The sequence below is a fragment of the Trichocoleus sp. DQ-A3 genome (assembly GCF_039961975.1).
Taxonomy (GTDB): Bacteria; Cyanobacteriota; Cyanobacteriia; order Cyanobacteriales; family FACHB-T130; genus FACHB-T130.
Window position 1 is genome coordinate 1 of record NZ_JAMPKC010000012.1, and the last position, 57,671, is coordinate 57,671.

The following is a 57,671-nucleotide window of genomic DNA, read 5'->3' on the forward strand; positions in this document are numbered from 1 at the left end:
TTAGCTTTAATCTTTGCTGTCTCAACTGTTCTACTTTCCAGGGTGAGGTAGTGAGAAAGTGATGCAGCGACTGCTCCTGCTCTAGTCCCACCACTTTGGCTATCGCTGGTAATGATTTCCTCTTGATGTCCGAAATCATCCCAATATGCAAATGTTTAAAAGCTTCAAAGCTTCTCACTTCTGGAAATAGGGATTGATACCATTGGCAGTAATCATCCACAAATTTCACGGTGGCTTGGGCTGGACGTGGTTCTGTCATAGGTAAATTCTGGCTTTGAACCCGTTTTAGCCTATTATCCTCTCCCTAAAGTGACAAAAGAGCGATAACCCCATAGCACGAAGTTGTTTTGCTAAAGTTTGGGCGCGTTGTTCGGCAAGTTGGGCGCGTTGTTCGGCAAGTTGGGCGTTTTGTTCGGCAAGCTGAGCGCGTTCTTCCGGTGTCAGCAATCTTTGCCCTTGCTCGTCGTACCAGTACAACCACTCCCGCGTTATTCCTTGATAAATTCCCCGTTCTGTACCAATCGCCAATCCCATTTCTGGGAGCCAAACCGGATTTCCTGGCTGCAATACATATTCGCCATCAACCAACCGATGCACTTCCAAATGTGGGTTTCTGCGACGGCGTGACGAATAAATTACGTAGTACAAAACCCCTAAATTCGCATAATCTAGCTTTTTCTGGCTGTATTCTTTCCGATAAGTTTGGGAGACAACCTCCAACACCATAGTTGGCACGCGATCTTCTTCCCAAATCGCATAACTTAAGCGCAGTTCTTCATCAAAAAACCGCTCAACTCCTAAGCTAAGAAATCCATCGGGTACAATGGCTGGTTGATCCGGATCGTAGTAAATTCCCATATCTACGCCAAAAAACCAATCCATGCGATCTGCCCAAGCCATAGCCAATATAGCTTTTAGTAAACCGGGGATTAAATCTTGCAGTTCATTATCCACAGGCGTTTCGTCAGAGTCGGGTAGCTCCTCGGAAGAGGGAAAATACTTCGGTGGCTTGTACTCTAACATGGCTGATTTCCCTAAGACTACTGACTCTATGATAAATAAGTAGATACAAACAAAAAAATTAGAGAAGCCCATTTTCTAAAAAATGGAATTTCTCTAAATTTATTTAATGCAAGTAGACTTGTCCCTTAAATAAAAACTTAATCGCAGACTGCAAAAGTTTTTTGTTTACCATCTAAGAAGTATAAAGCCTCAGAACAGTAAGCAAGAGAATCTACATCTAGTTGTTTGGGTGGTTCATCGGTCTTACTAACTTTCCACAATTCAATCGCTGGTGTATTAATATAGGTTTTTTCTTCTGGCGATTCCGCTTTCAAAGGACTATACTTGCGGTTAGCTAAACCTTTTTCTTTTGCAGGCTTGAAGTCCATTGAAGTGTAAATTACCCCTTCTTCTGGCTTCGTGGTGCGCCTGTAATCTTTCACGAGCGATCGCTCAAACTTTTCATTGCCTTGATTCAGGGCGATTTGAAATCGGAAATCAGCCGTTTCTTCAGCCACTAACAACATGGCATAGTCTTTCAACCCATCTTGATTAAAATCAGCCGAGAAGATGCTGCAAGTAAACTTCTTGTCCGGAGTTTCACTAGACTTAAAGTTGCGAATCGACGGTACAAAATCGGATTCCTTGGCGAGGCGATGTTCGCCAAGGGTTGCTTTCACAGGTTGCGGGACTTCGCCTTGACACTGCAAATTGGGTAACTCAGCCACTGTTGAGGGAGTTGGGGAAGTTGTCGATGTTGTTGATGTGGACTGGTTGGAATTTGTTGTAGAGTTACAAGCACCCAACATCAGAACCATTGCCAATAAGAAAATTTTTTTTATCATGAGCTGCTAATTAAATCTGTCTGCTCAAGTAGAGCTTCCAAGGCGCGATCGCAAATTCCGGGGATTAAGCGATCGCGGTTCAGGCGACACGTCATTAACGCCAACCTAACCAACGCAGAAAAGGCACAACCAAGTAGTAACTCACGCCCAGCCAGAAGGCAATCGTGACACCCAGGAGACTGAAAAAACCAAGGCTAGGAAGGAGATCGAACGAACTAAGAGTAAAGAACCCTAAACCCCCAAAGATTCCGGCTGTGCCAGCTGCGGCGACAATGGCGTGAACCAGTTGATGGCTGGGCAAACCAAGACCGAGCGTTAACGGGCCAACAGCAACTGCAATCAACGTGACCATTTGTAGCACCGTTCCAGCAGGCATCAGATGGCAAACCAGCCACCCCAACCCATAGCCAAAGACACCCATTAGTCCAGCCACTAAACGGCGCTTGCGTTGACCAAAGCCACCAGCTTCAGTAAGACCCCAAGCCGTTCCCCATCCAGCGAATGCAAATAGCAGAATGGCTTGTCCGACTGGGGGTGGAATATAGGGGAAAACAGGTGGTAGCTGCGCCAGCAAAGCAGCGAAATGAGTCCCTAAAGGGAACACATAAGCCAAAGAAAAACCAGTAACAGCAAACACCCCCCCCGCAATTCCGCCAACAAGCATCTCCCAAAGCGTATCCAGGCAAGCTGTCACAACTTTAGCGATCGCTCGAACCACGAAAAGAGCCGTTTGACCCGCTAGCGTCACAATAGAGGCGATCGCGACCCACAACAGCTTCAAACTTCTGCTAGCGAGGGTCGCGATCGCATCCGAGAAAGACTGCGGAACCTGACTGGTTTTCGTCTTCATGGAAGAATCCCCAGCCAGACGCTGCTGAATTTCCACAGCCGTTGCCGGTCGCTGGCGCACATCAGCCTGCACCATATCATCCAGCAAATCGGCGAAGGCGGGACTCACCGGGGCGCAATGACGCCAACGTAACTCTCCTGTCGCCGGGTCTTCCAACTCCGGGGGATATCGACCCGTGAGCAAGTGAATCATCGTTTGACCCAGTGCATAGAAATCTGCCGCCGGTCCCACTGCACCTCCAAAAATCTGCTCCGGCGGACTGTATCCAGGAGAAATCAAACGTGTTGAACTTGCCTCTTGACCCACTTGGACAGTGCCTATCTGTTTTGCCCCGCCAAAATCAATTGCCACCAGTTGCCCGGTTTCCTGGCGCAGCATCAAGTTGGAGGGTTTAATATCTCGGTGAATAATCTGCCGCCGATGCAACTCTTGTAAAATATCGAGCGCTTGCTTCAGCCAATTCGCCACCAGCGGCTCCGGACACCCTTGGGGATAGTGGCGCTCCAGGATATCCTGCAATGTCTGACCGTTGATTTTTTCCATTACCAGACAAGGCAGACGTCGGTAAGAGGGATGACCCAAATTCACTACAAAATAGCTATCTGGCTCGACGCTAGGGACACCCGGATGATGCAGACTTGCTAAAACAGATGCTTCTTGCTCAAACAGTTCCTGCGCCTTTGATGAAGATTCCAGTAATACCTTCAGCACCCGGTCTTTTGCCAACTGCAAATCCCAGACTGTATAAATAGCAGCGAATCCCCCAGATCCTAAAGTCTGGAGAGGAATATAGCGATTGTTCAGATGTAGCGGTGCCCCACAACAGTTGCAAAATTTGTTTCCCCAAGGCTGGGGATAGGGACGCGAACAATCGGGATTAATACAGTGGGCAGCACTGGTCACAGACTAGAATTAGATGAAAACACAAGCTCCCTCGATTCTACTCGACGCCTCAGACTAACCGGAAAACCCGCCAGGATAATCTTCACCAGCGATAAGTAAATACGATACTACCAGCCCTTGAGGAACTTTACCTTTGTTCTAGAACCGACTGAGCGCTTGATAAGGGCATGGTGATTCTTAAAACGATATCCATTGGGTGGTATCGGGTGCAATCTAATAATTTAAAGTGTTTAGATACAAACAAAGCCGGAGAGTTGCTTCTCCGGCTTTGTTTTCACTTGTCGTGCTTCTTTAATGTATTACCAAAAACTTATTTGGCAGAGAGAGTAGTAGCGGTCTGCTGTTGAATCCATGCTGAATGCAAGTCCTCCTCTACAAAAGCCTTTTTCCCAGACTTTAAACTTTCAGCTATAAGCACTTTGATGGTTGGTAAATAAACCCCATTAACCATTTCATGTCCGTAACCAACCACTTTGCCAAAATGCCCAGTTTTCTGGCTAAGAACATCATCCCCTATGGCAAACATGATTTCCATCCTTTTGCGGTGATTCTTTTACTAATCTAATTACTGGTTTAAACCTTTGCTTCTATCAAAGGGAAGGAGTAGCTGTTCCAAAGAAATACCCAGATATTAAGTCATTAAGTGCTTTTGAATACATTACTCTGTAATTTTTTTGTTTTTTTAAAACAAACTAAATTTTTTTTGATAAGCTGTAATGTGGAACCAAAACTTGCCAATTTTACAAGTTGCCGACAGTCTAATAAATTGAAAGGATCATTTATCTGATTCTCTCCATTAATCCTTTGTTCAAGCCTATAGCAAGCACAAACAGCAAAATTAAATAATAATATTAAAGGTAAAAGAGATCCAATATTTATGGCTAAGAATGAATTCCTAAATCAACTGCTTATAAATGAATTTTAAAAACATTATTTAACTAGCAATTGCTGTAGCTAGAAACGGAGAACTAGTATACAAGAAGCAATTAATTCCCAAGGATAAAAACCTCAACATCTTCCCTTAATTGGGAAAATGTTGATTTTCTTGAAAAATTAAGACGATCGGGAAGCTGAGAAAAACTAAAGTTTACGAGAAACTTGGACGCGATCGCTTTCTTAGGAAAAGTTTTTTCTTGCAAGTTTAGAGGGAACTTGGAACCAAATCTCGGTATCAAGAGCAAACCCAAAAACGCAGGAATCGTTGAAGTGGGCGAACTGACAAGTCAGCGCGAGGCTAACGCCTCGCTTCGCTGTTTTCATGCCCAAGGGGCTGTACGCTATCGCGCACCTCATCACAAAAAATATTTAAGTATAAAAAATCAAAAACTAAAAAACTGAAGCTTCGCTAAATGACTCAATTCGTCGATTGCCTCAGTATTATTGCTCTTGAGGTTAGTATTTATAGTTTCACGAGACTTACCAGCCTGTTGAGTCAAACCCGTGTAATTACCGGGACATTAGTGGCTCTTAGGCTAAATCTAGTGATTCTTCTGAGGAAATGAGTAGCCAGTGTGTGGAGTAATAAGGGAAGAACAACAACAGCCCAGAGCTGAGAAGGCCAAACCATGACGACCTACATTACTTTTGAAACCGCGCTACGGATGCTTGAAAACGCCTATTTAGCTTCCGTTATCTTCCTCCTTGCGGCTTCTTACCTGGGTTTAATCGCGATCGACAAGATTGAAAAAGCTAGCGACAACACCCCCTCACGGCAACTCGGTTCTCGTTGAACAGCGATCGCTAAAAGTTCTCGCTCAAATAGTTTGACTGTTAAAAATACCCATCTAGGACTCGCGTCATACTCAACCAAGCTGCGGATTGAAGTTGACAGGCTTCTGGAATCATCAGCATCAATCGTGTAGGACAAGTAAATCCCTACTATGCCGCTAAGGAGTAGACTGCGATGGGCTTGTTTGACAAAGTATTCAGTACTCAGAACAAAGTTCAAGAAACGCTTAGTCCAACGGAAGCATTTGCTGCTATTACCTTAGCTGCTTGTGCCTCTGACGGATACCTTTCCGACGAAGAAGCACGAGGCATTTCTTCTACACTGTCTCGAATGAAACTCTTCAGAAGTTATCCAGACGATGTGATGAGACGGATGTTTGATAAACTTCTCGGTATTCTTAAACGACAAGGCCCTAGCGGGTTGGTTAAAGCGGCTCGTGAATCTCTTCCTCAGGATTTACAGGAAACGGCTTTTGCAGTGGCAACCAATCTCGTCTTAGCCGATGGCATCGTTACCTAAGAAGAACAGAATTTTTTAAACGATTTGCATCAAGCTTTAGAGATTTCCACGGAAACGGCGGTGCAGATTGTGCAAGTGATGTTAATTAAAAACCGAGGTTAAACCTATCCCCTCACGCTTTTGGATTAAATCTCGATAAATATTCTTCAGTAGAGACTAAATGACCCCTGTTAAGGGGTTTTTTTTTCTGGTTACGATTCCCGGTATGCGCTCAGCACTCACATCCCTCAGAAATGTCTCAAATTTCTACTTTTTATCCAATTTTTATCAAGCTCTCCTCGTAAAGCATCTATATACTCTTGCGATCGCCATAACAGCGATCGCGCAGTCATTCTACTGTCTGGCGCTACTGACAAGGTTCTGCTTATACTTTCTAAAATAATTTATTTCTTCATCCTCCTAGGGGTATATTTTACTCTTTCTTTAGGTATACTTGGCAGAACCGCAAACACAGTTAGGAAGGAAACCTAAATGTCAGGAATGAACTACTTAGAGTTAGAACAAGAAATTGCCAAGATGGCTAGGGCGATGATGACCCGCAATAGCCAGATTGGGAAAGACCTGATAGCGAATTTGAGAAGTCAGATGACCCTCGAAGAGCTCGGTGGCATGATGCTGGTGAGTATCGAACGTTTAATCTGGTTTGACAGCGATTCAGTGTTGTGGACGATAGAGAATCTCATTCCTGCCGATGTAATGCAAGAAATTCGCACCATTACTTCAGTAGCTGTCGGCAAACGTTTGATTTGCAAAGGATTTATGCCAGGAAAAGATTTTAGTGTCGATGCAGCTGGCAAACTGCTACTCAACGACAAAGCTAAAACAGCGATATTACCTCTGGCGACTCTAACTCCTTTGAAAAGTTGAAGATGCCGTCAGACGATTGGCTGGAAAGCACAACGCTAGCCTAGGGAAACGTCCTCAAGCATTGTGCTACAAGTCCAATCCTGGATGGGTAAACATCTTCATCTCTTGTGAGTCACAGGATTTATAGTGATAAGAATCACTAATGAGTCAAATGGGTATCACACCCCCTAAACAGATTCGATCACCGAGGGGTATAAGTAAATGCAAGATACTCAATTTAGAGGATTCTGTGACTTACGATGCCCGACAAAGCCCTCATCACCAAACCGATTAATCAACCCACAGAAATCTTAAGCCAGTTGCACAGCGGACAGCTCCTCCGGGTCAATGGTTGTCGCAGCAGTGCCTTAATTATCTGTCATCGCCACCATGCAGAATTGGCGGGTCCTGGTGCAGGGATTGGCAGTCTGTTTGATATTAATTGTAGCCGGGTGATTCCCATTGGCAACCCGTCAGTGGTTTGCCCTGAGTCTCGCGTCGAGCGACAAAAAGCTTATGAAATTCGGCAACAATGGATTCGCTTTACTCAAAAAGCAATGGAGTATTGCGTGCCGTTGCAGCGTGCCCGTGTCATTTTAGTTGTATTTGAAAAATACTTTGGTCTTGAAGCGACTGCCCAAATGCCGGATGAGATTCTAGCTCAATTGGTGGGAGTTTTGCCAAAAACAATCCAAATGGCGCGTCGAGTGACTAGCAAGCCCTGTGAGAGTAACCCAAAGCAATCTACAGTCAAGGTGTTAAGTCTAACAGAAGGATGAGAGATGAAAGGATTCGTTGATTCGTCTTCTTGTCTCCTTACTGTAACCTGCCTTTAGCAAGGATAAAGTAGGAAAGAAGTACAGAACGAACAATTCCTTCATCGTTCATCCTTCGCCAGCAGGCTGGTGATTAGATCAGCTTGATGGCGCGGAGACCGAAATACAGCCCCACAGCAACAGCAAAAGCACCACCCAAAAGTAAGAAGTAAGCGATCGCTCCAGAGATTTCCATTTTTCCGATAGAACGCAATATCCACCATTGAAACATCAAGTGGAGTAGAATACAGCCCACGGGCGCTTGTTGGTTGATGGGGTTTGGTTTATGGAATCGGTGATTCGGGTTAATTTACCGCAGCAGGCTTACGAAATTGCGATCGCATCTTCTGGTCTAGAGCAACTAGGCGCTAAGATGACCAGTTTGAACTTGGGGAAGAAAGTGTTGGTTGTTTCTAACCCAGAAATTTTTCGGCACTATGGTCAAGAAGCGATCGCATCCCTTAAAGAAGCTGGTTTTGACGTTACCGAACTAACCCTTCCCGCTGGCGAACGCTACAAAACCCTCGACTCTGTCCAAAAAATCTACGACGCCACCTTGGAAAATCGCCTAGAACGCTCTTCAACGCTTGTTGCGGTAGGCGGTGGCGTAATTGGTGATATGACTGGCTTTGCTGCGGCTACCTGGCTGCGGGGGATTAACTTCGTACAAGTTCCGACAACACTCTTGTCAATGGTTGATGCTGCCATTGGCGGCAAAACCGGCGTTAATCATCCCCAAGGAAAAAATTTAATTGGTGCCTTCCATCAGCCGCGGCTGGTTTTAATTGACCCAGAGGTGCTGAAAACTTTGCCAGTGCAAGAGTTTCGGGCGGGGATGGCAGAGGTGATTAAGTATGGGATTATCTGGGATGCTGATTTATTTGAGCAGATGGAGCGATCGCCATATCTTGACTCACTCCCCTCTCTAGACGCTGGTTTATTACAAGAAATCCTGGCACGATCCTGCCAAGCCAAAGCCGATGTCGTCAGCAAAGATGAAAAAGAAGCTGGACTCCGCGCCATTCTCAACTACGGTCACACTATCGGTCATGCTGTAGAAAGCTTAACCGGCTACCGTGTCGTGAACCACGGGGAAGCAGTAGGGATTGGGATGGTCGCGGCGGGTCAGATTGCGGTTAACCTTCAGATGTGGGACAAGGCAGACGCCCAACGTCAAGATGCCCTAATTCAAAAAGCCGGATTACCCACCCAGCTACCAGCAGGGCTAGACATCGAAGCAATTATTGAGACGCTGCAAACCGATAAGAAAGTGAAAGCGGGAAAGGTAAGGTTTGTCCTCCCCACCCAAATCGGTGCAGTAACTGTGACTGACCAAGTGCCGTCAGATGTAATACGACAGGTGCTGCAAGGAATGCTTACTCCCGATTAATCTGTAAGCGTAAAAAGCTGCACTGCGCGAACTGTGTTCGTCAAACGTATCTGTTTTTAGGGGTTTGCCGATGACTCACTTTGGCCTCATCTGTCCTACCCCCTCCGGTCATCTCAACCCGATAACGACTTTAGGCTACGAATACGAATTGGTTTCTCGCGGTCATCGCGCCACCCTATTCGGGAAGCCTGTATTGGCGTTGCATTAACTGGCTTGCATTAACTGAGCAAGGGTCTTTGGGCGCTCTTGAGCGCATTAGTTAGGGCGTTCTTATCAAATATTTACTCGAAGACGGCGATCGCAGCCGTCTTTTTTTTGTCCAGATGCTTAACATAAAAATTTTTAAATTAACATATTGCAACATTTAAACAACTAGAGATATATTCGTAGGGTAAGTATAAATTCCTAAGACATCACTTCTGATTGAGTCTATAAAGGAAACTTTGGCAAAGTACAGGTTGCTCTGTAGAGTGCCTGCAATACGCCACCTAAATGCCGCAATATCGCCTCAACCTTGGGTAGGTTCTGATGATCAGTACTCAATTTCCGTGGCTCACCACGATTATTCTGCTGCCGTTACTCGCTTCCTTCGCCATCCCCGTACTACCGGATAAAGACGGCAAGACCGTCCGCTGGTACGCATTGGGAGTAGCGTTAGTAGATTTTGCTCTGATTGTTTATACCTTTTGGCGTCACTACGATTTAAAAAACCCAACATTTCAGTTAGTTGAAACCTATTCTTGGGTGCCTCAACTCGGTCTAAATTGGTCTGTAGCGGTGGATGGGCTGTCTATGCCGTTGATTGCCCTGACTGGCTTAGTCACCACCCTGGCTATCTTCGCGGCTTGGAACGTTACAAATAAGCCACGCTTGTTTTACTTCCTGATGCTGGCAATGTACAGCGCTCAAATAGGCGTTTTTGCTGCTCAGGATGTGCTTTTGTTCTTCCTGATGTGGGAACTGGAGTTAGTGCCAGTGTACCTGCTCATCTCCATCTGGGGAGGGCCAAAACGCCAATATGCTGCTACCAAATTTATCCTTTACACTGCTTTGGGTTCAGTATTCATTTTGGTTGCCGGTTTAGCAATGGCTTTTTATGGCGATACCGTCACCTTTGACATGGCAGAACTGGCAGCCAAGCATTACCCCTTAGCCTTAGAACTTCTTGCCTATGCTGGTTTCTTGATTGCCTTCGGCGTCAAACTGCCAATTTTCCCGCTGCACACTTGGCTACCTGATGCTCACGGCGAAGCTTCCGCCCCCGTCTCGATGATTTTGGCTGGGGTGTTGCTGAAAATGGGCGGCTATGCGCTAATCCGCATGAATATCGAAATGCTGCCTAGCGCCCATGTTTATTTCGCCCCAGTACTCGTGATATTGGGTGTCGTCAACATTGTCTATGGTTCTTTAAACGCTTTTGCTCAAGGCAATCTCAAACGACGGCTAGCTTGTTCTTCGATTGCCCACATGGGCTTTGTACTGATTGGAATTGCCTCGTTCACTGACTTAGGGCTAAACGGTGCAGTTCTGCAAATGGTTTCCCACGGGTTGATTGCAGCGGCGCTGTTCTTCCTCTCAGGCGTTACCTACGAACGCACCCACACCCTGATGATGGAAAAAATGGGGGGCATGGCGAAACAAATGCCTAAAGTCTTTGCTTTGTTCACCGCCGGTTCAATGGCTTCTCTCGCCTTACCAGGGATGAGTGGATTTGTCGGGGAATTGACAGTCTTTTTAGGCTTCACCATGAGCGATGCTTACAGTTCCACTTTCAAAGTAGTGGTAGTATTGCTGGCTGCGGTGGGATTAATTCTGACGCCAGTTTATTTGCTCTCTATGCTGCGGCAGGTGTTCTACGGTAAGCAACATCAAGAGTTGGTAACAGATTTAGTCTTGCTGGATGCCCAGCCGCGCGAGGTGTTTATTGCCGCTTGCTTAATTATTCCGATTATCGGAATTGGTTTCTATCCCAAGGTGGCAACTCAAACCTACGATGTGAAGACTGTAGCGATCGCTGCCCAGGTTCACAATGTACTCCCTCTAGTCGCTCAAACCAAAGCGCCTCTCTACTCGCGCGGTTTGGTTGCACCAACTTTACCCGCTACTGCGGCTGGAAATTTGCTGAGTGCAGCCGAGTAATTGACTCGACTGTCCTTAGAAATCAATCGTGCTGATTTAAGGAGCCATGAAGATGGCTCCTTGTTTCTTTTGGATGGAGCCGAATGGTTAGGTTGTGGGGGAATGGAGGAGCGATCGCTATTTTCTCGAAATAATAATCCACACCGCATGAATGATTCCGGGAAAATAACCTAGAAAAGTCAAGACGAGATTGATCCAAAAGTCTCTTCCAAAGCCAACTTGCAAGAAAACGCCCAGCGGTGGCACAAAAATAGCGATCAGGATACGGAAGAAATCCATAAAAACACCTTTTGAGAATTAATGGGAATATTTTCTAGGATCTCATTGATTTGGGGAATTCTTCTCTCTATTCCGATAGAACTGTCAATCTATCGGTGAGTAGATAAAACAACTTTACTGTTATCTTTGCTACTAAAATGCTAAAAATCTTTAATGTTTAAAAATATTAAGTCAGTCGTCAGTAGAGAGGAATTTTGGGAACGGGAATTGCGGGCGATCGCCGAGAAGCAATGGTTTGTGTGAAACTATCGCGGAAATCCTCAGAACATCAAGCTGCACTGCATATTTATCAACAAGGCAGGAACTTTTTTGGGGAAAATCAGTCTAAGATGCGATGCTGCCCCACAGAATATGAAGTTATTCTATTAAGAAAATAAAGGCACAAATAAGCAGAGCTATTATTGCAACAAATCCGGCAAAATCTGAGCATTGCTGATATGGGTATTACTGCTGATACAGAAGCGTTGTCTAGACGGCTAAAGGGTGCAATGGTAAATGATCTAGACCAGCAGATTGAAGATTCCCTACAGCGGCTTGAGCATCTGTGGCAATGTGCTGGAAAGTTACCGATGTCTCACCAGGAGCCGCTCGTGGATGCTCTGAAAAAACTATCGACCCAGCTGCAAGAAATGCAGGCCGTCATTGAGCAACTGCGCCAACAAATTCAGCAAGAATTCGCTAACAAAAATCACGCAGGACTCAAAGAACAGCAGCGTTCCCCAACCGAAGGTGAGTTTATTTTCCTTTCCACTCACCAAAAAGCTTTACAAGCAATCGAGCCTGCTTATAGCAACTCAGAGGTGGTTTCCCAGGGAAAGGGGATTGGCTTTTTGGTGACAAATCCAGAAGCCGTAATTTTATCAGCCAACCGGACTAGCGGTGAGTGGCTCGAAAGCGTTCAAGAAAGCTTAGTCGGTAAGGCGCTGGTGGAGTTCGTGGTCACGGATGCTCGCGACGACTTTCAGACTCAGCTCAGCGCCCTACAACAGGGATTTGTTGTCAATAACTGGGAAATCTGCCTGCAAACAAGGCAGGGTAGGACATTTAAGGCTATCGTCACTGTCGAGCCAGTGCAAGAGCCGCAACATCTGCAAGTCGTAGGTTTGCGCTGGCTGCTGCAACAAATGCTTCCGTGTCAAGCCGAGCGGGTAGTAGATTTTTCGGGGACAAATTGGGAGTGCGCCGAGAGAGATATAGAAAATCAGGTTGAGGGAAAAATTGCCCAAAATGATAGCGGGGTAAGGGATACGAGGTTGCAAAAAACGCTGCACGAGCAACCCCACGACCAGCTCAATCGCGATCGCACAATCCACTTGCAACAGATACTTGACTTTGAAGCAATGCTTAAACGCATTACTGACAAAGTTCGCGATAGCCTCGACGAAAACCATATTTTGCAAACGGCTGTCGAAGAATTAACGTTAGTGTTGGGGATTGAAGGCTGCGATACAGCTTTATACGATGCCAATCAAACCACGGCGACAATTGCTCACGAATACACCCAAGGATTGCCATCGGCACTAGGAAAAGTCGTCACAATTTCTGACCTTTTTCAAGACGATGCTCAATTACTGAAAGGTCAGTATTTCCAGTTTTGTTACCTAATCCCTGAGATTCGAGGATCGGTGGCTATCCTAGCTTGTCCGATTTTTGATAGCCAAGCAGTGTTCGGGGATCTATGGTTATTTAAGCGGCAGGAAGAAGCTTTCAACGAGCTGGAAATCCAGCTTGTGCAGCAAGTGGCGTCTCAATGCGCGATCGCAATTCGACAAGCCCGACTCTATCAAGCAGCACAAACGCAAGTCGCAGAACTGGAAAAGCTGAATCGCCTCAAAGATGACTTTCTCAGTACCGTTCCCCATGAATTGCGATCGCCAGTTGCCAACATGAAAATGGCGATTCAGATGTTGGGGATTGCCTTGAATAAAGACCACGGACTGTTTGCAGAACTCTCGAAGCCGCCTGCAGAAAGAAACAAAGTGGCTCGCTACTTCCATATTTTGCATAATGAATGCGAGCGAGAAACCAACTTGATCAACGATCTACTAGAGTGGCAGCGAATCAATGCAGAGATTCAGCCTTTGGTACTGACAAGCATTCAGCTAGAAGATTGGCTTCCCACAATTGTAGAAACTTTTCAAAAGCCAGCCCAAGAACGCGATCGCCACTTAGAAATTCACCTTGAGTCCGAACTGCCTCCGTTAATTTGCGATCGCACCAGTTTAGGACGCATATTCAGCGAGTTACTCAACAATGCCTGCAAGTACACGCCATCAGCCGAACGGATTGCAGTAAAAGCACGTAGCGTCGCAGATAAGATGGAAGTGAGCGTAATAAATACTGGCGTGGAAATTCCAGCCAGCGAGCGCGAACGAGTATTTGAAAAGTTTTACCGGATTCCCAACTCCGATCCCTGGAAGCAAGGCGGGACTGGCTTGGGACTGGCGCTGGTCCAGAAATTGGTTGCCAATTTAGGAGGCACGATTCATCTAGAAAGTGCTGCCAATTACACTTGCTTTACAGTGTCGTTGCCGCTGAAGCCTTCGACTCTTACTGAAGCGCAACCTTCCTGAGAAATGTGCCTTACTCAAGCTGACTAAACCGGCGATTATCGGTGTTTTTCCACTCCCATCGAGAGAGCAATTGATAATCCTAGATCCGTACTTTGATTTCTAGCATTTCATCCCGTTTCCAACTAAAGTCAGCCGCCACTGATTTTCGCTTTGTAGCCCAAAGTTGCGAGAACTTGGACGAGTTTCTGAGTATGATCGCCCTGAATTTCAATCGCATTTTCCTTCACTGTGCCCCCCGTGCCGCACTGAGCTTTCAACTGTTTCGCCAGGGCTTCCAGTGTTTCTAGTTTTACCTGAAAGCCACTAATTACAGTTACAGTTTTGCCCTTTCTTCCTTTCCGAGATGCCTGAACCTTGAGGTTTTGCTGATTGGGCGGTAGTTCTGGCACGGGTCGTTCTAAGGCATCTGAATTATCGGTGTTTCCGAATTCCGAGTAAATAACGCGATTTTGAGCGGGTGTTTTAGAACTGGATGCTTTGCCCTTGGGAGAAGACATAACAGTGAGTCGGGTATAAGTTATTCAAGAACAGATTAGATCGAGAAGGAGCCGGAAATCTCTTCAAAATTTGGGCGCGAGTTTTGTCCGCGATTTATTCAGATGTAGCAGTTCTCAATGAGAGTGTGAGATACATCTGTAAGAGCGCACCTGTCTACCCTGTAGGGCAATTTTAGCGAATTTGTTAAATCTCGCCGCCAAAATCGAACCAGTCGCCGCCGCCGTCTTCAAATGCCACTCCAGTTCCTATCTCAACGGCTGCACCTCCCAGCCCCACTCTATCTCCGAGACACCAGAACCTTCCAGCCCATTAATTTTGTTTTGGATAAACTCATCGAAACTATAATGAAGTTTGTGTTGTAATTCCCACAATTCGCTGTGACACGTACTCCCATTTCTCCGGATTCCCAAGAAACTGCTAACGCTTCTACACAACAACCCGACGCACTAGGGCGATTTGGACGATTTGGCGGCAAGTACGTGCCGGAAACGTTGATGCCAGCGCTGAGTGAGTTGGAAGCTGCTTTTCAACAATACCGAGCTGAACCCGCTTTCCAGCAGGAACTTCAAGGATTGCTGCGGGATTATGTGGGTCGTCCCAGCCCTCTTTATTTTGCCGAACGTTTGACGGCTCACTATGCAAAGCCAGATGGTACGGGGCCGCAAATTTATCTGAAGCGGGAGGATTTGAACCATACGGGTGCCCACAAAATCAACAATGCTTTGGCTCAGGTATTGTTGGCGAAGCGAATGGGCAAGCAGCGGATTATTGCAGAAACGGGTGCCGGACAGCATGGCGTCGCTACAGCCACGGTTTGCGCTCGATTTGGTCTGGATTGCGTCATTTATATGGGCGTCCAGGATATGGAACGGCAATCGCTGAATGTGTTCCGGATGCGGCTGATGGGGGCAGAGGTGCGCCCTGTGGCGGCGGGAACCGGAACGCTTAAAGATGCCACGTCAGAAGCCATTCGGGATTGGGTAACGAATGTAGAAACGACTCACTACATCTTAGGTTCGGTTGCAGGCCCTCACCCTTATCCGATGTTGGTGCGCGACTTCCATGCAGTAATTGGTCAGGAAACTCGCGCTCAAGCGATGGAGAAATGGGGCGGTTTGCCGGATATTCTCCTAGCTTGCGTCGGTGGTGGCTCAAATGCGATGGGACTCTTCTACGAGTTTGTGAAAGACCCATCAGTCCGGCTGATTGGAATTGAGGCGGCTGGTGAGGGTGTTGATACCGAGAAACACGCTGCCACGCTTACTAAGGGACGGGTGGGAGTTTTGCACGGGGCGATGAGCTATTTGCTGCAAGATGAGGATGGTCAAGTGGTGGAGGCGCATTCTATCAGCGCTGGTCTAGATTATCCCGGCGTTGGCCCGGAGCATAGTTATCTCAAGGATGAAGGTCGAGCTGAATATTACAGCGTGACTGACCAAGAGGCTTTGGTAGCGTTTCGGAAGTTATCGCAGCTAGAGGGAATTATTCCAGCGTTGGAAACGTCTCACGCGATCGCTTACCTGGATATTCTCTGCCCTCAACTGACTGGCAATCCCCGCATTGTCATCAACTGCTCTGGACGCGGCGATAAGGATGTGCAGACAGTTGCTAAAGTCCTGTCTCTTTAAAGGCGATTAGCTGTCTTTTCAATTCGGTCATGGCTCAAGAGTAGTGAGTAAGATTTACCCACTACTCTTCATTTTTCATGAGACAAAACAAGGTGAAGGAAACTGATTGAAACCACCTTGCCTCACCGAAAAGCAAAGAGGAATTTGAGGTAAGGTTGCGAGTGGATATATTGCACTCAACTGAGAACCCCTATCGTGTTTCCATCCTCAGCGATTGGAAGAAGCCAGATTCCGAAAGCGTGTAAATTGCGGATCGAATAATAGTCTCACAGTCCCTACTGGGCCATTGCGATGTTTTGCAATAATAATCTCTGCAATGCCTCGATCGGGCGTGTCATTGTTATAGTATTCATCCCGATAAAGCATGATGATTAAGTCAGCATCTTGCTCAATACTTCCACTTTCACGTAAATCTGACATCATCGGGCGCTTATTGTTACGGGCTTCGACGCCGCGACTGAGCTGGGATAAGGCAATAATCGGGACGTTGAGTTCGCGGGCTAAACCTTTGAGGCTCCGCGTCATTTTCGACAATTCTTGCACCCGATTGTCACTGGCTCCTTCCATTAATTGCAAGTAATCTAAGAGAATTAATCCCAATTCTCCATGCTGTTCTGCCTGGAGACGACGAGCTTGCGATCGCATCTGCATCACCGTCATATTCGGCGTGTCGTCAATGTAGATGGGCATCTCCGAGAGGGTGCCGAGGGCGTGCGAAAGCGGTTCCCACTCATTTTGACTAATTCGCCCAGCCCGCAGGCGGTTACTTTCAATTCCTGCCTCGCTAGCCAGCATCCGCTGCACCAGCTGTTCTTTGGACATTTCCAGGCTAAAAACAGCGACGGGCAATTTATGAAATTCAGCGATATTTCGCGCAATATTCAAACAGATAGCCGTTTTCCCCATAGACGGTCTTCCCGCCACGATAATCAAGTCAGAACGCTGAAAACCACCAGTCATCGCGTCGAGGTCATAGAAGCCACAGGGAAGACCGGGGAGGGCGAGATCCTGATGGCGGATTTCAATATCCTGAAACGTATTGATTAGGGTGTCGGAAATCGGTACCAGACCTTGCTGAGGGCGATCCTGGGTGAGACTAAAAACTTTCTGTTCCGCCTGGTCGAGAATCGTTTCCAGCTCGGTCGCTGTCTCATAACCTAACTGAGAAATCTCGCCACCTGCCTGAATTAACTTCCGGCGCAGGTATTTATCCATCACCAGTGCTGCATACTGGTCGATGTTGACAGCAGACACGGTGCGATCTACCAGTTGGGCTAACTTACTCTGTCCGCCCACTTTGTCAAGTTCGCTCCTGTCATACAGCCAAGTAGTGACGCTCATCAAATCTGTAGGTTTGCCTTGACTGCTTAAGGCAAGGGCGGCGCGATAGATTGCCTTGTGAGCGTTAATTGAAAATGCGTCTGGCAGAAGGATATCGGCAACCCGACCGATGGCTTCCGGATCTAGTAAAATACCTCCCAAAATACTTTCTTCGGCCTCAATGTTTTGGGGGGGTAAGCGATTCGCCAGGGACGACATCGCTTCGTTACCGTTTTTGCCTTGGAAATTTAGTTCGTTAGCCATAACAAGGCCGTTCTCAGAAAGATTCAGACCATGACTATGATAACGGGGGTTAAGCGATCGCACTCCTGCTTCACTCAACCCCCTTCCCTGGCAGGCAAATATTGGTCAAACCGTTGTGGCGGCGACTCAAGTTTTCGGGCGAGGCACTCCGATTAGCTGGGCACCACCTGAATTTGCACAACCGCAGAAACTTCAGGGTGTAGCTTGATCTCTGCCTTATAGGTGCCTGTCTCACCAATATCAGGAAGACTAACCGTCCGGCGATCGATTTCCTTCCCAGTGGCTTGGAGAATCGCTGTCACCACTTCTGCGCTCGTGACAGTACCGAAAATGGCATTTTCTTCACCCACCTGCTTGGCGATGGTGTAGCTGCCCACAGCTTCTATGGCAGTCTTCAGCTCAAGGCTCTGCTGTTTTTCTTCCAACAGGCGCACCCGCTCTTTTTCTTTGCGCCGTTCGACTTGCTTGAGCAAGCCGGGAGTGGCAGGAATCCCCAGTTTTTGGGGAATTAGATAATTCCGAGCATAGCCGGGAGCGACTTCAACCAAGTCACCGCTTTTTCCTAGCTTGCTGACATCTTGATTCAAAACTAATTGCACGCGCTTCGCCATAGTTTTTTTCTGCTACAGACAAAAGAAAATTAATCGTGGGGTAGAACACTCCATACTACGAAAATATGTTGAGCGATCGCAATATAAAATCTGAATTCAGCGGATGCTTATCCACTTTGCAGGGGTACAGAATCCTAAAACCGATCTTTCATTCCCCGGAGTCGAGCAAAAGTCTGCACAGGATCTTGGCTGTTCACCGCTGATTGCAGCGTCGGCGTGTCCCACCGTAAAAATGGATTCGTACGTTTTTCTACTCCTAGCTTCGATGGCACCGTTGCCTCCAAACGACTGCGGGCGTCTTTGACCTCAGCATAGCGCGATTGTAAATCTGGGTTTTCCCCATCGACGGTGAGGGCAAATTGGAGGTTCTTCAGAGTGTATTCGTGAGCGCACCAAACGCGGGTAGTATCCGGTAAAGTCCTGAGCTTGCTCAAGCTTGACACCATCTGAGTAGGTGAACCTTCAAACAACCTGCCACAGCCACCGGCAAACAAGGTGTCGCCACAAAATAAATCGCCCGTTTCCTCCTCGGTTGCTGGCGGGAAATAGTAAGCAATATGGGCGCGGGTATGTCCGGGAACGAAGAAAACTTCGCCACTTCTACCGGCAAACTCGACGCGATCGCCCTCCTGCAAAAACACCTGTTGCCCAGGAATTCTCCCTTTATCCTCAGCCCCCCCATACACGCAGACATCCGGAAAGCGTTGCATCAGCTGCCGATTTCCGCCCACATGATCGCTATGATGGTGAGTATTGAAAATTGCTACCAACTGCACGTCAATTTCTTGCAAGCGTTGCAGTACCGGCTGAGCTTCAGCGGGGTCTACAACCGCTGCTATCTTCTGAGTCGGGTCATGCAGCAAAAAGATGTAGTTGTCAGAAAGTACCGGAATTCGGTCAACCTGCATTTACCACTGCCTCTGTAAGGGAGTGTCCCAAAGGGACAGGACTTTATCATTTCTTAACATTATTCTTACAGAAACTTTAGACAAATGCCAACGAACGGCAAACAGATAATCTTAAATAGACAGTAGACGCCACCAAATAATCGGCGAAAATTGAGGAGTCACTAACCACCTATGGCATGGACACGAGAACGCCAGTCAAACCTACAGATTCAACAAATGGTAGACCGTATCCTGTCAGCCGGTCAGTTGACCCGAAGCGAGTATCTGCATCTGACAACGGCTATTCTTTCTGATTACCTGGTGACAGACGAAGAACGTCGCCAGCTTAATCGCATCTTTGACAATATCCAAACGGGTCATCTAAAGTTTGTTGACTAGACCTTCTTCAATTCTTTTTTAGCAGATGGGAATGCCGAACAGACACCGAACCCTACTAGCTGATTTACTTACCATTGTTTTTTCCTACATACATTTATTCCAGTCTCTTGATATTTTAACTTCACCCATTATACTGATAAAGAATGAAGTCAGTCTCTAGAAAGGATTAAATTGGTTATTTCAGCTAGACTGTACTATTACTCGCTTATTCTATGTTCAACTATCTAAATTTAACTAGAAATTTGTGGATTTACAGCAAAACAAAAAATTAAAAATTTCATTGATTGTAAGCGATCTATCCGCTAGTGGTGCAGGAAGATGGGGAGGGGCTGTTCGTACGTTTTTGCTATATGAAGCCTTAAAGAAACTTAACCATGAAGTAAAAATATTTGGTTTTGTTTTTGGTGAAGAATCACTAGAAGTCGCTCAATCGAACATACCAATTGTTGCTATTCCTTGCGCTTATCATTCAGGTTTTATAAAAGCCGCTCAAAAACTCATAAAACAAATTGATGGAGATATTATATACGCCGTAAAACTGAAACCTACAAGTTTCGGATTATCTATCATTAAGAAAATAACAGCTCGTTGTCCTGTTATTTTAGATATAGATGACTGGGAACTCAGTTGGCATGGAGGCGAGCAATGGAAATATCGTCCCAGTTTAAAGCAATTTTATAGAGATACTTTGAAGCCTGATGGGGCATTAAGATATCCAGATCACCCTCTTTATTTGAAGTGGATGGAAAGCTTGGTATCTTATGCCGATACGATTACATTACACACTCAATTCTTGAAAGATCGCTTTGGAGGCGTATATTTACCGAATGGTAAAGATACTACTCTTTTCGATCCTAGCCAATTCGATTCTGAAGCAAGTAGAATCCGTTATGGTCTCGCAGGCTACCGTATTTTAATGTTTCCAGGAGCGCCACGACCGTACAAAGGTCTTGAAGATGTCTTAGCAGCACTAGACCGGCTGAATCAGCCAGACCTTAGACTCGTAATTGTTGGGGGAAGTCCCTACGATGCCTACGATAATCAATTAATGAAACAGTGGGAGCGTTGGATTATCAAACTACCAAAATATCCAGTTTCAGAAATGCCTGCTGTGGTAGCCGCTGCCCATATTGTGGTTGTTCCCCAACGAGATACCCCCGCCGCACAGGCTCAGTTCCCGCTCAAATTAACAGATGGAATGGCAATGGCAAAGCCAATTTTGTCTACTTACGTTGGCGATATTCCAGAGATTCTAGGCGGCACAGGTTATCTAGTTGCTCCTGAATCTCCAGAAGAAATTGCTGAAAAAATCCAATGGATATTCGAGCATTTAGATGAAGCAAATCAGCAGGGTATAAAAGCAAGAGAAAGATGTATATCCCACTATAGTACCGAGACAATGGCATCTATACTATCTGATGTGATTAAAGATTTGCAACTAGCTGGAAAAGTTTAGACTATCAATCAAGTGAAGCTCGCTTCGTAGCAGAAGAGAAAGTATGTTTTCAAACTCTAATAAGTTACTTCTACAATTTGCGTTACGGTATCCCGTCTTAGTCATAGCGACGGTTATTCTGGGCTTCTCCGGCGCTCTATTTAATGGAGTGAGTACAACCTTAATTGTGCCAGTAGTGCTGGACTTTTTAGGGCAGAATCAGCTGAATTTAACCGGAGGCCCCCCCCTGATTCGGAGAATGCTATCCGTGTTTGACGGTTTTACTGGAGAAAATCGTCTCATCGCAATGACTGCGGCAGTATTACTAGCCATTATTCTAAAAAATGTGACTAGCTATATAAGCTCTATAGTCGGTAGCTACTTATCTAAATCCTTGGTCAACGATATTCGTAAAGAAGGAATTAAGCTATTATTGGATGTCGATATTGAATATTTTGCAAAGACGAAAGTTGGAGATATCATCAATCGGTTAGGACAAGAAGTTAGTCGTACTGCTAGTTCAATTCGCGTTTTAATACGGCTATTTATCACAGCAGTCACAATTTTAGTATTTGTCTGGATATTGTTACTAATTTCTTGGCAACTGACCTTAGCATCTACAGTTTTGTTGATTTTAGTAACGCTGCCAAATCAATTTTATATCCAGCGCTCTAAAAAATTTGGGAAGGCAGTATCAAGAGCATCAAAGGCTTATTCTAGTGCCCAACTTGAAGTTTTGACTGGGATTCGGCTCATCAAAAGTGTTAGTAATGAAGAGCGGGAATTCGAGCGACTAAACAAACTGATTAAGGATCGAGAACAAGCAGAATTACAATCGCAAGCGAACTCGGCAGCGATTGGACCTATCAACGAAGTATCGGGAATTATTGTTGTATTAGCAATTGTATTGTTAGGTCGTGCTTTATTTTTACAGCAGTTGGAGTCGCTCTCGGCAGTACTGCTGACTTATCTAGTTGTGCTGTTCCGATTACTCCCTTTTGTGGGTCAGTTAAACAGTGCGAGGGGTGAATTTGCCAACTCTGCTCCTAGCGTTGAAGTAGTGACAGATTTCTTGCGCCGGGATAACAAGCCATTAATGGTGAGCGGTGGAGTTCCTTACGCCGGATTTAAAGAGGAAATTCGTTTTGAGGGCGTGTCTTTTGCCTATCCGGGGAATGACGATTTAGTTCTAAACAAGATAGATTTATGGATTCCTAAAGGGAAAACTCTTGCTTTAGTCGGAGCATCGGGGGCAGGCAAGTCAACGCTGGTCGATCTGCTACCAAGATTTTACGATCCGACAGAGGGTCGCATCACGATAGATGGAAAAAATATGAAGGAATTTGACATGCACTCGCTGAGAAAAGCGATGGGCATTGTCAGTCAAGATACCTTTCTATTTAATGATTCCGTTCGCAACAACATCGCCTATGCCTGGGAGAGAGTGACTGAGGAAGAGGTAATTGAAGCGGCTAAACGAGCAAATGCCTACGAATTCATTGTGAACTTACCCCAAGGATTTGATACAACGATTGGGGATCGCGGAGTTTTGCTATCGGGAGGACAACGACAACGGATTGCGATCGCTCGCGCACTGCTACGCAACCCAGAGATTCTAATTTTGGATGAAGCCACCAGTGCCCTGGATACCGTTTCAGAACGTTTGGTGCAACAGGCGATTGATGAACTTTGCCGCGATCGCACAACAGTTGTCATTGCTCACCGCCTTTCCACCGTGCAAAAAGCCGATCAAATTGCTGTAATGGAAAAAGGTCGTGTTGTGGAACTCGGTACTCATGCGGAACTTTTAAAGAAAAACGGCTACTATACCCGTCTGTACTCAATGCAGTTCTCTGAAACAACTCAAAATGTCATTAAAGCCGCCGTTAATGAAGCTTTAGTCAAAACTTCTTACGAAGTTCGGTCTCGTCTGAACCCCATGATTGGTTTTCTGAAGCTAGTGGTTGATGACTTGGTAGACAGTACAGAAGAGTCACGCGAATTAACCGAAGAAGCCTACGAGTCAGCAATTCGCCTGCTCAGAACTTTAGAATTTCTCGAAGATAGCTCTAAGATGAAATAAAAATTATCTATTGTTATTCTTCAAAACATTAATGCACTTACGCTTTTCAACTTTTGCAAGAATCTAAAATTTCTTGTACTTTATCTTTGATTTGAAAAGCGTCTTTTCCAAATTTACAATAGGGGATTTGATAAGTCCAAGTTTGATAAAATAATTCATTCTTGTGATATGTATGTGTTCCCTAAAAAGATATGAAGAATGTTAAATGAACACAAATAATATGTCCATGTATACGATTTGTAGCGCTCAGACGATGCTGCTTAAATTGATAAACCCCTGAGTTTTGTTGTAATTCCGATTGATTTAAATAAATAAGTTTCTAAGTTTTTAGTTTTTTTTACTTCCTGATGCAAGTAGTTGTATGCGATGTTGCACGCTGTTTATTTTGATAGATAAGGAACGGCGCTGCAAAAATGTTTGTCGGCTCCAAGTTGATGCCGTACACCAGCGTTCATAGGCTGGAACGGCTACATCTGTGAGGAAGTTGCGCCATTGTATAACTAGCCTCACCGGTTGTGTTTTCTCAGCACGGACTCGACCGTTTTCCATCATGGCACGCCGCAACTCTTTGTCGTCACGAAGGCGCTGGAGAGCAGCGATCGCATCCTCAAGGGAAGGTACTTCCAAATAGTCTAGTTCGCTTTGGCGCTCTGCTCGGAATGCAAAATCTGTCCCTAGAATTGCCGGTACACCAGCACACCAGGCGTTAATCAACTTCGTGGCAGGTTTCCAGGTGTAATCTTGGCGATCAAAGCTACGCACAGCTACGACTACATCGACATCACTGTAGTCGTTCCAGCGCTCAGACTTCACTATCTGCCAACTCAAACCTAAAGCCTTCAGATGCTCCTGCCAGGATGGCTTCTTTAGTTCAGATGCTAAGTTATACGTAATACCAAAGTAGGCAGCATTCTCAAATCGATCTCCTCGTGCAGGATCGCGAGGAATTAACCCTGGTTGCGACCAAAGTGGAATGTAGGAACTATCTTTGAAGGTCGATTCTTCTTGAGGGTTTTGCACAACATGAAGCTGTGCATAGGGATGTCGCTCGTAGTCTGCCTTCAGACAAACCATCAGCAATTTTGCTTGTGGCTGTAAAGCAAAGGGGAAAGATCGCCGATGTGCTAATACGATTCCCTCAGTAGGCATGGTTCCTGTTAGTTCACACGGAAATCCATCTGCTTTGAGGCGAAGGTAAGTTTGTAGCGTCCAACAGTATATACCTTGTCCAAAACCTTGCCAGTAAGTATCGGCACTCTTTGGCATATCCTCAACCCAGTCCGATTGGGGAAGGTAAAAATATATTGGCGGTAATTCATCAGTCATAATGGTATGAAGAGGAGCAGGCGTTGCTAGAGAATCTAGGCATATAAAATCTGCAATCAAAAAGCTGCTTTTCTTTCCTTGCCTAGAGGTTTGTTAAATTGACAGTAAATAGAGCTACTTTGCACCACTAAGTGTTACTGAGCGTTGTCGTTATTATCAATTTAACGGAAATTCCATGCTTCTCTTACTCGCAATACCAATAATTTTACGGGACGGAACACCTGCGATCGCGCAATTCGGATGCGATGCCTTAAATCTTTCGTTTCCACCGCTAGGTAACGGCGCTTCAGAGATGTTTGCTGAGTCAAAGTTGATGCCATACATCAGCGCTCGTAAGCTGGAACTGCCAAATCTGTTAGAAAGCTGCGCTACCGTGCAACGAGGCTCGTCCGTGTTGCCTTTCCTTAGGGCGGGCTCGACTATGGTAGCATGACTATCTTTGAAAGGCGCAATGGGATCGCATCTTCAAGTTAAGCCAAGCCGTTCCAGAGAGCAACTCTTGCCAACGATTACTTTTCAAGTTACTAGTTGATAGCTTGGTAAAGACTACAGAAGAATTCAGCGAACTAGCTTAGTAAGGCTAGGAGCTAGCAATTCCTTTACATATAAACTTTAGAAATTTTATATTGTAGTGCCAAGATAAAGTAGCCGCCTCAAAAAGTGAGACTAGTATAAAGATTTTATAAATTTATTACTTTTTTAATGACATCCATCTATCAAAGTGTTATAAACTTCACTATGCCGATTGTTAAGTAAATATTTTCATGAATTTTTCAGTAATGGAAAATATTAAATCTATTACAGACAGTAACTTGTCTTTTTATCGCTCTTTACATTATTTCGAGAAATATGCTGAGTTTCATACTTTAGAAGAGTTCTACGAATATTGTAATTGGGCTAAATCCAATCATGTTAAAATATATATATTAGGTAATGGATCTAATACTTTGTTTGCGAAAAAGAAGATTAAATCATTAATACTAAAGAATCAGATGAATAAACATTTGCAACCTCTTCCGGATAACAGGCTTGAAGTGTGTTCCTCTGTTTTCTTAATAGATGTACTCAAATATTGTTATGAAAACTCCTTTGACTCTTTTTATTACCTCGCATCAGTCCCAGCAACAATCGGAGGTGCCTTAGCTATGAATGCTGGTCGTGGTAGACAACACCAGTGTACTATATACGACTTTGTCGAAAGTGTCACTTTTTTTGATTTTGAAAGTAATACCATAAAAACGCTTGGAAGAGAGAACATTGTTAAAGGTTATCGAGAGACTGTATTTACAGGTATTCATTCTTGCCTTATATTAAGCGCTATCTTTAAATTCAACCAAGTAACCATCGAACAAAATCCTATAGCAGAAAGATGTAAATGGTCAAAAAAGTTTCAAGATAATTCAGCACCTAATTGTGGCTCCGTGTTTAAATTAGCCGATCATCGCATATTAAACCGATTAAAAGGATTTAAAATTGGAAAAACATCCTTTTCTTCTAAAACTTATAACTGGATCCTTAATAAGTCTGTAGACAGTAAATCAATACTAATTCTTATTAAGATTGCCAAGTTTTTGCATCTAATAAATGGTAAAAAAGCTGAACTTGAATTAATTACTGTAGATTAAATAAACCTCCCAAATTTAATCAATCCAACTAAATTCGACGGTTTGTTCCAAAATTACAGATTAGGATAAAAAAATGAGAGTAGGAATTCTCACTTTTCACCATACAACTAACTACGGTGCAACTCTTCAAGCCTATGCATTGTGGACAATTATTAAAGAACAAGGTTTTGACGTTGAATTTATTGATTATCGTCCTCACAAAGCTGTCAGGCACTATTTAAAAGAAATTCAGCCTATTCAGCAAAAAAGTAATAAGTTTATAGTAAATCGCCAAGCTTTATCTAATTTGATCAAGGCTTGGAAGATGAGAAGATTTTTACTTTCTAAAGTACGTCTAAGCCGAAAAAAATCTTATGTAAGAACTGGTTTAAAAGAATTATACGGTAATTACGATATAGTCGTGTGCGGTAGCGATCAAATTTGGTGTATTGATACTTACTTTCGCGGCTTTGATCCTTCCTACTTTTTAGATTTTCTAAGTGAGGAAATGACTTGCCAAAAAGTTAGTTATGCTGCTAGTTTTGGTAAAACAGAGACTCTAGGAAAACATAAAGAAATAATCTGTAAACTAATCAGCCAGTTTAATGCTGTTGCGGTTCGAGACTCCAATAGTTTACGTTTAGTTCAACAAGAATGTGGCAGAGAAGCAGTAAAAGTCCTCGATCCGACTTTTTTGGTTGAGTACAGCAAAATTACCTCAGTTCCTAAGTTAACAGAGGAATATCTTTTAATTTACAATCAAACACCTTTGAATCAGGAGCAACAAAACTTTGTTAGAGCAGTAGCTAAAGTTAAAAATTTAGTTATTATTTCTATTGGGGAATACGATCAAGTTGCTGATAAAAATTTCATAAATATTAGTCCACAGGAATGGTTAGGATATTTTAGTAAAGCTTCTTATGTTGTTACCAATACTTATCATGGAACGATATTTTCACTGATATTTAAGAAGTCTTTTACTGTATTTGCTAATAAAAAGAAAGCTAATAAAACTAACGATTTGCTGCAACTTTTTGGATTAGAAAATCGTGTTGTTTTAGATACATGTTCGGTTAGTTCTATAACGGAAGAGTATTTAAAAATTAATTATGCCTTGGTTGACGAAAAGTTAGAAAAAGAGGTTTTCAGGTCTAAGACGTATTTATTCAATGCTCTTGATAGCAAACAAGAATAGTGAAGTTGGAATTTTGCAGCCAATACTCTATCAAGCAGAGCTTTAGAATTATTCTCATGCTCTGTGCCAGTAGCGATAATAAGGTGCAAGATTTCAATCAATATAGTTTGCATCACTTTATTTGCTATAAGGTGTCAAAAACAAATTTTGTATTCTTTACATTTGAAATTTTAGGTGTTTTTGACTTGAGCTATAACTGATTTTACAGGCGCTGTTATCTTTCCTCGTACGCGACGAATTTGGCTTCGCATACCCTGCGTTTTAATATTTAGATCGCGGCGTATCAAGAACGTATGTCTAGTCAAATTGGATGCCATACACCAGCGCTTATAGTCTGGAACAGCTACATTTGTTAAGAAGCTGCGCCATTGAGCAACGAGCTTTGCAGGGTGAGTTTCTTCCGAACGAATTCGACAATTGTCAACCATTGCACGACGTAATTGTGGCTCGTTACACAAACGTTGGAGTGCTGCAAGTGCTTCCCCAAGAGAATTTACTTCTATGTAATCAAGTTCACTTTTTCGCTCAAGTTGGAAGGCAGACTCACGCCCCAATATTGCCGGTACGCCTGCATGCCATGCATTAATTAGTTTTGAAGCTGGTTTCCAAGAATAGTCTTTTTGACCATTAAAGTCGCGCACAGCGAGAACTGCATCAATTTCACTGTAATCATTCCAGCGATCGCGGCTTACTATCTGCCAGGACAGTCCTAAAGCATTCAGATGTTCCTGCCATGACGAATCTAACAGTTCAGAGGCCAGTTCTCTCTCACGACCAACAAAAGCAATATTCTCAAATCGATCTCCTCTAGTAACACTGCGAGGAATCAACCCTGGCTGTGGCCAAAACCGTATGTATTCGCTCTTCCAGAAGGGCCATAAAAGCATCTCTTCGCGAGGATTTTGCACGGTATGCAGCTGTGCATAGGGGTGTCGTGCTTTATCCCCTAGAATGCAAACGAGTAGCCATTTTGCTCCAGGTTGCAGATCATCTGGCAGGGAGTCTCGATGTGCAATGACAATCCCTTCGCTAGGTATGGTTCCTACAAGTTCGCATGGAAACCCATCCGCTTTAAGGTGAAGATACGTTTGCAGCGTCCAATTGTATATACCACGACCGCCATTTATAGAACACTGCCACTGCCAGTAAGTGTTAATGCTCTCTGGTAGCTCACCAGCAGGCCAATCATGTTGGGGAATATAAAAATAAATTTTTGGCAACCTATCAGTCATACGGGTGGGGATAATAAGAGATTATGGGAAGCATGGCTCTCGTAGCAGCATTAATTGTGCAAAAGTTTTAAACTCTTCTGGCTTTGGAAATAGCTGAGCGGATTCCGCTGCGAAGCCCTGCCGAATTTCGCATTTGTTGTAAGCTCTTTCGCATTTCCGTTGTTTGAACGGCTAGTTCGCGGCGGGTTAAAAATATTTTTCTAGTCAAATTTGAGGATGTACACCAGCGTTGATAAGCTGGGATTGCTACATCTGTTAAGAAGGTGCGCCAACACTCTACAAGTTTCTCAGGTTGTAGTTCGTCTGCACGTAGCCGACCATTTTCAACCATTGCCTGACGTAATTTTTTGTCATCGCGAAGTCGCTTGAGAGCTTGGATTACTTCATCCAGCGAAGTCACTTCTATATAATCGAGTTCGTTTCTGCGCTCGGCTTGGTAGGCTGACTCGCAACCAAGAATCGCAGGTACACCAGCATACCAAGAGTTATAAAGTTTTGAAGCAGGTTTCCAGTGAAAGTCATTTTGGCGACCGAAGCTACGTACTGCCAGAATGGCATCAACCCCACTGTAGTCGTTCCAGCCTACAGGGGTACCGACTAGCTGAAAACGCAAACCTAAGGCATTAAGTTGCTGGTGCCACGACGGCTGCTTTAGTTCCGCTACTACATTTTCTTCCCGACCCAAATAAGCAATATTTTCAAAGCGAGCGCCCCGTGCTGGATCTCGCGGGATCAACCCTGGTTGAGGCCAATGGGGAATATAATATTTTTTTCCGGGAAGCAAATATCTATCTCCGAGCAGCCTATAGGGTTTGAGCATCTCTTCGAGATTTTGTACAACATGTAGCTGTGCGTAGCGGTGTTTTGATTTATCTCCACAAACAACAATTAGTAATAGTTTTGGCCCTGGTTGCAAATTGTTAGGTACAGTAGTTGTCCACGCCACAACAATACCCTCAATAGGCATCTCTCCTACCAATTCGCAGGGGAAGCCATCAGCTTTAAGGCGAAGATAGGTTTGTAAAATCCAGTTATACGAGCCGGTGGATTTACATCTGCTATAAGCTTCTCGGTAAGCCTCAGGACTCTCCAAGATATTAGTAGTAGGCCAGTCTGACTGCGGAAGATAAAAATAAATTGGTGGTAAACTGTCAATCATAATGGTATAAAAATGTGACTAAATTAGTAGAGGAGTAGAGGTACCAATCAACTAGACTACTGAATTACTGACCAATTAACGGTCTTCTAAAGCTACTTTTAACCTTATGTACTAAGTTGCTTAGGCGAATGCGAATTCCCTTTGTTTGTGTGGCTAAGTCACGGCGTGTTAAAAATACTTTCCTGGTCGAATTTGAAGCCGTACACCAGCGTTCGTAAGCTGGAATTGCTATGTCTGTTAAAAAGGTGCGCCACTGTGTGGTGAGCTGATCGGGTTGTAGTTCCTTCGCACGGAGCTTACCATTTTCAATCATCGCACGACGCAACTCTTTGTCATCGCGAAGACGTTTCAGTGCCAGAATCACTTCATCAATAGAACCTGCTTCTAGGTAGTCAAGTTCGCTTTTGCGCTCCCAACGGTACCCCGACTCGCATCGTCCTAGAATTGCAGGTACACCAGCAATCCAGGAGTTGTAGAGCTTTGAAGCCGGTTTCCAGTAGTAATCATTTTTACGATTCAAGCTGCGTACAGCCACGATTGCATCAAGTTCGCTATAGTCGCCCCATTGAATCGGGTTTCTCACTACCTGAAACCGCAAACCTAAGGCATTCATCTGCTCCTGCCATGACGGTTGCCTCAGTTCAACTACCAAATTTTCTTTACGACCCAGATAGGCAACATTCTCAAAGCGATCGCCTCGTGCTGGATCTCGCGGGATCAACCCTGGTTGAGGCCAATGCGGAATGTAATACTTTTCTCCGGGAAACAGATATTTATCCCCAACATGTACGTGTGGATAAAGCATTTCCTGGCGATTTTGGACAACATGAAGCTGTGCGTAACGGTGTTTCCCTTTATCTCCACAAACAACCACTAATATTAGTTTTGGCCCCGGTCGCAGATCGTTTGGTACAGTACTTGTCCACGCAACAACAATACCCTCAGCAGGTAATTTCCCGGCAATTTCGCAGGGAAAACCATCAGCTTTCAGCCGAAGATAGGTTTGTAATATCCAGTTGTACGTGCCAGTGCATTTACCACTTTTATAAACTTCTTGATAAGTTTCAGGATTCACCGGAATGTTGCTATCAGGCCAGTCCGATTCGGGAAGATAAAAATAAATCGTTGGAAGCTGTTCAGCCATGAGGGATGGAGATAAGCATGGATAACTACGGTAAATCTTGAAAATCAAGCAATACAAGAAATCTTCAAACGCTCTGTCAAAGCCAATGTTTCAACTGAAGGTCATAATGACCGGCTTGTTCCGGAGGATACCACCCTGTTTCAACTTTCTCGATTATTTTAGGTAAAGCTTCGATAAATTCTGAACCCCGGTCTTTTGGATGAACCGTCCAGGCTTTCGGAGAATCGAGAACCCCTCGGACATACTGCGTCGCCTCCAGTTGGTTCGATACCATCACTTCCCAAGAATCCAAAGCCCCTTTACCAGCGATATTGTTCAATATCGTTTGTAACCTCACTGGCAACCGATTGGCAATCTTTTGCCGATAAGGACGCCACAGCACTGGTAATGGAAGTAACTTGTCGAAACGCTTCTTGTCAATTAAGTAAATGCGACTGCTGAAAAACTTAAATGTATAGAAACCATGCGGGTTGCGCTCATAGGGCACCCGTTGATACATATTACCATCCTCCGTCGGTGGCCCAGTCAGCGGTCTGATTGCCATCACTTCCGGGTGTTGTTGCATCAACTTCATCCCCTCTTCTACCCAGCTATAATCGGGTTGCTGATGGAGCAGCATATCGCTGTCATAGTGAAGCATATAGTCACCTTGGGCTTCTTCAATGTGAAAAATCGTGCCCAAAATGGGGTAGCCCTTATAGTTATGTGTATACCGGATGCGGCTGCCAAAATGTTTGCGATATACTCGGTCGTGATAGGCTCCGGAGTAGTCTATATCGACTACCTTGTCTACCACACCATCGCGCAGCAAGCGATCGCAGCGCTCCCGTAACTGTTCTAGAGTACCGATGCCTGGACGCCCGACTTTGTCCCCCGTTAGCGGTGCCGTATCTACAGCCAACACCCGTTCGCTAAACTTGAATTTACTCATCTTCACTAGATGAGGAATGGTGTGCATCATGAACGGCAGATCGGTTCGCGCTACCAAAATCCACAGTGAACAGCTAGCAATTGACATTAATTCTGCCTTTGTGTTTTAGACATCAGGAAGCTCCTAAAAAGATTTTAATGTATTATTCAAATTAACCTGCTGAGGATTTTTATATGACAGACGGCATCTATACACTAGCGAATGATGTAGTCTACGACCAACTCGTTGCTCTATTAAATAGCATAGAAGTCAATGTCGGTAAAGAAATCCCAGTCTGCGTTATTGCCTATGATAATCGAGTAGATCGAGTTCGCGCGGAAATCGCTAATCGGGAAAATGTAACCTTGCTGGATGATGTTAACTTGTTTGCTCGTTGGGAAGATTTTTCTAAACGGGTATGGGCAGCTCATCCAACTGCTTTAAAGACTTGGCAAGAACAAGGAATCCCCGGTGTTAATCGTATAGGCATGAATCGGCGATACTGCGCCTTTGATGCGGATAGCCCTTTTGAAAGGTTTATCTACTTAGATGCCGATATCGTAGTCATGGATTCCTTAAAGATTATCTTTGATAAATTAAATGAGAATGATTTTGTAGTTTATGATTTTCAGTATAAATCTCCCAATCATATCTTTAATCTCCAGTCACCAAAATTATTAGAAGTTGTTGATAAAAACCGGCTTAGCACAGAGATATTTTGTGCCGGAATGTACGCCGGGAAGCAAGGGTTATTTCCCCAAGAACAAAGAGATTGGTTAGTATCCAAGCTAGAGGAAGGTGAAGCAGAAATTTTATTTATGCCAGCGCCTAACCAATCAGTTCTTAACTATATGACGATGAGAGGCGAGATTCCAGTTTATAACTTAGCGCTGCATTTACCTGACGACCAAAAGACTGGAAATGCGGTTACTTCTCCCCATTTTGAAGCTAGGGATAATATTCTGTACGATCGGGGAAAACGACTAACCTATTTACACTATATTGGGCTGTCATCAAAATTGTTTTCTCGGATTAGTGAGGGAGAAAATATTGATTTTCCCTATCGGGATATTTTCTTGTATTATCGCTATCTTCACGAACCAGAGAAGCGCCCCAAGTTTACAACCAAACCGACACCTTACAATCAGGCTCCAAGTTTAGCCAAAAGAGTTTTAAAGAAAATTGGATTCACCAGTTGAGGATATTTGAATGAGTCGTGGTATTTATATTCTTGCTAACGATCGCGTAATTGATAATGCGATCGCGCTATTGAATAGCATTCGTGCTTATGATGCTGATAGTCCGATTGTGATGATTCCCTATAACAATCAGTATCAAGCGATCGCTGATATTATTACTAAGTCTCATGGGGTAAAAATATACGAAGATTTACAGTTATTAGAAAAGATAGATGCTTTAGTCAAGCAGACCTGTGGTGACAACCTTTTAGATAGACCCAATTTGCTTCGAAAGTTAGCCTGTTGGTTTGGTTCTTTCGATGAATTTCTATATATTGATACTGATATTGTTGTATTTGAAAAAATTATAGAAAATCTTAATTATCTTGCAAACAATGATTTTATCTGCTGTGATTATCAATACACAGGAGGCATTAAACAAGTTTTTACACCCAAAATCACAGAAATTTTCTCTGAAGACGAATTGAAAGATGTTTTCAATAGTGGTTTTTGGGGTTCCAAGAAAAACCTAATTACTCAACAAGATTTGCAAGATACTTTTGAGTTCTGTGCATCTCATCCTGAATATTTTTATGTCTTGAACTCCGACCAAACGATTCTTAATTATCTCGTATTAAAGCGAATGCCTCGACGATTTAATATTGTTCGAGAAAACGGGAAGGGGCCTGGAAATTGGGCAGGAAGCCCGCATTTTAAGCAGGAAGGCTATAAATTAGTCGATCCAAAAGTTAATCAACCTCTGAAGTTTGTACACTGGGCGGGCGTCCGTTTACAGCCAGGTGGTTCGTATTGGGATATTTGGGAACACTATCGTTATCTGAATGAACCTAAACCAGCTCAATTAGCATTCACTCAGAAGAAAAAAAGCTTGTGGCAGCAAATCAAGGATAAAATCAAGGGATAAAAATAGAGTTCTTGCAATAATATTTAGAAACATCTTCTTAACCCGCACTGCTTTTCAACTCGGAACCTCACCCCCAACCTCTCGACCTTCACGGAGAGGGGAGAGAATATTAAACCCTTCTGGGTGAGCGGGAAGACACAGAGATAGGGTTAAACCGTACTGCATCCAATCGAGAATTGCTATCAATTGAAATCTAGATTTTTAAATCAATAGCCTCCCAGGCAGCTTGAAAAAAGTCTCGTTCGCACAACATCGCATAGCGGTAAGTTGATTTCAAAGATGCTGTGGTAGAGGCATAACGATCAGCCAGATTTTCTAATTTCTGAGCTAGTTGCTCAAATTCCTCACTGCTATAAGTGCGAATCCAGTTAGTGTATTGATGGTCTTTTATTCCACTCTGAGCTATCTGCTGACCTAAGAAAGTATACAGACGCATACAGGGTGCCATTGCCACAGCAATTAGACTGACCTCCGAACTCCAAGCTGTTGCTAATAAAAAGTCCGTGTAGCGGCGTGTAGCGGCTCCCGGTTCTACTGCTTGCAAGTTGACTCCCCACTCATCTGCATAGCCTTGATGAAGGGAAAGTTCATCTAAAACGCCCCCAGCTAGGGAATGAAACGTATTAAATCCCTGCGTGTCGGGAGCTTTAGCCGCAGCAATGCTATAGGCACGGGCAAAAGCTTCTAAGAAAAAGGCGTCTTGCCCCACATAGTAAGCAAATCGCTCCTGGTGTAGCGTGCCGTCGGCAATGCCTTGGACAAAAGGATGCTTGAGGCAGGCTTGTGCTAAATCTTGATTTTCCTGCCACAAATCGCTGGATATCGTCATAAACTGACTCGTAAACACTGGGCAGGGATTTTAACCCACCCTAGCAGAATTAAAAAAGCAATCGGAGGAGTAAGCTACCAATACCTCCTAGGAAATTCGCCAAATTTCCGCCGCTGCTACCCGCTTCCTGCAAAGGTGTTGTTAGCTCTTTAATGAAAACTTGGCTAGTCTGATAGCCCTGAATATTTCCCTGGATGGTAAAGAGTTCGGAAGCTTTCTGAGAATCCAGAACGGCTCCGGAGCGATCGCCCATTTGATAACGCGCTACTCCTCTGGCTAGATAGGCGGGGGCAAAGTTGGGCTTAAGAGCCAGCGATTGGTTGAAATGATCGATTGCACCTTGTTGGTCTCCTTTTTGACCCTCGGCTACACCCCAAGCGTAGAAATCTTCAGGCGTGGCTGCGTAGCTAGGGATGCCAATAGCAGCCTGCAAGTTAGCACCATTGATGTTAGCACCCGCCAAATTTGCATTAACAAGAAAAGTTTCTCTTAGGTCAGCGCCTGCCAGGTTCGCACCTGTCAAGTTTGCACCGCTCAGATTGACCCCAAATAGAGAAGTCCCGCTCAGATTTGCACCTCTGAGGTCGGCTCCACTCAAGTTGGCACGACTGAGATTAGCACGGCTCAAATCAGCGCCAATGAGATTAGCTCCTGATAAGTCAGCTAAAGCTAGACCCGCACCACTGAGGTCGCACTGCGAACACTGTTTAGTCGCTAATAACTGTCTAGTATGTTCGACGTTTTCAGCTTTTGCAGGAGCAGCAAGGGAAAGTGTCGTCAGCAGTGCTGCTGTTGCGGCGATTTGGGGTTTCATATCGAGTTGTGCAGCGGTAGCTCTCTATTTTCCCCAGCATAAACCATTCGGGAAAACATCAAGCTTTATCGTACAGAATTAGAACCGCTGCCATTCTCTGGAGTGTGAGTATTTGGGCGAGGTAAGAGGCTGATGATTTGCGATGCGGTTTCTTGCAAGTTGAGTTCTGATGCCATTTGAGGGGCAGTTGACCAGCTATGTCCCAAAAATACATTGAGAGAGAATGTTAGAGTCGCGGCTACCATTAGTTTTTCCAGCATCTCAAACTCCCCCCCACAGCAGATAAATTAGCGCATAAGATTCTGATACTACTAATATGAATAGTTTTTATCTAACATTAGGTGATTGACATGCCCGAGAAAATGTGATCGTATTTCCAGGACTGGGTGATCCTAGTCACATACAGCGAATTTACCGTCTTAAAGGCGCGATCGCATCTTCTCATCGGCAAGCGCAACACCAAGCATTCCTACAACCGCAGCACCAAACTGGAGTCAATATCTTGTAACTTGGCGCAGCCACTCAAAGCGATCGCTAAATCAAGTTCATCTCGCAAAAGCTCCAGTACGTGTCGGACACCCGCCTCTCCCCCTACTGCTAATCCCCACAACACAGGGCGTCCTAACAATACGGCTTTTGCTCCTAATGCCAGGGCTTTGAGGACATCAGTGCCGCGACGGATGCCCCCATCCACCAGAACTTCTGCGGTGTCCCCTACAGCCGCAACTACCTCACTCAGAGCATCAATCGTAGCGATCGCTCCATCCAATTGTCTGCCCCCGTGATTAGAAACAATCACCGCTTTGGCTCCATGTTCCACCGCCCGAAGCGCATCATCTCCTCGCAAAATCCCTTTTACCACCAAGGGCAAAGGCGATAGAGATTGCACCCATTCCAAATCCTTCCAAGTTAGCGCTGGGTTTAGCTGCTCTAAAAAATAGGCAAATAAACCCGATTCGCCGGGTTTATAGGAAATCTCTAAATCTGTCAACGTCGCTAAATTAGCCAGTTCCATCCCCGATGGCAAAACAAACTGATTTCGCGTATCTCGCTCTCGCTTACCCAGCAGAGGCGCATCAACTGTCAGACACAGCGCTTGGAAACCGGCAGCATAGGCGCGTTCTACCAAAGCACGGGTAAGGGCGCGATCGCGATGCACGTACAACTGAAACCACTGCGGTGTCTGATTCGCGACGCTGGCAACTTCTTCTATACTTTTGGTTGCTAAGGTACTCAATACCATCGCGGTTCCCATTTTTGCCGCAGCTTTGGCAGTAGCAATTTCACCGTCTGGATGCGCCAAACACTGAAACGCCATTGGTGCGATGAGAATTGGCAGTTGTAGAGATTGACCGAGGATCGTGGTACTTAAATCCCGCTGGCTGACATCTACCAGCATCCGAGGACGGAGTTTGTAGCGCTCAAAGGCTGCTCGATTATCCCGCAGCGTGATTTCGTCCCAAGCACCGCTAGCGTAGTAATCCAGCGCCATCTGAGAGAGGTGCTGGTTGGCTAGCCTTTCGTACTCAAATAGATTAATAGGTCTAACAAGGTTAGTCATTTGCCAATGCTAGCCGATGCTCATCAAGAGCGATCGCATTTCACTTTGTTGCTATGACCTTTTTGCTATGTTATTGGCTACACAGAATTCAAGATTTGACCATGAATAAGTTATTACCCGCAATTGTAGGTGTGGCAGCTTTGCTCAGTTTAGGTACTGCGGCGGTGACAAATGCAAACGCAACACCAGATGTATCGGGAATCCGCCTAGCTCAACGACCTAACTGCAACAATCCTCAGACTCAAGGAGAAATGAATGCTTGCGCTGGAATAGATTACCAAAATGCAGATAAAAAGTTGAACCAAATATACAAACAACTCCTACCAAGATTGCAAAGCTCGCGGCGACAGAAATTAATTTCAGCGCAGCAAGCTTGGATCAAGTTTAGAGATGCTAGTTGTACTTATGAAAGAACTGAATTTGCAGGCGGAACAATGGAACCGATGATTTATAGCAGTTGCCTTGCAGAAGTAACAAAACAGCGGACAGCGCAATTAGAGCAATATCTAAGCAACGCTGATAGGTAAAGCAAGAATGCGATCGCACTACTGAAATGAAATCGGTGAAGAATGCGATCGCTCCATTCCAGTTCTATCTCAGTTCTATCTCTGCAACTAGATATATTCTGCTTTATATCAAAGAAATAACCCTAACTCCTAGAGCCAGGGTTGAGGACTACTGGATTTTCCGCTACCAAGGCGAATTGCAAATTGCATCCCCATTTGCAGAGTACGGATCAACACGACATTGCAGTTCGCGGATAGTCATCCTCAAACTAGAGTTTTCTGCTTCCAGGTAATTTACTTGAGCTTGAAGCTCTTCAATCTGATTCTTGTAGCAATCTAGCTCAGTAACTACATCAAGCTCTTGTTGTGGAAGCAGCAGGATATAAATCATGGGAAAGTCTACCTCAGTAAGGTTTAGAGCGGACTTTTCCAAAATAGGGTTTTTTTCCTTGCGGCAGCTGAAGCTTGATCCTGATGTGAAGTTTTGTTAATCTTCAGGGTAGACTCCACCAGTTTTAGAAGCATAAACCACTTTCCCTCTTTTCCATGCGAAACCAGGAAGTTTACGGCTAATAGTGGCGACTAATTTAAAGCTCTCTTGTAGTAATTGGTTATATTCCACTAATTTACTCCTCAGTAATGGATCTGACAGCAGTGCAAATTGGCATACAATAAGTGTCATTCCCATCCATGAAAATTCAAGTTTGTCCCAGCCAAAATTGCTTTTTAGCTTTTCAACTTCTATTGGAGTTTGTTGCGTATAAAGTTCTTCTGACTTTTCCTGTTCAAAAACTTTGATTAATTGCTTAATTCCTTTTGTCCATTTCTTAAGGGTTACATCGTAGTAGGGTCTTAAGCACCAGGAAAAGCTACCATCCACTTCTTCCTTTAAAGAATCCTCAAATAAGTCATAGGAAGATTCAAAAGGATACTTTTTAGTAGAAATACTTTTAAAAAACTTACACCATAATTTACTAATTGGTTTGGGGAAATATTTATCATAAACTGAAACATATGTCAATCTTGAATGAGTCTTTTTTAGATACGGTTCTGCTATCTGGACAAGCTCCCACTGAGCTTTATAACGGTTTACTGTTAGCCAAATCAGCTCGTACTTATGTTTAGAAATTTCTTTCCTATCCAGAGATATAGCAATGGGATCGCCCTGCTTTGTGATAAATTTTGCTTTCCAGCATTCAGCAATTAAGAGTTGGGTATTTCTTGATAGATGCCATTCGCTAATTTGGTCATCTGTCCTCAGATATGGCAGATGGTAATCGCTTGGCAAACTAGCGATAAGTTGGGCGATTTGCTCCAACATTTCATTCTCTTTTAAGCTCATTGCCAAACTCCAGGCTATTTAGGAAAGTCGATCCGCACTAGCGATAAGTTGGGCGATTTGCTCCAACATTTCATTCTCTTTTAAGCTCATTGCCAAACTCCAGGCTATTTAGGAAAGTCGATCCGCTTACATATAAGGTATTAGAGCCAGTTGTTGCGATCGCCTATAATATTAACTAAATCTCCTTGCTTGGATTGGTTACAGTTCAATTCCTAAATCTCGCAACCGTTGAGCCAGTTCCTCTGCTCGTTGTTCTGCTTGTTGCGCTCGTTGTTCTGCTTGTTGCGCTCGTTGTCTCTCAATTTCAGCCTCAGTGGGAATCCAGTTGCCTTGAGCGTCATACCAGCGCAACCACTGGCGATTGCTACCTTGATACTCTCCCTGCCACAAACCTAAACCTAATTCCAGCGTCGGTATCCAAATTCTAGGTTCGGTTAAGTCTAATTCTTGGTAACGACCAGATACTTGAGTGAAGGCTCGTAATTGGTCGGTGTAGCGATTAAATACTACATAGTAAGGCACTCGCAAAATCTGTTCGTAGACTTCCCACTTCGTTGGGGGTTGATTGGCTTCCCTTGTAGTCTGTCCCAAGTCTTCCTTTTCTGTGCCAGGAGACAGTAATTCTACCACCACAAACGGGCTAATTCCTTCTTGCCAAATTACATAGCTCAAGCGCAAATCTTGCTGGTCATAAAGCCTCGGTACTCCCACGACTCCAAACCAATCAGGACGTTTATACCAATTTTGATGACGGACATCGTAGTAAAGATTTAAGTCACTGGCGCTGAATACTTGTTCTGGTGGATAGCTAGGCGGAGAAAAGGTGAAACTCAGCAGCTGAGGTTGCAAATCGTGAAACTCGTCAGGCAATCCGGGTTCCTCTGAATCTTCACTGGGTAAATCGTACATCGTGGGCAGAGTTTCCCTCGGAGAAAGAGGCGGATTGGTTTGCTCAACGGGGTACTTCAGCCGAAACATCGGGAGCATTAGTAACAATCGTTAAGTAGAGTCTACTGTTCCTACTGTATCGGCTCATCTCACCAGCCTATAGAAGTCACGCCTGCGGTAGTCTGCAACAGGTGACTTTATTTGCTGTGTTCAGGCGATCGCTCTATTAAGTACCCTGTCCCTGCTAGACGTAAATTAGCGATGAGTATCTCGCTTCCAGCACAGGGGAGAATTCATATTACTTAACTTATCTTGAGAGCGTTGGCATCAAACTCCAGACCTATTACAGCTACGGCTGCGGTAGTCTAGAACAGGTGACTTTATTTGCTGTGTTCAGGCGATCGCTTTATGTCTCCTACAGTTTCTAGTCCGGCTCGTACTATCCGCATCGGTTCTCGCAAAAGCCAACTCGCACTCGTCCAGACTTACTGGGTGCAAGAACAACTCCAGAAACACTTTCCCGAATGTACCTTTGAAGTCCACACGATGGCGACTCAAGGGGACAAAATTCTAGATGTTGCCTTAGCCAAGATTGGCGATAAGGGACTCTTTACGAAAGAACTCGAACTGGGAATGCTCAATCAAGAGACAGACTTTGCCGTGCATTCCCTGAAGGATTTGCCTACCAACTTGCCAGAAGGATTGGTTTTAGGATGCGTTAGCGAACGGGAAAATCCGGCAGACGCCCTTGTCGTGCATGAAAAGCACAAAGATAAGCAACTGGAAACCCTGCCAGAAGGGGCTGTAATTGGAACCTCTTCCCTGCGGCGACTGGCACAGCTGCGCCACCACTATCCTCACCTATCCTTTAAAGATATTCGGGGCAACCTAAACACCCGACTCGCAAAACTAGATACAGGTGAATACGACGGAATTATTTTGGCAGTAGCAGGATTGCACCGCCTGGGAATGAGCGATCGCATTCATCAAGTTATTGCCCCTGAAGTATCCCTCCATGCTGTCGGACAAGGTGCTTTAGGCATCGAATGCCGTGCTGGTGACACCGAAATTTTGGAATTACTCAAGGTACTAGAGCATCAACCCACTGCCCAACGCTGCTACGCCGAAAGAGCCTTTTTACGGAACCTAGAAGGTGGCTGCCAGGTGCCAATCGGGGTGAATACTCAGATTGACGGCGATACCCTCACCTTAACGGGCATGGTTGCCAGTTTAGACGGCAAGCGGATGATTAAAGATACCGTTAGCGGTGCTGCCAGCGATGCCGAACAAATCGGAATTCAGCTTGCCCATCGGTTACGGGAACAGGGAGCTTCGGCAATTTTAGAAGAGATTTTTACCGAAGTCGGACGCGGTCATTAATCCAAAATCAAAATCCAAAATCGGGTAGGCGATCCCCTGACTCGGTATGATGTAACCAAAATATTTCAGGAAACGCCAGCAATAATGCGAATTCTGTTTGTTGCAGCTGAAGCAGCGCCCATCGCCAAAGTGGGTGGGATGGGTGATGTCGTTGGTGCCTTACCAAAAATTCTGCGAAAAATGGGGCATGATGTGCGAATCTTCATGCCTTACTACGGTATGCTGCCCGACAAAATGGAGATTCCCAAAGACCCTGTTTGGTCGGGTTCTGCCATGTTCCAGTCGTTCTCAGTTTATGAAACCGTTCTACCTGGAACCGATGTGCCACTGTACCTATTTGGTCATCCGGCTTTCATGCCACGTCGCATCTATTCTGGGGACGATGAAGACTGGCGGTTCACGCTGTTTGCTAACGGTGCAGCAGAGTTTTGCTGGAATTACTGGAAGCCGCAAATTATCCACTGCCATGACTGGCACACCGGGATGATTCCGGTGTGGATGAACCAAGATCCCGATATTACCACCGTCTTCACGATTCATAATCTGGCTTATCAAGGGCCTTGGCGTTGGTATTTAGAGAAAATTACTTGGTGTCCTTGGTATATGCAAGGACACAACACAATGGCAGCAGCGGTGCAGTTTGCAAACAAGGTGAACACCGTTTCCCCCACCTACGCCCAGCAAATTCAAACCCCCGCTTATGGCGAAACGTTGGAAGGTTTGCTGTCTTTCATTAGCGGAAAGTTATCCGGTATTGTTAACGGCATCGATACGGAGGTTTACGACCCCGCCACTGACAAATACATTACTCAGACCTTCACAATTGATACTCTTGAGAAACGTCAAGCCAACAAAATTGCACTGCAAGAAGAAGTCGGCTTAGAAGTTAACAAAAATGCCTTTGTGATTGGCATGGTAACGCGACTGGTGGAGCAGAAGGGCATCGATCTTGTGATTCAAATGCTCGATCGCTTCATGGCGTATACCGATGCTCAGTTTGTCCTCCTGGGTACAGGCGATCGCTATTACGAAACCCAGATGTGGCAAATGGCTTCCCGCTACCCAGGTCGCATGGCAAACTACTTACTCTATAACGATGCTCTCTCCAGACGCATCTATGCGGGTAGCGATGCTTTCCTCATGCCTAGCCGCTTTGAGCCTTGCGGCATTAGCCAAATGTTGGCGATGCGTTACGGCTGCGTGCCGATTGTCCGTCGCACAGGTGGCTTAGTCGATACCGTTTCTTTCCACGACCCAGTGAACCACGCTGGTACGGGGTACTCCTTCGACCGTTATGAACCCCTAGACCTTTACACCTGTATGGTTCGGGCATGGGAAGCTTTCCGCTTCAAACCGCAATGGCAGGAGTTGCAGAAGCGGGGTATGCAGATGGACTTCAGTTGGGACACATCCGCGAAGGAGTATGTCAAACTGTACAACTCCATTTACGGTATCACTGAGGAAGAACCCGCCCAGCCTGAGATGCAGTCAGAGTTAGTAAATACTTAGTCATAAAAGGCACTTCGGTTAAAGACCCCCTGCAAGCAGGGGGCTTTTTGTTAGCTAGGGTGCGTTAGTGATCGCTAACGCTGTCAAACTTGGTGGCAAAGTTTCAAAACCTTGTGAGTGCATAGGATGCGCTCATTGTCAGCGTAAGGTACTCGCCCTAAAATCCAGGCATAAGTTAAGCTTATTGGCAATAATCCTTGAATTGCGGACAATAAAAACGCTACAAGCACCATAATCCTTGGGGTTAGACCTTGTTCTAGCTAGCTTGCGAGCGCTTATATATATTTCTTATATAAAGTACAGTTTCCGTACTACTGATAGCTTCTTTGTAACTTTTTTGCAAACGCAAGTAGCGACTACAAAACGAGCCTACAAATAAAGCAAGTTTTTACTGCATTTCAGCGTTTTCTCCGAAATATGTCAGTAATATCGCGGATCTCAATCGGTATTAACGACGGCTAGGATTTAGCAGACCAGTTTTATGAAGTTTTGATGAAGCTTCCTAAAACTGCACAGCAGGGTCATCTCTAGCGTTCTTGTCGTTTACCAACGAAGTAAAAAATGTCTAAAGTAAACTCTTCTGGATTGAGCCTGCTGTTGATTTTTAGTGCCTCGACGATTAGCGTCGGACTGGTAACAAAACCAGCACTCGCTATTACCACCTACTACGTTGCGACGAATGGTAGTGATAGTAATTCTGGAAGCCAGAACAGCCCATTTGCCACTATCAGTCACGCAGCTTATAAGGCAAAGGCTGGCGACACGGTATATGTACGGGGAGGCACCTACAGCTTTACGAAAGAACAATACATTGGCAGCATCGGCACCGCCAGCAGTCCGATTAGCTACCAATCCTATCCAGGCGAGAAAGCAATTTTAGATGGCACTAAAACGCCAAGCAACACCAACATCGTGAATCTAGCTGGCGCATACAACATCTTCAAGGGCTTTGAAGTAAAGAACTCCAAATTTACAGGCATTGTGTCCTGGGGCGGCAACAACCTCCAGATCCTCAACAACACCGTTTACAACTCCTACAAGAACGGTATCTTTGTTGGTTACGACAAAGATATGACCACAGCCTCAAACATCCGAATCGACGGCAACACCGTTTATATGAATTGCCTTGCGAATAAAAGCCGTACCCTTGCTGATGGTTGGGATCAGGGGATCGCTAGTGGCAGAGCAAGCAATGTCACCATCAGCAACAACCACGTGTATCAGAACTACGGTGAGGGGATCGACTTTATTTTGACCAAGGGCGGTGTAGCTTCTGGTAATAAGGTGTATGACAACTACAGCGTGAATCTATACCTGGACAACGCTACTGACATCACGGTAGAGCGCAACCACATTTACACCACCAACAACACAAACTTTTACCGAGACGGTAAACCAGCGAGTGGGATTCAGGCATCCAATGAATACTACGATTTTTCCAACCCAGTGAATAACATTAAAATCCGCAACAATATCGTCATTGGCGGACTTACAGGCTTTGCCTATTTTTCAAATTACGGCAGAGGCGGAGGGTTGAAGAACTTTGTTATCGCCAACAATACCTTTTACAAAGCAACGCGAGCCATGCTCCTGATCCATAGCGATCCAGGTCATACAAACAATCTGATTGCCAACAACATTTTCTCCCAAACTGGCAGTGTCGCGATGACAGAAATTCCAGCCAAAACGGGATTGGCATTTCAGAATAACTCTTGGTATGGTGGCAGTGCTGGTATTGCTGTGGGTACCGGCGATATCACTGCCAACCCGTTGCTGGTAAATCCGGGAACTACAGTGGCAACTGACTACAAGCTTCAGCCTGGTTCCCTAGCCATTGAAAGAGGTACTACGCTTACTCAAGTCACGAATGATTATGCAGGATCGAGCCGCCCGCTAGGGCTAAAGCATGACATTGGGGCTTACGAATATTTCAAGTAGAAGAGTAATGATTTTTTAACGCAAAGGGCAATCTGGGAAAGGGCAAAGTTACGCAGAGGAACTACAAGTTTTTGCGATTACTAAGTCTTTTCCCTAGCCTTCTGTGCATAAAAAAATCCTACTGACGAATTAAGACAAATCTTTCTGGATGATGCTCTACATTAAATATCCCCTACCCTCAAAAAAGGGTGAGCTGTATGTAGTGCATCAAAACAGAAATGGGATGAGTCAAACTAGCTGCAAGCACAGATTCCCGATTATCTATTAACAGTTACTTGCTGAAGATAGGTTTGTGGATCTTGTGCCACCCAGCCTAAATTCGAGTTGTAGCGCAACTCAAAATGCAGATGGGGTTTGTCTACGTCAGGGAGTCCTGTGGTACCAACCGTTCCCAGGACATCCCCCTGGTTAACTTGTTTACCACGACTAGCATCAATGGTTGCAAGGTGAGCATAACGGGTTTGGCGTCCTCCCGGATGATTAATGACGACTAAATTGCCAGAGTCTCCGCGATCGCCAATAAAGGCTACAGTTCCCTTATCCACTGCTAGCACGGGTGTCCCAACTTCTGCCAACAGATCGATACCGCTGTGAAAAGCAACTTGATTGCTACGAGGATTTAGCTGCCAACCATAACCCAGTGCGATCGCTGTCGTTGCGGGTAAGGGATAATGGGCTAATTTCCGGTTGTTACGTCCAGTCAGACTTGCAGGCGACCAATTTACTCCAGGGATAAATACAACTCTAGGATTTTTCTGGCAACCGTTTACCTCATAGAGTACATCGGCACGAATTCGGTAGGTTTTGGCTACATCTTGCCAAGTTTTCCTAGCCGGAACTTCGACGCGAATGCCATTGTAAGGCGGAATCAAAATTTCTGTCCCTACGGGTGCTTTGCCTTGCCGTAAAGACGGATTGAAACCGATCAAAGTAGCAGGAATGAGATTGTATTGGCTGGCAATCCTTTCTAAAGTTTCACCAGCGGCAACTTTGTGGCGAATCAAGCGTTCTAACGCTGGGGGTGGGCACATTTGCTTGTTCCCCTTCCCCTCAGTTGCAGGAGGCGATGAAAGGGCAGGTACAGCAAGAATGTCTTCAGCTACAGAAGATTTTGAAAATGCCGCTGAAAAAAGGCAAAAAGAAACCGGAAGGAGGAAGAAAAAACTGAATTTTTGCGTTTTTCCTAACATTTCTAAGATGCGATCGCAATATCCGTTCGCTTTTTTGATGCCATCTTTGAGATTCACCCAACCCCCGCGCTGACGCGCCCCTGCGCTTAAACAAAAGCGGCTAAAAGAGGAGCGATCGCTGTATTTTAGGGAAGCTGTATTCATTCGCCTCTCTACACCTTTCGCCACTTGTCTCCTCACAAAACTCGCAAAATGCTGGGAATACTGTCTATCGTATCTAACGTGCGAATTTCATCCAGGGCTTGTCGAAAGTTCCCTTCCCGGACATCGTGAGTCACGACGACAATTTCGGCAAGTTCGCCGTGGATACCAGTTTGCACCACAGATTCAAGACTCACCTGGTAATTGCCGAAACTGGTGCCCAACTTACCAATAACGCCCGGACGATCCGGTGTCAAGAAACGAGCGTAAAACCGCGTAACTAGCTCCTCCATCGGGGCGATCGCGCAGTAATCTTGATGGGAACAGCTTAACAAGGGATGCAGTTTGGCAGCATCTCCACCACTTTTCAAAATGGCAGCAATATTTAAAATATCCGAGACAACAGCGCTGGCAGTGGGACCGGAACCCGCCCCACGTCCGTAAAACATCACCTGCCCAATCGGTTCGCCTTCTACGAGAATTGCGTTATAGACGCCGCTAATACTGGCAAGCGGGTGAGTTTTGGGTACGAGAGTCGGATGAACTCTGACTTGTAGAGACGCCAAATTTCCCGTTTCTCTGTCTAGAGTTTCTTTCTCCGGTGCCGGTAAATCTTGTTTAGCGATCGCTAATAATTTGATCGTAAAGCCGAGTTTTTCCGCATAGGCAATATCGGCGGCGCTGACCTTAGAAATCCCCTCACAGTATATTTCTGGCAGCTTGATGCGTCCCCCAAACGCTAAGGAAGCCAAAATCGCCATCTTGTCAGCAGCATCTAAACCGTCTACATCAGCCGTTGGATCGGCTTCTGCATAGCCCAACTGCTGGGCATCTGCCAGAATCTCGCTAAATTCACCCCCCTCGGTTTGCATCCGACTGAGGATGTAGTTCGTGGTGCCATTGACAATGCCAGTCACCGAATGAATCCGGTTGACACTCAGCGCCTGCTTCAGGGGTTGAATCACCGGGATACCGCCCCCAACGGCTGCCTCTAGCATCACATAGACGCCTGCTTGATTCGCCGCCGTAAAAATTTCATCGCCGTAGCGAGAAATCACCGCCTTGTTTGCCGTGACAACGTGCTTACCATTGGCGATCGCTTTGAGGATGAGCGATCGCGCGGGTTCTAAGCCTCCCATCACCTCCACCACAATATCCACATGGGGGTCGGTAACAACCGATTCCAAATCGGTCGTCAGCAAGCTTTCTGACATTTCTACGAGTCGGGGCTTATCTAGCGATCGCACTCCCACCCGATAAACTTCTATTTCTTGCAGCAGCGGATGACGCCCTTGCGGAGCTAGCAAAATTTGTGCCGTACCCGTGCCGACTGTCCCCAGTCCCAGTAATCCAATTTTAAAAGCCACAACCGTTATCCTGAATTTTAACTCTACAGCGCTTGTAATTTACTTGTAATTTAGCTTTTCGGCTCTGCCTCCATCGCGTTGGCAATGCTAACACAGGGGATGCTACCAACACCCTTCCCATCATCGCCCCGAACAGTGAGCCAAAAACTGAGCAAAAGAGTGAACCGAATTGCCGATCCACCTGAGACATTCTAGAGGTGATGGCACCCATTACAGTTTTTGAGTTGCGATCGCTTATGCTCAAACAAATTGCTCTTGCTGGTTTTGCGAGTTTCGCCGTTGCTGCCTTTCCAGTCGTCAGCAAGGCTTTAACCGTTCAGGAAGTTCCCAATCCCCGGCAAGTCAATGGTGGCTGGGTGACAGACATGGCAGATATGCTCAGTCCGGCGACGGAAGCACAACTCAACCAGATCATCTCAGATTTAGAGGCAAAAAATAGCAGTGAAATCGCGGTAGTGACGGTGCCAGAGACTTCACCTTCTGCTACTCCCAAGGCGTTCGCTACGTCGCTATTTAATTATTGGGGCATTGGCAAGAAAGGGCGGGACAACGGGGTGCTGCTGCTGATTTCCCAGCGGGAACGTCGCGTAGAAATCGAAACAGGTTACCGTATCGAGTCGATTCTCCCCGATGCGCGTGTTAGCAAAATTATCCAACAAGAAATCGCACCGCGATTTAAGCAGGGTGACTTTAACGGTGGCACCCTGGCGGGAACGCAAGCACTGATTGTAGAGTTGAGAGCGGGTGAACTGCCAACTCCTGCTGCCGCAAATCAACAAAATTCCAACATGGGGATTCCTTGGGAAGTATTTCCGATTGGCGGAGTCGTGGTAGTTGCCGCCATCTGTGGCGGTGTTCTCGTCTTGATAATTCGGCGTTTCGTGAATTGGTTAAATCGTCCCGTCCTAATTGAACCAGAAGGGCGATCGCGTAGCTACAAACTTTGGGGAGGCGAAAAGCAATTACACTGCGCTCATTGCCAGCAACCCATGCAAAAACTAGACCCCGTTTTAGTGCTGCCCCATCTCACCCCAGCAGAACAAGCGGCACAAAATCTCGGTAGCGTCGAATTTGAAGGCTGGCAATGTCCCAAATGTCATCCTCATCTAACCGGAATGGGAATCCATATTCGCGCCTACGTTGCCACAATCAACAAATTTAGTAACTGTCCCATCTGCCAAGAACTGACTGTCGAACGCACCGATCGGATTCTGCAATCTCCGACAATCTACAGCGAAGGTATTCGCCAGATTACCCATAAATGTCACTGCTGTTTTGATTGTCGGGAAACAGAGGAAATCATTCCCTCTTTGACTCCCCCACGTCCCATCACGCCTAACATTAGCGTCAGGAGTTCTAGCAATCTCTATACCGTAAGTAACGACAGCTATAGCAACTTTAGTTCAGATACCAATACCAGTAGCTACCCATCCAGTAACGATAGCTATAGCAACTTTAGTTCAGATACCAATACCAGTAGCTATAGCACCAGCAACTATGACAGTGGTAGTAGCGACAACACTAGCAACAGTAGCAGTTGCGACAATAGCAGCAATAGCTGGAGTTCTGACAGCGGTAGTAGCTCCAGTAGCAGTGATTTTGGCGGCGGGAGCAGTGGCGGTGGCGGTGCCGGTAGCGACTGGTAAGGACTGGTAGGGGCTGGTAGTGATCGCACCCCGCTTTTCCGGGAAGGATTCAACTGTATTTCCCCCTCGCCGCCTGCGGAGAGGGTACTGGGGGTGAGGTTCCAAGTGTGTATTCCAACACAGGCAGAACCGCAACTAGAGTCGCCCTTCATCCGCGAAAAGTGCATTGGACGCAAGTAAAAAATGCGCTAATTAACGCCGGAAGGGGCCAGGATTGAGTAAGTTGACTTCAGTAATTTTGATAATGTAGGGGTTGAATTTACTTTTATCGTAAGATCCCACCCAAATTCCGTAAGTTCCCGGCTGCCACTGACCAGCAATGCCAGGGTTTTTGCCTTCATACTCATCATTGCACCAGCTGCCACCAGGTCCCTTGATCACGAGGGTAGTGTCTTCTGGGCTTTGCACTTGGATGGATAGAAAGTTGAAAAACGAAGTTAAAACTACAGTGTGATCGGGCTTATCGTCCGTAAAACCAACACATGGCCCGGTAGCGGTTTCGCTGCGACCTGCAATTTTTTGGGCCGCTATTTCGCCGCCACTGATACCCCGAATCGTCAACGGATCGGGCGAAAACCGGGGACCGAGGGTGACATTCTCGAATATGGGCGGGGATTGTACGGATTGGGCTTGCACCCTCGAAAGGCTCAACACTCCTACCGCCATCAGGGCTATGGTTGTGATGCCTGCCCAGAGGGACTTTCCTACCGATTTTTCCCCTAAATTGGGTACGGGTTTGTACATCCTCACTTCCAAAAACGGCACCTTGTTACCGATTATGTAACGGCTCTAGTTGTAGCAGTGACGATAGTATCCCATAAGAAGTTCCAAAGAAGAAGCCAAAAGCCTTCTCAGGCTGAGCTTGAGAAGGCTTGCAAAAGAAAAAGAAAGAATATCAGCTTACTTTTCTAGGGCTTGCTGTAAACGTAGCTTGTCCAGACCCCGCTGATTCAGGATCAACCAAGATTGAATCAAATCAGGACCATGCAAATCGCCGGTTAGAGCTGCGCGGAAACTTCGCATCACTAATCCTTTCTTCAGATTCTTCTCCTTGGTCAGCTGTTTGATGATGTCTTGGGCACCCTCTGCTGTCAAGGTTTGATGATTTTCTAGGGCGTCCAAAATCGCCTGCAAAGCGGTTTCGGTGCCGTCCTGCTGCAACTGAGTCAGTCCCTCTTCGCTGTAGGCTACGGTTTGGCTAAAGAATATCTGGCTCATCTCGACTGCATCCTGCAAGCGCGTCAGGCTGGCACTCAGCAGGCTGGTTAACTGTTCTAACCAAGGGCGATCGCTGATCGGGTCAAATTCGTATCCAGCCGCCTGCCAGTAGGGAATCAGCTGATTTAATAGCTCATCTATCGGCATCTTGTGCAGATACTGACTGTTAAGCCAATTCAGCTTATCCCAGTCAAACTTTGCCCCTGCCTTATTGACTCGCTCAAAGCCGAACTGTTGAGCCGCTTCTGGCAGAGTAAAGATTTCCTTGGTGGAATCTGGGGGCGTCCATCCCAACAATGTCATGTAATTCGCCAAGGCTTCAGGCGTGTAGCCCATTTGCTGGAAGTCGGAAATGGAAGTGACGCCATCCCGCTTCGAGAGCTTTTTGCCTTCCTTGTTCAAAATCAATGGCGTATGGGCAAATTCCGGGATTGCACTTCCCAGTGCCTCATAGAGCAAAATTTGCTTAGCTGTGTTCGCAATATGGTCTTCTCCCCGGATGACATGGGTGATCCGCATATCAATGTCATCCACCACCACTGCCAAATTGTACAGCGGCTGACCCACTGAATCGTCTGAGGCACGAGCAATCACCATATCGCCGCCGAGGTCGCTGGCTTTCCAGCTAACTTTGCCGCGTACCAGATCGTTCCAGGAGATCTCCCGGTCATCATCAATTTTGAAGCGAAGCACCGGACGACGCCCTTCGGCTTCAAAAGCCGCTTGTTGTTCTGGCGTCAAGTTCCGATGGCGGTTGTCATAACGGGGAGCCTCTTTTCTTGCCGCTTGCGCTGTCCGCAATTCGTCTAGTTCGGCTTCGCTGGTGTAGCAGCGATAAGCATAGCCCTTCTCTACGAGAGTTTGAATGGCTTTGCGGTACAGGTCGAGGCGCTTGGATTGAAAAAATGGCCCCTCATCCCAGGTCATTCCCATCCATTTCAGACCATCAAGGATGTTTTGAGTATATTCGGGGCGCGATCGCGCTTCATCGGTGTCTTCAATTCGCAGGATGAACTCGCCGCCATGATGGCGAGCAAACAGCCAGTTAAATACGGCGGTTCTCGCCGTCCCAATATGTAAGTTCCCAGTAGGACTTGGTGCAATCCGAACTCTAACGGTCACAGCAGATTCTCTCAAAAGGTTTCTATATTTGTTGTAGCTGCTAATAATTGTAGGGGCAGGTTTCAACACCTAACCCCTACTAACTTTTCTACTACTTTTTACGGGACTGACGGGGCTCGAACCCGCAACTTCCGCCGTGACAGGGCGGTGCTCTAACCAATTGAACTACAGTCCCTTGTTTTCCGAGCCATTAACGATTATGTCGAGTCTCGTTAGATTTGTCAACCCCTTTTTTTTATGCTCTTTCGAGTGGTGGGGTAGACACGGCTTTTTTGGTCTCGTGCCAAGGCGCAAAGACGCTAAAACGTTGCTTCATTTGGCGTCTTTGCATCTTAGCGCGATATTGTCCGGATTAACTATGAATGTGGCGCTTGACTTTAATGCTCACAAGTGCTGCAAATACCAAGCCTGCGAGTGCCGAAGGTTCCGGGACAGAACGATGCGCCGCTGATTTGGTGGCAATGCCAAAAGCGAGTACCTGGGTAAACTGAATCGGGCTAAAGTTGTTATCGCTAACTACAATCAGCGACTTTCGTCCATCTGCCAAATCAGGGCCAAAAGTCAAACCTTCAATATTATCGAGCGTCACACCTAACTTCTCGAAATCAAGTAGCAGTTTTTTCTGAGCTGGTTTGATAGTGTTGAGGTTGATTGTACTGAGACTGTTAATACTGCTAATATCGGTTGCCTTTTCTAAAGACACCTCAAACAGCTTGATTGTGTTCCCCACTCCAGTAGAAAAAGACCGTTCTAAGCTAAGAAACGTATCTTCATTCACTGCTAACAAATCTACTAAACCATTGGTCTTGAAACTATTAACAGGATTGGGTGCTGCGGCAACTGGATCGGTAACGTATAAAAATTCCTGTTCCGGCTTCCCAGTTACGAGGTTATATTTTAAGATTCGCGAAGGACTTGCCACCTTGATGTCAGCGACAGCACCATCCTGAACCAAGGCATTTTCTGTAGCTGTAAACAAATACTTTTGGTCAGGGGTAAGCGTCAAGCTTTCAAAGGCTAAGTTATTGCGAATTCCGCTATCTTTAGCCGCTGTTGGTAAAAACTTCTGAGGAATTAGCAGGGTTTGAAGTTGCTGACCTGCCAAAGAAAATTCATTAACGAAAGGATTAATTAATTGGTTAGCATCTCCTTCAGAAGAGATAAATAGACTTCCCTTGCTAGTTAAGGCAATGCCTTCTGGGTCGAGACTTAAAGGAGCAAAAGGTTGATTGTTTATATTCAACAAGGTTGTTACGTCTACAGGCGTCACTCCACCCTGCTTTAAAGAACCCTGAGAAATATCAATTTTGAGGGTATAAAACCGAGATGGTGCCTTTTCGCTCCGGTCATCAGAAATGCTGTAATAAACGTTTTTACTGGCATCGTAAGTAATTCCTGATAGCCCTCCCAATTCAGTTCCCTGAAATGAAAAACCAGTCGGAAAAGTGGATTGTCCTAAGTAATCGACGCCGGTTATTTTGAATGCCTGAGCGGGATGTGCTGTCAGAAGTGCAGCGGTTAATCCACCAATAAAACAGAAAGATGTAAAAAATTTATCGATCTTGCTCATGATTGCCGGTGTTAAATTAAGCCATTTACACCAGCACCGTATCATCATAAAAATAAGATTTTTTTAAGAGAAGGTTATAAGAGAGTTGAATTGGAAAAATTGGGTGCTGGAACGGTTACTCCCGTGCATCCAAATGAGCCGCATCCTGCATAAAGTCTACCAGCCAGTCTTTCAGGTGACGGGTAGCGCGGCAATCGTCCTCGTTGTAGCGCAGAATGGCGTCGAGGAAAGTGCGATCGCGTGTTTTTAACCATTGATCGTACCAATAGATACACACTTGTCCGTTCGCCCCCGCATCGCGCCACTCAAAACCCAACCAATGCGCGATCGCTTTTAAAGCATAACTTTCGACGGGCAGTGTCACCATCCCTGTTACCCACTCGTGGATATCCACAAAGCGCGATAGCACCGGACGTAGCCTCTCCAGCGGGGTGTTGTAGCATTTAGCCAGCCGCTTCATCGTCAGGATTTCGTAGTCGCAGAAATGGAAAATGGGAGCCTGAGGATAAGTCCAAACCAAATCTAAAAATTGCTGCCAAACCAATTCTTCGTCGCTGGGTTGTTCTGCTAAGAAAGGATAAAACGTTTCTGTATTAGCTTGACGGTCTACCACTAAAACTCCCAGCAGATAATCCAGTTCTAGCGACGGTTCTGCTTCAATATCAAAGTAAAGTTCGATAGGTGAAAGGAGAGAAGATGGATTGTCCATCACCCATTCTGCTGTTTTAGTGGTTTTAGCGATCGCAAAAGGTTTCTCCAGAAGCATCGCCCGATTCTCCACTACTGATTGCGCTTGCTGTACTAGCTGTTGCGCTACCTCCTCTCCCAAAGCTGGCTCCAAAAAAGCCGGACTGACACCTGCCAGAGACTCCCGACTCGTCAGTTCAAGCGTCTGCAAATGCTGATAGCGACTCGGCGTTACACCCGGAATCAAAGAGAGATGTTGCTGTTCTTGAGCGATCGCATAACAGTGATTTAACCAAGGGCAAAGATTGCACCGCTGACGGGTAATGAATACCTCTGGCTCTTGCCGAGACAGGAGCATTTCGATACACTCCTCTACAAGTGCCTGCATCATCGGCACCCATTTACTCAAATTGACTGCATAAGCCTTTTTTTCCCGTAATCGCAGCCAAACCGTATCCGGCAAAACCCCCTGAACAGATGCCAGCAGATGAGCGTGAAAAGCTGCAACCGTTTGATATTCCAGCTTAGGACGCCGACCTAAATGAATGTCACTGGGAACGTAAATCCAATCGCCAAAGTTTGATTGTCCGGGTTGTTTAACCAAAAAATCGGGACAACTCACGAGGGTCACTGTCTTCGGAAGGTGCAAGAAGGATTCATCCTCTATCCTTACTTCTTCCTCTTTCAGAAGCACGCCTCGGTAAATTAGCTCAACGCCCTCTTGCATCAAGGCAATCGTGGCATTCGCACCAGCGTGCCAATCTCCCCAAGCGTAATTGGGTTTGTGATAAGTCTGTCCCGCCAGAATGGTTTGCTGGAGAGCATACCGATCCTGTTGCAATTTGGCGCGAAAATCACTTTGAAAATCCTGCTGGGTAGGATCTCCATATAAATCGAGAAAAGACCGGCGACTACAACGTTGGTAGTGCCGCAACATATTAACAGTTAGCAGCATGACTTCAAGCTAACAGAGAATGAGTGAGCTTTCGCGATCGCTCTTATCGCACTCAGGCTAAATGGTGCTAGACAGACAAAGCCTGACGAGAGCGGACTTGTAGAGATACGATTTATCGCATCTCCTACGTGTAGATTTTGACAGCGCACCATCGGTTAGAGTAGTGGCGATTTTGAGCGTGAGGGTGTAGGCATGGCTAAGCGTAGCAAACGGCAGTTGATTGGGTGGCGATCGCTCTTATTGTTACTTCCTATATCGTTTTCAGCTTCTATCTATCGTAGTTTGGCGTTATTTGTAACTGTTCTATTGTTGTCATCAGTGAGGGCACAGGCAACCAGCGTTTCAATCGCCCAACAGCCAGCAACTTCCTCGCCAAATACAACGACTACCGATCGGCAACAAGCCTATACACGAGCACAGCAACTATTTGAGCAAGCAGGGCAACTACGGCAGCAAGGAACAGCAGAATCTCAGCAACAGGCACTTGCCAAATACGAAGAAGCTTTGAAACTTTGGCAGGAATTAGCTGTTAACGAAGCTCCGACCTATGCAGCTCGTGGTTTTGAAGCTTCGACTCTTCTTGCCATCGGCACGATCTACTATATTCAGAGCGAACCTCGCAAGGCACTGGACTATTTCGAGCGAGGATTAGCCATCAGGCGCGAGTTAAAAAACAGTCTTCAAGAAGCGATCGCTCACGCCTCTACCGATAATGCTGGCTCCAACTCGGACGACCAACAAAAACTGCTCGACTCCTATAAGCAAGCACTTGTAACCACCAACGTTGGGGAAGCTTCCCTGCTCGATTCTCTCGGCAATGTTTACTACAGCTTGGGCAAAATGCAAGAAGCGCTCAAATATCACAATCAAGCCCTGTCGCTGTTTCAAGCTGAGAAACAACCCTCTCGTGAAGCTATTACGCTCAACAACATTGGTGATGTCTACTTTAAGCTAGGCGAAACTCAATCAAGCCTCAGCTTTTACAATCGAGCGCTGGTAATCCAACGTGCCGAGAAGGATACTGCCGCACAAGTCCAAACACTTCAGAATATCGGTCTGAGCTACATCAACTTGGGCGAATCGCAACAGGCGCTTGAATCTTATGAACAAGCACTAAAAATCCAACAAGAAAGGAAGGATTTGGCTGGGCAAGCGGATATCCTCAGCCAAATTGGCTTGCTCAACTACTCATTGGGCGAGCATCAGAAGGCGCTGAACTCCTATAACCAAGCGCTGGAACTCCAACAAGCAGCACAGGAAAATCTATCTGGAACAGCTTTAACCTTCAACCTTTCTCAGCAAGCTGGGATTCTCTCAGGTATCGCTAGCACCTACGCCTCATCAGGATTTGGCGATTATTCCAAAGCGCTGGACTTTTATAACCAAGCGCGATCGCTTTTGCAAAAGGCGGGAAACCGATTTGGGGAAGCGACAGTCCTCAGCTCAGTCAGCTATGTCTACAACCAATTAGGGGAAATGCACAAAGCCCTCGATGCATTAAACCAAGCGCTCGTGCTGTGGCGTGCCATTCCCGCTCCCGCTAGAGAAGCTTTTACCCTCCGTAACATTGCTGATATCCATAATTCAATGGGTAAGCCGCAACAAGCGCTCGACTTATACAACCAATCCCTCGATATCCAGCGTCGGGTGAACGATCGCACTCAAGAAGGCGTCACTCTTAATAGCATTGCTGGAGTCTACCAGGCGTTAGGGGATTATCAGCTCAGTATCGATACAAACACCAAAGCACTAGAGATATTTAAAAGCATTGGCGATCGCACCAGGCAAGCTTCAACCCTTGACGACATTGGCTTTGTCTACCAAGAAGCGAAAGATTATGAGGAGTCGTTGGAGTATCACAACCAAGCGCTGGCTCTAGCAAGAGAAAATAACGATTTCTTGCGGCAAGCCAGGATACTCGCCTCTATGGTTAGAGCCTACGAGTCATTAAAGGATTATCCCAAGGCGCTTGATGCTGCTAAACAATTACTTTCACTGTCGCGCCAACAGAAGGACAGCTTTTGGGAAGCCATGTCCTTCGTTATGACTGGCAGGGTGTATCTGGCATCGGGAGATTATCCCAAAGCACTGGAAGCCACCCAAAAGGCAGTGACTGGGCACCGGAAGGTGGGGACTCGCCTAGCAGAAGCCAACGCCTTGCGGAACCTGGGCAAGGTTTACAATGCGTTGAAGCAGTACGAAAAAGCGCTTTCAACCTATGATCGGGAACTAGCACTACGGCGGTTGATGGGCGATCGTGCGGAGGAAGCATATATACTCTATGAGGTTGCGATTACACAACGCGACAAGGGTAATCTCAACGAAGCTCGTACCCAAATCGAAGCAGCGATCAAAATCGTTGAGGATATCCGTACCAGAGTTACTAGCCCAGAACTGCGTACTTCCTACTTTGCCTCGGTGCAGAATTACTACCAGTTCTACATCGACTTGCTGATGCAACTGCACAAAAAAGAGCCTTCTATTGGGTACGATGCTCTGGCACTGCACGCCTCGGAACGCGCTCGTGCCCGGAGTCTTTTGGAACTCCTAACAGAGGCTAATGCCAATATTCGCCAAGGAGTCGAGCCAAAACAGCTGGAACAAGAGCGCACCTTGCAGCAAAAACTTGATGCTGTCGAGAAACGCCGAGTTGAGTTACACAGTAGCAACCCCGCCAAAGAACAGGTAGAGAAAATTGAACGAGAACGAGAAAACCTCTTAGAAGAGTATCGGCAAGCTCAAGCTGACATCCACGCTAAAAGCCCTAGCTATGCCGCCCTCACTCAGCCAAAACCCCTCACCTTAGCAGAGATTCAGCAGCAGGTTCTGGATGACGATACCCTGCTTTTGGAATACTCGCTAGGCGAAGAACGCAGCTATCTATGGGCAGTCACCAAGACTGGCATCACCAGCTACGAACTCCCTAAACGCGCCGAAATTGAGTTAGCGGCGCGAGGTTTCTATGAACTTTTGAATACCCCTGGCTATCGCTTGGAAACCCGAAAGCCGACTGATAAACGGGGAGGCATTGCGGTTGAACTCGCTCCCGCTAGCACCGAAGTCGTAACCAAACTCAGCCAGATGCTCTTGGGGCAAGTGGCTGGGAAACTAGATAAGAAACGATTACTCATTGTCAGCGAGGGTGCATTGCAGTATGTCCCCTTTGCCGCGCTACCAGTACCAACGCAGCCAAGCACAGAAAACAAAGCCAATCCTTCCACCTCATCCACTCCACTGTTAGTCAATTACGAAATCGTCAATCTGCCCTCAGCCTCCACGCTAGCCGTGTTAAGACACGAACAAGCTGGGCGCAAACCTGC

At 45.7% G+C, this 57,671-nt stretch carries 51 protein-coding genes, 1 tRNA gene and 1 pseudogene (1 of these 53 running past the window's edge); 23 read left to right on the top strand and 30 right to left on the bottom strand.

The window, feature by feature from the left end; translation table 11 throughout:
• From NDI44_RS17505 to NDI44_RS17525, 5 genes are all read right to left on the bottom strand, one after another.
• Positions 1-259: transposase (locus tag NDI44_RS17505; RefSeq protein ID WP_190411241.1), on the bottom strand; the 259-nt coding region annotated here is incomplete at its 3' end.
• A 26-nt stretch (positions 260-285) separates the two neighbouring features.
• Complete coding sequence (locus NDI44_RS17510; protein ID WP_190411242.1) at positions 286-1,023, bottom strand: Uma2 family endonuclease; 738 nt, start codon at positions 1,021-1,023, stop codon at positions 286-288.
• 137 nt (positions 1,024-1,160) lie between these two features.
• Positions 1,161-1,847: a hypothetical protein gene (locus tag NDI44_RS17515; protein WP_190411243.1), complete on the bottom strand. Its 687-nt coding sequence runs from the start codon at positions 1,845-1,847 to the stop codon at positions 1,161-1,163.
• 94 nt (positions 1,848-1,941) lie between these two features.
• Positions 1,942-3,600 carry a protein kinase gene (locus tag NDI44_RS17520; RefSeq protein WP_190411244.1) on the bottom strand — a complete coding sequence of 553 codons (1,659 nt, stop codon included), beginning with the start codon at positions 3,598-3,600 and terminating at the stop codon, positions 1,942-1,944.
• A gap of 310 nt (positions 3,601-3,910) precedes the next feature.
• Positions 3,911-4,135 (bottom strand): hypothetical protein, encoded by a 225-nt coding sequence (locus NDI44_RS17525; protein ID WP_242028962.1) that lies wholly within the window; start codon positions 4,133-4,135, stop codon positions 3,911-3,913.
• Positions 4,136-5,165: 1,030 nt separating this feature from the next.
• Here NDI44_RS17525 and NDI44_RS17530 point away from each other — a divergent pair.
• From NDI44_RS17530 to NDI44_RS17545, 4 genes and pseudogenes are all read left to right on the top strand, one after another.
• Positions 5,166-5,330: a hypothetical protein gene (locus tag NDI44_RS17530; protein WP_190411245.1), complete on the top strand. Its 165-nt coding sequence runs from the start codon at positions 5,166-5,168 to the stop codon at positions 5,328-5,330.
• Between the two features lie 173 nt (positions 5,331-5,503).
• Positions 5,504-5,950: pseudogene (locus NDI44_RS17535) on the top strand (tellurite resistance TerB family protein).
• 378 nt (positions 5,951-6,328) lie between these two features.
• Positions 6,329-6,715 carry a hypothetical protein gene (locus tag NDI44_RS17540; protein WP_190411347.1) on the top strand — a complete coding sequence of 129 codons (387 nt, stop codon included), beginning with the start codon at positions 6,329-6,331 and terminating at the stop codon, positions 6,713-6,715.
• Positions 6,716-6,954: 239 nt separating this feature from the next.
• A complete protein-coding gene (locus NDI44_RS17545; RefSeq protein ID WP_190411246.1) occupies positions 6,955-7,473 on the top strand; it encodes a hypothetical protein in 519 nt (172 codons plus the stop codon).
• A gap of 130 nt (positions 7,474-7,603) precedes the next feature.
• Here NDI44_RS17545 and NDI44_RS17550 read toward each other — a convergent pair whose 3' ends face one another.
• Positions 7,604-7,699, bottom strand: coding sequence for a cytochrome b6-f complex subunit PetL (locus tag NDI44_RS17550; protein ID WP_190411348.1), 96 nt, complete (start codon positions 7,697-7,699; stop codon positions 7,604-7,606).
• 96 nt (positions 7,700-7,795) lie between these two features.
• Between NDI44_RS17550 and aroB the strand changes: the two genes are divergently transcribed.
• The 4 genes from aroB to NDI44_RS17570 all read left to right on the top strand — a co-directional run bounded on the left by aroB (position 7,796) and on the right by NDI44_RS17570 (position 11,212).
• Positions 7,796-8,899 (top strand): 3-dehydroquinate synthase, encoded by a 1,104-nt coding sequence (gene aroB, locus NDI44_RS17555; protein ID WP_190411247.1) that lies wholly within the window; start codon positions 7,796-7,798, stop codon positions 8,897-8,899.
• 70 nt (positions 8,900-8,969) lie between these two features.
• Positions 8,970-9,107, top strand: coding sequence for a hypothetical protein (locus NDI44_RS17560; RefSeq protein WP_190411360.1), 138 nt, complete (start codon positions 8,970-8,972; stop codon positions 9,105-9,107).
• A 320-nt stretch (positions 9,108-9,427) separates the two neighbouring features.
• Positions 9,428-11,038, top strand: a complete 1,611-nt coding sequence (locus NDI44_RS17565; protein ID WP_190411248.1) for an NAD(P)H-quinone oxidoreductase subunit 4 — start codon at positions 9,428-9,430, stop codon at positions 11,036-11,038.
• The gene (locus tag NDI44_RS17570) at positions 11,039-11,212 is read left to right on the top strand and encodes a hypothetical protein (RefSeq protein ID WP_190411361.1); all 174 of its coding nucleotides are present in this window, start codon (positions 11,039-11,041) and stop codon (positions 11,210-11,212) included.
• Here the strand turns inward: NDI44_RS17570 and NDI44_RS17575 are convergent.
• Positions 11,156-11,317: a YqaE/Pmp3 family membrane protein gene (locus NDI44_RS17575; protein WP_190411249.1), complete on the bottom strand. Its 162-nt coding sequence runs from the start codon at positions 11,315-11,317 to the stop codon at positions 11,156-11,158. The two genes, NDI44_RS17570 and NDI44_RS17575, sit on opposite strands and share 57 nt — an antisense overlap.
• Before the next feature lie 401 nt (positions 11,318-11,718).
• On the opposite strand from NDI44_RS17575, the gene NDI44_RS17580 reads away from it, so the two are divergent.
• Positions 11,719-13,890 (top strand): ATP-binding protein, encoded by a 2,172-nt coding sequence (locus NDI44_RS17580; RefSeq protein ID WP_339380925.1) that lies wholly within the window; start codon positions 11,719-11,721, stop codon positions 13,888-13,890.
• A 128-nt stretch (positions 13,891-14,018) separates the two neighbouring features.
• Here NDI44_RS17580 and NDI44_RS17585 read toward each other — a convergent pair whose 3' ends face one another.
• Entirely contained in the window at positions 14,019-14,387 is a 369-nt protein-coding gene (locus NDI44_RS17585; RefSeq protein WP_190411251.1) for a translation initiation factor, read from the bottom strand.
• Positions 14,388-14,765: 378 nt separating this feature from the next.
• Between NDI44_RS17585 and trpB the strand changes: the two genes are divergently transcribed.
• A complete protein-coding gene (trpB, locus tag NDI44_RS17590) occupies positions 14,766-16,016 on the top strand; it encodes a tryptophan synthase subunit beta (RefSeq protein ID WP_190411252.1) in 1,251 nt (416 codons plus the stop codon).
• Positions 16,017-16,223: 207 nt separating this feature from the next.
• On the opposite strand, the gene dnaB is transcribed toward trpB, so the two are convergent.
• The 3 genes from dnaB to gloB all read right to left on the bottom strand — a co-directional run bounded on the left by dnaB (position 16,224) and on the right by gloB (position 19,119).
• Positions 16,224-17,600, bottom strand: coding sequence for a replicative DNA helicase (gene dnaB, locus NDI44_RS17595; RefSeq protein ID WP_190411253.1), 1,377 nt, complete (start codon positions 17,598-17,600; stop codon positions 16,224-16,226).
• Positions 17,601-17,752: 152 nt separating this feature from the next.
• Entirely contained in the window at positions 17,753-18,211 is a 459-nt protein-coding gene (gene rplI / locus NDI44_RS17600) for a 50S ribosomal protein L9 (protein WP_190411254.1), read from the bottom strand.
• Between the two features lie 134 nt (positions 18,212-18,345).
• Positions 18,346-19,119 carry a hydroxyacylglutathione hydrolase gene (gene gloB, locus NDI44_RS17605; RefSeq protein WP_190411255.1) on the bottom strand — a complete coding sequence of 258 codons (774 nt, stop codon included), beginning with the start codon at positions 19,117-19,119 and terminating at the stop codon, positions 18,346-18,348.
• 171 nt (positions 19,120-19,290) lie between these two features.
• On the opposite strand from gloB, the gene NDI44_RS17610 reads away from it, so the two are divergent.
• From NDI44_RS17610 to NDI44_RS17620, 3 genes are all read left to right on the top strand, one after another.
• Positions 19,291-19,497 carry a hypothetical protein gene (locus tag NDI44_RS17610; RefSeq protein ID WP_190411256.1) on the top strand — a complete coding sequence of 69 codons (207 nt, stop codon included), beginning with the start codon at positions 19,291-19,293 and terminating at the stop codon, positions 19,495-19,497.
• A gap of 244 nt (positions 19,498-19,741) precedes the next feature.
• The gene (locus NDI44_RS17615) at positions 19,742-20,953 is read left to right on the top strand and encodes a glycosyltransferase (protein WP_190411257.1); all 1,212 of its coding nucleotides are present in this window, start codon (positions 19,742-19,744) and stop codon (positions 20,951-20,953) included.
• Positions 20,954-20,996: 43 nt separating this feature from the next.
• The gene (locus tag NDI44_RS17620) at positions 20,997-23,015 is read left to right on the top strand and encodes an ABC transporter ATP-binding protein (RefSeq protein WP_190411258.1); all 2,019 of its coding nucleotides are present in this window, start codon (positions 20,997-20,999) and stop codon (positions 23,013-23,015) included.
• Between the two features lie 327 nt (positions 23,016-23,342).
• Here NDI44_RS17620 and NDI44_RS17625 read toward each other — a convergent pair whose 3' ends face one another.
• Together NDI44_RS17625 and NDI44_RS17630 are read right to left on the bottom strand one after the other, a co-directional pair.
• On the bottom strand, positions 23,343-24,341 hold the full coding sequence (locus NDI44_RS17625; RefSeq protein WP_190411259.1) for a glycosyltransferase: 999 nt from the start codon (positions 24,339-24,341) through the stop codon (positions 23,343-23,345).
• A 161-nt stretch (positions 24,342-24,502) separates the two neighbouring features.
• Positions 24,503-24,661 carry a hypothetical protein gene (locus tag NDI44_RS17630; RefSeq protein ID WP_190411260.1) on the bottom strand — a complete coding sequence of 53 codons (159 nt, stop codon included), beginning with the start codon at positions 24,659-24,661 and terminating at the stop codon, positions 24,503-24,505.
• 444 nt (positions 24,662-25,105) lie between these two features.
• Between NDI44_RS17630 and NDI44_RS17635 the strand changes: the two genes are divergently transcribed.
• Positions 25,106-25,966 (top strand): FAD-binding protein, encoded by an 861-nt coding sequence (locus NDI44_RS17635; RefSeq protein WP_242036990.1) that lies wholly within the window; start codon positions 25,106-25,108, stop codon positions 25,964-25,966.
• Between the two features lie 73 nt (positions 25,967-26,039).
• Positions 26,040-27,140, top strand: coding sequence for a polysaccharide pyruvyl transferase family protein (locus NDI44_RS17640; protein ID WP_190411261.1), 1,101 nt, complete (start codon positions 26,040-26,042; stop codon positions 27,138-27,140).
• 170 nt (positions 27,141-27,310) lie between these two features.
• Here the strand turns inward: NDI44_RS17640 and NDI44_RS17645 are convergent, their stop codons facing one another.
• The 4 genes from NDI44_RS17645 to NDI44_RS17660 all read right to left on the bottom strand — a co-directional run bounded on the left by NDI44_RS17645 (position 27,311) and on the right by NDI44_RS17660 (position 31,693).
• Complete coding sequence (locus NDI44_RS17645; RefSeq protein WP_190411262.1) at positions 27,311-28,372, bottom strand: hypothetical protein; 1,062 nt, start codon at positions 28,370-28,372, stop codon at positions 27,311-27,313.
• A 67-nt stretch (positions 28,373-28,439) separates the two neighbouring features.
• The gene (locus NDI44_RS17650) at positions 28,440-29,531 is read right to left on the bottom strand and encodes a hypothetical protein (protein ID WP_190411263.1); all 1,092 of its coding nucleotides are present in this window, start codon (positions 29,529-29,531) and stop codon (positions 28,440-28,442) included.
• Positions 29,532-29,595: 64 nt separating this feature from the next.
• On the bottom strand, positions 29,596-30,675 hold the full coding sequence (locus NDI44_RS17655; protein WP_190411264.1) for a hypothetical protein: 1,080 nt from the start codon (positions 30,673-30,675) through the stop codon (positions 29,596-29,598).
• A 76-nt stretch (positions 30,676-30,751) separates the two neighbouring features.
• Positions 30,752-31,693 carry a glycosyltransferase family A protein gene (locus NDI44_RS17660; protein ID WP_190411265.1) on the bottom strand — a complete coding sequence of 314 codons (942 nt, stop codon included), beginning with the start codon at positions 31,691-31,693 and terminating at the stop codon, positions 30,752-30,754.
• An 86-nt stretch (positions 31,694-31,779) separates the two neighbouring features.
• On the opposite strand from NDI44_RS17660, the gene NDI44_RS17665 reads away from it, so the two are divergent.
• Positions 31,780-32,784, top strand: a complete 1,005-nt coding sequence (locus tag NDI44_RS17665) for an Npun_R2821/Npun_R2822 family protein (RefSeq protein ID WP_190411266.1) — start codon at positions 31,780-31,782, stop codon at positions 32,782-32,784.
• A 10-nt stretch (positions 32,785-32,794) separates the two neighbouring features.
• The gene (locus NDI44_RS17670) at positions 32,795-33,688 is read left to right on the top strand and encodes an Npun_R2821/Npun_R2822 family protein (RefSeq protein ID WP_190411267.1); all 894 of its coding nucleotides are present in this window, start codon (positions 32,795-32,797) and stop codon (positions 33,686-33,688) included.
• A gap of 193 nt (positions 33,689-33,881) precedes the next feature.
• Here NDI44_RS17670 and NDI44_RS17675 read toward each other — a convergent pair whose 3' ends face one another.
• The 4 genes from NDI44_RS17675 to NDI44_RS17690 form a co-directional block, all read right to left on the bottom strand.
• A complete protein-coding gene (locus NDI44_RS17675) occupies positions 33,882-34,517 on the bottom strand; it encodes a TenA family protein (protein WP_190411268.1) in 636 nt (211 codons plus the stop codon).
• Between the two features lie 49 nt (positions 34,518-34,566).
• Positions 34,567-35,331 carry a pentapeptide repeat-containing protein gene (locus tag NDI44_RS17680; protein WP_190411269.1) on the bottom strand — a complete coding sequence of 255 codons (765 nt, stop codon included), beginning with the start codon at positions 35,329-35,331 and terminating at the stop codon, positions 34,567-34,569.
• A 65-nt stretch (positions 35,332-35,396) separates the two neighbouring features.
• Complete coding sequence (locus NDI44_RS17685) at positions 35,397-35,591, bottom strand: hypothetical protein (RefSeq protein WP_190411270.1); 195 nt, start codon at positions 35,589-35,591, stop codon at positions 35,397-35,399.
• Positions 35,592-35,800: 209 nt separating this feature from the next.
• Complete coding sequence (locus tag NDI44_RS17690; RefSeq protein WP_190411271.1) at positions 35,801-36,892, bottom strand: alpha-hydroxy acid oxidase; 1,092 nt, start codon at positions 36,890-36,892, stop codon at positions 35,801-35,803.
• Between the two features lie 101 nt (positions 36,893-36,993).
• On the opposite strand from NDI44_RS17690, the gene NDI44_RS17695 reads away from it, so the two are divergent.
• On the top strand, positions 36,994-37,419 hold the full coding sequence (locus NDI44_RS17695; RefSeq protein WP_190411272.1) for a lysozyme inhibitor LprI family protein: 426 nt from the start codon (positions 36,994-36,996) through the stop codon (positions 37,417-37,419).
• Between the two features lie 466 nt (positions 37,420-37,885).
• On the opposite strand, the gene NDI44_RS17700 is transcribed toward NDI44_RS17695, so the two are convergent.
• Both NDI44_RS17700 and NDI44_RS17705 read right to left on the bottom strand, forming a co-directional pair.
• On the bottom strand, positions 37,886-38,740 hold the full coding sequence (locus NDI44_RS17700) for a hypothetical protein (RefSeq protein WP_190411274.1): 855 nt from the start codon (positions 38,738-38,740) through the stop codon (positions 37,886-37,888).
• A gap of 198 nt (positions 38,741-38,938) precedes the next feature.
• Positions 38,939-39,718 (bottom strand): Uma2 family endonuclease, encoded by a 780-nt coding sequence (locus NDI44_RS17705; RefSeq protein WP_190411350.1) that lies wholly within the window; start codon positions 39,716-39,718, stop codon positions 38,939-38,941.
• A gap of 318 nt (positions 39,719-40,036) precedes the next feature.
• On the opposite strand from NDI44_RS17705, the gene hemC reads away from it, so the two are divergent.
• From hemC to NDI44_RS17720, 3 genes are all read left to right on the top strand, one after another.
• On the top strand, positions 40,037-41,008 hold the full coding sequence (gene hemC / locus NDI44_RS17710; RefSeq protein WP_190411275.1) for a hydroxymethylbilane synthase: 972 nt from the start codon (positions 40,037-40,039) through the stop codon (positions 41,006-41,008).
• A gap of 84 nt (positions 41,009-41,092) precedes the next feature.
• The gene (gene glgA, locus NDI44_RS17715) at positions 41,093-42,517 is read left to right on the top strand and encodes a glycogen synthase GlgA (protein WP_190411276.1); all 1,425 of its coding nucleotides are present in this window, start codon (positions 41,093-41,095) and stop codon (positions 42,515-42,517) included.
• Between the two features lie 561 nt (positions 42,518-43,078).
• Positions 43,079-44,455, top strand: coding sequence for a right-handed parallel beta-helix repeat-containing protein (locus tag NDI44_RS17720; RefSeq protein WP_190411277.1), 1,377 nt, complete (start codon positions 43,079-43,081; stop codon positions 44,453-44,455).
• A 257-nt stretch (positions 44,456-44,712) separates the two neighbouring features.
• Here the strand turns inward: NDI44_RS17720 and NDI44_RS17725 are convergent, their stop codons facing one another.
• Positions 44,713-45,789, bottom strand: a complete 1,077-nt coding sequence (locus NDI44_RS17725) for a M23 family metallopeptidase (RefSeq protein WP_242036991.1) — start codon at positions 45,787-45,789, stop codon at positions 44,713-44,715.
• Between the two features lie 32 nt (positions 45,790-45,821).
• Positions 45,822-47,153: a homoserine dehydrogenase gene (locus NDI44_RS17730; RefSeq protein WP_190411278.1), complete on the bottom strand. Its 1,332-nt coding sequence runs from the start codon at positions 47,151-47,153 to the stop codon at positions 45,822-45,824.
• A gap of 200 nt (positions 47,154-47,353) precedes the next feature.
• Between NDI44_RS17730 and NDI44_RS17735 the strand changes: the two genes are divergently transcribed.
• Positions 47,354-48,799 carry a TPM domain-containing protein gene (locus NDI44_RS17735; protein ID WP_199304758.1) on the top strand — a complete coding sequence of 482 codons (1,446 nt, stop codon included), beginning with the start codon at positions 47,354-47,356 and terminating at the stop codon, positions 48,797-48,799.
• A gap of 192 nt (positions 48,800-48,991) precedes the next feature.
• On the opposite strand, the gene NDI44_RS17740 is transcribed toward NDI44_RS17735, so the two are convergent.
• The 5 genes from NDI44_RS17740 to NDI44_RS17760 all read right to left on the bottom strand — a co-directional run bounded on the left by NDI44_RS17740 (position 48,992) and on the right by NDI44_RS17760 (position 54,351).
• Positions 48,992-49,465, bottom strand: a complete 474-nt coding sequence (locus tag NDI44_RS17740) for a hypothetical protein (protein ID WP_242030517.1) — start codon at positions 49,463-49,465, stop codon at positions 48,992-48,994.
• A gap of 234 nt (positions 49,466-49,699) precedes the next feature.
• Positions 49,700-51,139 carry a glutamate--tRNA ligase gene (gene gltX, locus NDI44_RS17745; RefSeq protein WP_190411280.1) on the bottom strand — a complete coding sequence of 480 codons (1,440 nt, stop codon included), beginning with the start codon at positions 51,137-51,139 and terminating at the stop codon, positions 49,700-49,702.
• 101 nt (positions 51,140-51,240) lie between these two features.
• Positions 51,241-51,314, bottom strand: a tRNA-Asp gene (locus NDI44_RS17750).
• Positions 51,315-51,491: 177 nt separating this feature from the next.
• The gene (locus NDI44_RS17755) at positions 51,492-52,709 is read right to left on the bottom strand and encodes an esterase-like activity of phytase family protein (RefSeq protein WP_190411281.1); all 1,218 of its coding nucleotides are present in this window, start codon (positions 52,707-52,709) and stop codon (positions 51,492-51,494) included.
• A 115-nt stretch (positions 52,710-52,824) separates the two neighbouring features.
• The gene (locus NDI44_RS17760; protein ID WP_190411282.1) at positions 52,825-54,351 is read right to left on the bottom strand and encodes a TM0106 family RecB-like putative nuclease; all 1,527 of its coding nucleotides are present in this window, start codon (positions 54,349-54,351) and stop codon (positions 52,825-52,827) included.
• A 192-nt stretch (positions 54,352-54,543) separates the two neighbouring features.
• Here NDI44_RS17760 and NDI44_RS17765 point away from each other — a divergent pair, with 192 nt between their 5' ends.
• Positions 54,544-57,671, top strand: the 5' portion of a protein-coding gene (locus tag NDI44_RS17765) for a CHAT domain-containing protein (RefSeq protein ID WP_190411283.1). It continues 733 nt past the right edge of the window; the window shows 3,128 of its 3,861 coding nt (coding positions 1-3,128); its start codon is at positions 54,544-54,546; its stop codon lies beyond the right edge, outside the window.

What these genes read in the sequence shown, in the direction of transcription:
- rplI (WP_190411254.1), bottom strand. Translation starts at nt 18,211, where the DNA reads ATGGCGAAGCGCGTGCAATTAGTTTTGAATCAAGATGTCAGCAAGCTA.
- gloB (WP_190411255.1), bottom strand. Translation starts at nt 19,119, where the DNA reads ATGCAGGTTGACCGAATTCCGGTACTTTCTGACAACTACATCTTTTTG.
- aroB (WP_190411247.1), top strand. Translation starts at nt 7,796, where the DNA reads ATGGAATCGGTGATTCGGGTTAATTTACCGCAGCAGGCTTACGAAATT.
- NDI44_RS17625 (WP_190411259.1), bottom strand. Translation starts at nt 24,341, where the DNA reads ATGACTGATGAATTACCGCCAATATATTTTTACCTTCCCCAATCGGAC.
- NDI44_RS17755 (WP_190411281.1), bottom strand. Translation starts at nt 52,709, where the DNA reads ATGAGCAAGATCGATAAATTTTTTACATCTTTCTGTTTTATTGGTGGA.
- NDI44_RS17515 (WP_190411243.1), bottom strand. Translation starts at nt 1,847, where the DNA reads ATGATAAAAAAAATTTTCTTATTGGCAATGGTTCTGATGTTGGGTGCT.
- NDI44_RS17565 (WP_190411248.1), top strand. Translation starts at nt 9,428, where the DNA reads ATGATCAGTACTCAATTTCCGTGGCTCACCACGATTATTCTGCTGCCG.
- NDI44_RS17705 (WP_190411350.1), bottom strand. Translation starts at nt 39,718, where the DNA reads ATGTTTCGGCTGAAGTACCCCGTTGAGCAAACCAATCCGCCTCTTTCT.
- NDI44_RS17640 (WP_190411261.1), top strand. Translation starts at nt 26,040, where the DNA reads ATGAGAGTAGGAATTCTCACTTTTCACCATACAACTAACTACGGTGCA.
- NDI44_RS17760 (WP_190411282.1), bottom strand. Translation starts at nt 54,351, where the DNA reads ATGCTGCTAACTGTTAATATGTTGCGGCACTACCAACGTTGTAGTCGC.
- NDI44_RS17645 (WP_190411262.1), bottom strand. Translation starts at nt 28,372, where the DNA reads ATGACTGATAGGTTGCCAAAAATTTATTTTTATATTCCCCAACATGAT.
- NDI44_RS17685 (WP_190411270.1), bottom strand. Translation starts at nt 35,591, where the DNA reads ATGCTGGAAAAACTAATGGTAGCCGCGACTCTAACATTCTCTCTCAAT.
- NDI44_RS17525 (WP_242028962.1), bottom strand. Translation starts at nt 4,135, where the DNA reads ATGGAAATCATGTTTGCCATAGGGGATGATGTTCTTAGCCAGAAAACT.
- NDI44_RS17660 (WP_190411265.1), bottom strand. Translation starts at nt 31,693, where the DNA reads ATGTCAATTGCTAGCTGTTCACTGTGGATTTTGGTAGCGCGAACCGAT.
- NDI44_RS17530 (WP_190411245.1), top strand. Translation starts at nt 5,166, where the DNA reads ATGACGACCTACATTACTTTTGAAACCGCGCTACGGATGCTTGAAAAC.
- NDI44_RS17575 (WP_190411249.1), bottom strand. Translation starts at nt 11,317, where the DNA reads ATGGATTTCTTCCGTATCCTGATCGCTATTTTTGTGCCACCGCTGGGC.
- NDI44_RS17725 (WP_242036991.1), bottom strand. Translation starts at nt 45,789, where the DNA reads ATGAATACAGCTTCCCTAAAATACAGCGATCGCTCCTCTTTTAGCCGC.
- NDI44_RS17620 (WP_190411258.1), top strand. Translation starts at nt 20,997, where the DNA reads ATGTTTTCAAACTCTAATAAGTTACTTCTACAATTTGCGTTACGGTAT.
- glgA (WP_190411276.1), top strand. Translation starts at nt 41,093, where the DNA reads ATGCGAATTCTGTTTGTTGCAGCTGAAGCAGCGCCCATCGCCAAAGTG.
- NDI44_RS17740 (WP_242030517.1), bottom strand. Translation starts at nt 49,465, where the DNA reads ATGGCGGTAGGAGTGTTGAGCCTTTCGAGGGTGCAAGCCCAATCCGTA.
- NDI44_RS17690 (WP_190411271.1), bottom strand. Translation starts at nt 36,892, where the DNA reads ATGACTAACCTTGTTAGACCTATTAATCTATTTGAGTACGAAAGGCTA.
- NDI44_RS17585 (WP_190411251.1), bottom strand. Translation starts at nt 14,387, where the DNA reads ATGTCTTCTCCCAAGGGCAAAGCATCCAGTTCTAAAACACCCGCTCAA.
- NDI44_RS17560 (WP_190411360.1), top strand. Translation starts at nt 8,970, where the DNA reads ATGACTCACTTTGGCCTCATCTGTCCTACCCCCTCCGGTCATCTCAAC.
- NDI44_RS17675 (WP_190411268.1), bottom strand. Translation starts at nt 34,517, where the DNA reads ATGACGATATCCAGCGATTTGTGGCAGGAAAATCAAGATTTAGCACAA.
- NDI44_RS17610 (WP_190411256.1), top strand. Translation starts at nt 19,291, where the DNA reads ATGGCATGGACACGAGAACGCCAGTCAAACCTACAGATTCAACAAATG.
- NDI44_RS17635 (WP_242036990.1), top strand. Translation starts at nt 25,106, where the DNA reads ATGAATTTTTCAGTAATGGAAAATATTAAATCTATTACAGACAGTAAC.
- hemC (WP_190411275.1), top strand. Translation starts at nt 40,037, where the DNA reads ATGTCTCCTACAGTTTCTAGTCCGGCTCGTACTATCCGCATCGGTTCT.
- NDI44_RS17665 (WP_190411266.1), top strand. Translation starts at nt 31,780, where the DNA reads ATGACAGACGGCATCTATACACTAGCGAATGATGTAGTCTACGACCAA.
- NDI44_RS17630 (WP_190411260.1), bottom strand. Translation starts at nt 24,661, where the DNA reads ATGGCATCAACTTTGACTCAGCAAACATCTCTGAAGCGCCGTTACCTA.
- NDI44_RS17540 (WP_190411347.1), top strand. Translation starts at nt 6,329, where the DNA reads ATGAACTACTTAGAGTTAGAACAAGAAATTGCCAAGATGGCTAGGGCG.
- NDI44_RS17700 (WP_190411274.1), bottom strand. Translation starts at nt 38,740, where the DNA reads ATGAGCTTAAAAGAGAATGAAATGTTGGAGCAAATCGCCCAACTTATC.
- NDI44_RS17670 (WP_190411267.1), top strand. Translation starts at nt 32,795, where the DNA reads ATGAGTCGTGGTATTTATATTCTTGCTAACGATCGCGTAATTGATAAT.
- NDI44_RS17545 (WP_190411246.1), top strand. Translation starts at nt 6,955, where the DNA reads ATGCCCGACAAAGCCCTCATCACCAAACCGATTAATCAACCCACAGAA.
- NDI44_RS17695 (WP_190411272.1), top strand. Translation starts at nt 36,994, where the DNA reads ATGAATAAGTTATTACCCGCAATTGTAGGTGTGGCAGCTTTGCTCAGT.
- NDI44_RS17650 (WP_190411263.1), bottom strand. Translation starts at nt 29,531, where the DNA reads ATGATTGACAGTTTACCACCAATTTATTTTTATCTTCCGCAGTCAGAC.
- NDI44_RS17680 (WP_190411269.1), bottom strand. Translation starts at nt 35,331, where the DNA reads ATGAAACCCCAAATCGCCGCAACAGCAGCACTGCTGACGACACTTTCC.
- NDI44_RS17720 (WP_190411277.1), top strand. Translation starts at nt 43,079, where the DNA reads ATGTCTAAAGTAAACTCTTCTGGATTGAGCCTGCTGTTGATTTTTAGT.
- dnaB (WP_190411253.1), bottom strand. Translation starts at nt 17,600, where the DNA reads ATGGCTAACGAACTAAATTTCCAAGGCAAAAACGGTAACGAAGCGATG.
- NDI44_RS17735 (WP_199304758.1), top strand. Translation starts at nt 47,354, where the DNA reads ATGGCACCCATTACAGTTTTTGAGTTGCGATCGCTTATGCTCAAACAA.
- NDI44_RS17510 (WP_190411242.1), bottom strand. Translation starts at nt 1,023, where the DNA reads ATGTTAGAGTACAAGCCACCGAAGTATTTTCCCTCTTCCGAGGAGCTA.
- NDI44_RS17655 (WP_190411264.1), bottom strand. Translation starts at nt 30,675, where the DNA reads ATGGCTGAACAGCTTCCAACGATTTATTTTTATCTTCCCGAATCGGAC.